This window comes from Leptospira neocaledonica (assembly GCF_002812205.1).
GTDB classification, from domain to species: domain Bacteria; phylum Spirochaetota; class Leptospiria; order Leptospirales; family Leptospiraceae; genus Leptospira_B; species Leptospira_B neocaledonica.
Genome location: NZ_NPEA01000004.1, coordinates 345,399 through 403,069 on the forward strand (window position 1 = coordinate 345,399; position 57,671 = coordinate 403,069).

Below are 57,671 nucleotides of genomic sequence, written 5' to 3' on the forward strand. Positions count from 1 at the left end.
TCGGAACTCACATAGTCAGGTTGAGAAAAATTCCCCCAAAATCAACATGGATTTTCATTGCAAAACCGCAGGTTGGGTTAAAATACAACGGAAAAACGGGGAAGCCCTTAAAGGGAAGGCATTAAAATGGAAAGGGTTTCATCCTTGGCTAGCAAAGTTTTACCAGGCCATGAGTTTTACGAAAAATTTCAGAAAAGTCTGGATAGAGAAACCGAGATTTTTCAACTCAAGATGAATTACGCCAAGGTGCTAGTTAGTCTTTGGTCATATTCTTGTCATGCAGACGGAGTCTTTCATAGAAAAGAAGGAAACCTAGTCGGACAAATGGTAAAAGCTATGTTCGATAAGGATTGTATCTTCGATCATCACCAAGACCAAAAAGCAGAGATCATCGAAGAATTATCCGAAGTATTCGAGTCACCGCTTCCCATTAAAATGATCACAGACTTTGCGGAAGGAAATCCAGTATTAGCTGTAAACTTTTACGAAGATGCAGTATGTATCGTAACGACTGACGGCAAATTTACGGATAGAGAAAAAGAATTTTTGGAAGATCTAGCCAAGGAGCTGGAAATTTCTTCCATGGATAAGAAAAACATAGATAATAAATATACGGACGGCGACGAGGACTGAGTTTCAAGTCGCCCTCTCTCCCATGCCATTTCCGATCCTATTACTATTATTCGGCTACTTAGGTCTTCAATTTATACTAAGTGGCCCCTTCATACAACTTCTAGTAAATATAATATCCTTCAGGCTATTCAAATTCCGCTGGTTGACTCCCGGCGTCTTATTACCAGGGCTTTGGGTTTGGGCCAGACATTTTACGATTTTCTTCCCAGGAGAACTCGGAACGGATATTGTACATGCGAAAGGGAGTTTTGTACATTTCAGAATCTCATTTTCCAATCTATTTAAAGGAAAATTAATATTTAGAGGAGTAAATGTACGCTCCTTTCATATGGATTATACTAATAGAGTGGAATCTCGCAAAAAGATCGAATACCTTCCCAAAAGAGGAAGGATCCAGTTCAAATTGGAGAAGGTTTCCCATTCCAGTATAGACATCGAGGATAAGACCTTAACTCCGGTATTTAATATACAGATCCGAGACATCAAAATAGAGAACGGGGTCCTGGATGCAGGCTCTCCATTAGAAATTCTTTTTAGAAGCAGAATAGGCTCTTGCAGGCTCGGGAGAGAAGGTCTACTCAGAACAGGAACACTAAAAGGTGGAGACAGGGGATATCTTACATTGAGTGGAATCACTTGGGGAGAATTAGCAGGACTGGAAATTATCCCATTGCCTCTATTCAAAAAGCAGGTTCATCTTACTTTAGAATTCCGTCATATAGACGAGCATCATACAGACTTCGAAGGGACCTTATTGCATACAGGTTTAGGAGAAGAAGAGGAATCCGAATCTTATCCCTTCCGCTTCGGAGTAGACTGGAATGATTTTAACCTTCCTTTTGATCTAGCTCTCAGGAAATTGATTATGGAATTATTCCTGCAAACCAAGTTAGAAGGTTTGATGGCGAGGACCTTGCAAACAATTGCGAAGGGAATTCGGTTATTTTTAGGAAAGGATTGAAGATCAGGCTTTTACCTAACCCTCTGGCCCATACCTTCTACGATCCCATTCAGTTTAATCAAACCGGAGATCATATCTTTCATGGCAGAACGAAACGCTTTCTTTTGTTCTTCATCCACTCTCTGAGAAGCAATATCCGCTTTCATAGATTCCAAAGTATCACTTACCAAAGCTAGGATACCGTACATCGGCTCATCCTTGTTAGTTGAGTTAATAATGAATTCTATATTATTCTTATACATCTTTTTTCCCTTTTCGCCTATCGAGAAGAATATGAATCTTTCCCGATTTAGTTCATTGTATAAAATCTATTCCTTTGAGGATACGGATTCAAGTCGAATTTGTAATATTCAAAGGATTTATTAAATTTTCCGCTGAGGCTGGAAATCTTTTATAAACTCGATTCGTTTGTGATAAAACGACCTAAACCTTGCTAAGAACCGTTCGAGATACTATCTTTGGAACCGGATTCCAAGAAATCAGGAGTCATTTCATCTTTTAAATCCACTCCGGATATACCTCGTTTGAGAGATTCCGAAAGTAAATAAGCGGTTTTTAAGGAAGCCTTATGGAAATCTAAGCCATCCGGCCGTATATTCGAAATACAATTTCGACTTTCGTCTGTTTTGCCTAACTTAGGATCAAAGGTCAGATACATCCCCAAACTATCCGCAGAAGAAAGTCCAGGCCGTTCTCCTATAAGCAATACAACAGCCTTGGCCCCTAATATTTCTCCTACCTCGTCTCCAATAGCAACCCTTCCCAGTCTTCCCAAAACGAATGGTGCCATTTTATATTTTTGTTCGGATAAAATCGGCACCAAAACTTGTAAGAATGAAACCAAATTCGAATCGATTGCTTTTGCAGAAAGTCCATCTACTCCTATCAATACCAAATCATACTTTCCCTTTTTAGATTCTAATCTGGACCGGGAAGGTTCCGAAATCCTGCGACCCAAATCAGGTCTGAGTAAATATTCTTCTCTGCTCTTTGCTAAACTTTCTGCTCCAAGAATCTCGATCCCTAATGGTTGGAAAATTTTTTCGAGGCCTAAATTCAACGTATCAAAATTAGGCTCTTCTAAAACTGCATCTCTTGCCCTTGCATGATCCAATCTGAATTTTAGAAGTTCGGAAGTTGGGATGGAGCCACCGGATCTTCCGATACCGATCCTGGCAGAAGTTAAACTTTTCCAAAATTCTTTAGAACTCATCCGGCCTTATCCTCTAATATTCCTTCGAGTAGAAGTTTGCCCGGATTTTCTTTAGGAAGGAATTGTTTGCTAGATTCAAAAAGCCCTTTCTCCAAAAGCCAAGATTCAAACTCGGGAGCAGGTTTAAGCCCGAAAATTTGTCGAAGATACAATGCGTCATGGAACGAAGTACTTTGATAGGACAACATCACATCATCCGCGCCTGGAACTCCCATAATATAATTACATCCGGCCGCTCCAAGCAATGTGAGCAATGTATCCATATCGTCTTGGTCCGCATCTGCATGATTAGTGTAACATACGTCCACACCCATCGGAAGGCCCAAAAGTTTTCCGCAAAAATGATCTTCTAAGCCTGCCCTTAATATTTGTTTTCCATTATATAGATATTCAGGTCCTATAAAACCAACAACCGTATTCACAAGAAGTGGATCGAATTTTTTTGCGACTGCATATGCCCTCGCCTCTAAGGTTTGTTGGTCCACACCGAAATGAGCACCCGCAGACAATCCACTCCCTTGTCCCGTTTCGAAATACATCACATTATTTCCAACAGTTCCTCTGTTCAGTTCCAAAGCCATCTGCCTGGATTCTTCTAAAATACTTAAGTTCACTCCGAAACTTTTATTCAGAGCCTCACTTCCACCTATAGATTGGAATACCAGATCAAGAGGAGCACCTTCTTCCATTGCTTTTATAGAAGTGGTTACATGGCAGAGCACGCAAGACTGAGTTGGAATAGAATATTTTTGGATGATAGAATCTATCATCCTAAGAAGTGCAATTACAGTAGGAACATTATCGGTCGCCGGGTTGATCCCGATCACAGCGTCTCCGCTTCCTAATAAAAGCCCATCCAAGATGCTAGCGGCAATTCCTTTAGGATCATCTGTGGGATGATTGGGCTGTAAACGTGCGGACAATCTCCCAGGAAGACCGATCGTATTTCGAAACTTGGTCACTACAGGAGATTTTTTAGAAACCAAGATCAAATCCTGATTGGACATGAGTTTGGAAACAGCAGCAGCCATCTCAGGAGTGATCCCGTCTCGGATCTTTGAGATCAATTCGGAGTCCGTATTTTCTTTCAAAAGAAAGTCGCGGAATTCTCCTACAGTAAAGGAGGAAATTTTGGAAAATGCTGATCGATCATGAGAATCAAAAATCAGCCGAGTAACCTCATCATTTTCTCCTGGGATCAATTCTATATTCAGAAATTCTGATAGATGTAGATCTGCCAAAGACATTTGGGCAGCCACTCTTTCTTCCTGAGTAGAGGCTGCAATCCCGGCCAATTGGTCTCCGGAACGTAGCGGACTCGCCTTCGCCAATAATGTTTTTAAGTCAGGAAATACGTAGGACTTCCTACCAAGAACGGTTTTGTAACCCATATTGATTTCCTATTTTATTATGCAGATCTTTGATCGGAATTTCTTCTTCTATCGATCCGACTTACTCTAATTCCGAAAAATCCCAAATCAAGAAATTTGCCTTTTTATTTTGCAAAAATCGCGGACCTTGCCCAAACTAATCCGCTTCCTAAGATCAAAACGAAGATCCCAAACAAGATCGGATGTTGCCAGGCGGATACGCTTAATACAATTGCAGACAGAACAAGCGCGATAGAAGGTAAAATTTTCCCTCCCGGAACCATGAACGGTCTTTCTCTGTCTGGTTGTTTTTTCCGGAGCACAAAGAAGCTGATCATAGAACAAAAATATAAAAGTAATGCACCGAATGCAGACAACGTAATCAGCTCGGATGTTTTTCCGGTACATAATGCCGCGATCCCGAAGATCGTATTTGCCATCAAAGCATTAGCGGGTGTTTTGAATCTAGGATGGATCTTTCCAAAAAATTTAGGAAGAAAGTTCGCTCTTCCAAATTCGAAACTGGCTCTTCCCCCGGCCAAAATGATCCCATGAAAAGAGGCAATGAGTCCAAATAGTCCGATCGTAATTAAAAGATGGAATGCCCAACCGGATTCCCCGTATAATTTACGTAATGCGAGAGGCAAAGGATAATCGGAGGCAGCAGCTCCCGGTTCAGGATACACGATCATCTCCCATCCCCCTACTCCAATAGAAGAAAAAAATACCATCCCACAAAGTGCAACTAAGGTGCCTAATGCAGATCCAAATCCGATCAGTATATTTTTTTGAGGATCTTTGGTTTCTTCCGCGACATTTGCTACTCCTTCTATCGCCAAGAAAAACCAAACTGCAAATGGTAAAGAAGACAATGCCCCTGTCCAACCGTTAGGCAATGGATTAGAGGAAAACTTCTCCCAAGAGAAACTAGGAAGTGTAAGCCCTGAAAATAAAAGTAATTCAAAAACTGCTAATATAGTAATTCCAAACTCGAATGATGCTGCGAATTTCACTCCGATTATATTCAAGATCGTAAAGAGCAAATAAGCAACGATTGCAATCCAGATCGGATCGATTCCCGGCAAAAATAAGGAGAAGTAGGCTCCGATCGCCGCTGCAATCGCAGGGGGTGCAAATAAAAATTCTATCAACTGAGCGGTGCCAACGAGATAAGCCCAGGCATTTCCAAGAGCTTCTCTACCGTAGTCGAATGCTCCCCCAGCTTTGGGGATCATACATGCGAGTTCTGTGTAACTGAAAGAAAAGCAAACATATAGCAGAATGATCAGTAAGGTGGCAATTCCCAACCCTAAGGTTCCACCTACCGGTAAACCCAGATTCCAACCGAAATACATGCCTGAAATTACGTATCCGACTCCTAAACCCCAAAGTAGCCAAGGGCCCAGGGTTCGACTGAATTCTTCTTTTGATTCCATCTCTGTTCACTAATTAGCAAGAACTGTGCCTTTTCCAAGTTCGTTTCTCCTTTCGGAAAAAACTCGACGTCTAAACTTACACCAGGGAGCATTCAATATGCCTCACTTAAGATCTCGTACTTCCACCCACGGACGCAATATGGCCGGAGCCAGAGCCCTCTGGAGAGCCACCGGTATGAAAGAAGGTGATTTCGGAAAACCGATCATCGCCATCGCAAACTCGTTCACTCAGTTCGTTCCAGGACATGTTCATTTAAAAGACCTAGGGCAAATGGTCGCAAGAGAAGTGGAGAAGGCGGGAGCCGTCGCAAAAGAATTTAATACCATCGCAGTGGATGATGGGATCGCCATGGGGCATGGCGGAATGTTATACTCTTTGCCAAGCCGTGACCTGATCGCCGACTCAGTAGAATATATGGTCAACGCTCATACTGCGGATGCACTTATCTGTATTTCCAACTGTGATAAGATCACACCAGGAATGCTCATGGCGGCGTTAAGACTGAATATACCAACGATTTTTGTTTCCGGCGGACCAATGGAAGCCGGGAAAGTAAATTGGAATGGAGACATTCGAAAATTGGATTTGGTCGACGCAATGGTAGAAGCCGCCAATGAAAATGTTCCAGACGAACTTGTAGAACAAATAGAACGTTCCGCTTGCCCTACTTGCGGATCTTGTTCCGGAATGTTCACTGCAAACTCAATGAACTGTCTTACGGAAGCATTAGGACTTTCTCTTCCAGGGAACGGTTCCACGTTAGCTACTCATGCGGATAGAAAACAACTCTTCTTAACCGCAGGAAGACTGATCGTTGAACTTGCAAAAAGATACTACGAACAAGATGATGAATCCGTTCTTCCTAGAAATATTGCGACTTATGAAGCCTTCCAAAACGCAATGGCATTGGATGTTGCGATGGGTGGATCCACAAACACTGTGCTCCATATTCTAGCGGCGGCTCACGAAGCCGGAATTAATTTCAAAATGCACGATATAGATCTGATCTCCAGAAAAGTTCCATGCGTTTGTAAAGTGGCACCTGCCACCCAAAAATATCATATGGAAGATGTTCATAGAGCTGGTGGGGTCATCGGTATACTTTCCGAATTGGACAGAGCAGGGCTCATTCATAGAGATGTGCCTACAGTTCACTCGGAAACATTAGGAAAAGCTTTAGAAGAATGGGACATCGTCCGTCAAAAAGCAAACTCCAAAGCATACGCATTATTTTCCGCGGCACCCGGTGGAGTTCCTACAACAGAAGCTTTCTCCCAAGACAAACGTTGGCCTGAATTGGACTTAGATAGAGCAAACGGATGTATCCGAGATGTAGAACATGCATATTCTCAAGATGGAGGACTTGCAGTTCTCTACGGAAACATCGCACCTGAAGGTTGTATCGTTAAGACCGCAGGGGTAGATGAGTCTATCTGGAAATTCAAAGGAAGAGCTAGAGTGATGGAAAGCCAAGAAGAAGCTGTGGCCAAAATCCTAGGCAACGAGGTGGTAGAAGGTGACGTAGTTGTAATCCGCTACGAAGGTCCAAAAGGTGGACCAGGGATGCAGGAAATGTTATACCCTACTTCTTATCTGAAATCCAAAGGTTTAGGAAAAGCATGCGCACTTCTGACCGATGGAAGATTTTCCGGAGGAACCTCCGGACTATCTATCGGGCATGTTTCTCCAGAAGCGGCGGCAGGCGGAGTCATCGGTTTAGTGGAAGAAGGTGATATCATAGAGATAGATATCCCAGACAGATCCATCCACTTAAGAGTGAGTGACGCGGATCTTTCCGATCGCAGAGATAAAATGAACGATAAAGGAAAAGAGGCTTGGAAACCTAAGTCCAGAAAAAGAACTGTTTCTGCTGCGTTAAGGGCCTATGCCGCGATGACTACTTCTGCGCATACAGGAGCGGTCAGAGATGTTAGCCAGGTAGAACATCTATAATTTAATGCGACAGAAACTATTCCTAGAGTAAGGGAATTAAAAAATCCATGTCCCGTAAAAAGACTGGAAACCGATCTTAAAAAGGAGTATCTTCCAATTATGTCGAAAATTGCCCTTACTCTCCCCTCTGTACAAACTCCCTCTGAACTAATGGATTTCCTTAAAAAGGAATCAGATAATCCGAACTTCGATCTTTGGTTGGACCAATTATGCGAAAGAGCAAGATCCGGAGACAAACTGGTTTGGAGTTTTTTATACCAAGCAATCAGAGAGGCGGATTCAGGGAGATTGTCCTGGGGATTTCATAAAAGACTTCTTTCCGGGATCTTTCATATGCTTTCCCGTATCGGAGATTCTCAGTCTTATAGATTGTTCATCAATTATGTAAAGTCCTTGGATAGGACTATTCCGACAGGAGCCTTGGAACTTATCGGAGACCTAATCCCTACATTCAAAGAAATTGATATAGATGAGATCATCTCCATTTCTTCTTTAAACGATCCATTCAAATCCGCATTCGGAATTTATGCACTAGCTCAGATCGTTCTGGAAGATAGGATCCCTGAGGAAAAGATAGAACAAGTAAAATCTTTCCTAAGAGATTATCACAACCCAAGCTATTACTTGGATCATCTTGTAGAAAGAACTCTTGAGTTTTTGGAAAGGGATAATTCTGACATTCTGGCCTTCGTTGAACAACTCGCTAGTTAAGTTCTTCAAGCGCGGCTTGTTTAATATCTCTCCGCGGGCCACCGATAAGAAGAAGGCCCATTAAATAAAAAAAGGAAGTCTTTCGACTTCCTTTTTTTATTCTTCAGAGTTTTAGAAGAAGTTTAAGCTGAGTATTGGTCCATTAGAGATTTTGCAATTACTCTAAGAGCCATCACTTCTTCCGCTCCTTCAAAGATAGAGAATACTCGAGCATCTACGAAATAGCGAGAAACCGCGTATTCTTCCGCGTATCCCATTCCTCCGTGGATCTGCATAGCTTCTCTTGTTACCCATTCAGCAACTTTAGAAGCGTAGAACTTGATCAAAGTTGCTTCCATTTGTCCTTTGTGGTCGTCTAAAAGTTTTGCTACAGTATTGGTGAACTGGCGAGAAGCCTGAACGATCATCGCCATACGTGCGATCTTATACTTGGTTAAGTTATAATCGAAGATAGGTTTTTGGAAAACTTGTCTCTCTTGAGCGTAACGAAGACCTGCTTCTAAAGCTGCTTGCATGACGCCGTTTGCGCGAGCTGCAGTTTGGATTCTTCCGCCGGAAAAACCTTCCATTTGGAAATAGAATCCTTTTCCTCTGCCTGCTTCTCCACCGATCAGGTTCTCTTCCGGAACGAAATAGTCCTCGAAAGAAACTTCGAAAGAGTGCATACCGCGGTAGCCGATAGTTCCGATCGCTTTTCCGGAAATTCTTCCGCCGCCATCTTGTTTATAATCGAATTCATGGCCGGTAAAGCTTGGCTTCTCCGCAAGAACGATAGAAAGACCTTTGTGTTTTAACTCAGGATCACTTTCTGTTCTTACAAGGATAAGAAGAAGGTTTGCATAACCCGCAAAAGTACACCAGGTCTTAACACCATTGATAGACCAGCCTCCGTCCACTTTTTTAGCAGTTACGGAAACTCCGGCAACGTCTGAACCGTAATTAGGTTCTGTTACCATGATACCACCCATCTTCTCTCCGGAAGCGATCAAAGGAAGCCACTTCTCTTTTTGAGCGTCGGTTCCACCTTTTAATAATGCTTTAGAAAGAATTTCAGGACGAGTGATTAAAGATCCTGCGATTCCCAAAGATCCTCTGGAAAGTTCTTCGGTTACGACTAGCATGGAAATATTATCCGCTTTATCGTTCGGTTGTAATCCACCGTAAGTTTCAGGAATACAAAGACCGAAACATCCCATGTCTCTTAAACCTTGGATGATCTCTTCTGGAACGATATCGTCGTGACGGTGAACATGCTCTGCTTTAGGAGCTACCACTTCTTCCGCAAACTGTTTGAAAGTCTGGCGGAACATTTCGTGGTCTTCGCTCAAACCATAAGCTCCAAAACTTCCGGAAGAAGCGATTAGATCAGCAATATGATTATAATTTTCGATCGCACTGGATTCTTCTAAGAACTTGTTAGTAGCGTCGTCGAATAATTTAGAAACTAATTCTTGGGTTGAAATTCCGTATTCGGAAGCTCTGGAAGTGAACTCGGAACGGATATGGGTAACAGCTTCTGCAGCGAAAACCTGAGCCATCAATTTTTCAAGCTCACCTGTTCCGAGTGAATCGTTCCAAGCGTAGTCGATAAAGTTTTCTGCGATCTTTTGTTCGGAGGTCAACCAAGCAATTTGGTATTGTACGAATTGGTTTTGGTCCATTTTGGAAACGGAAACTTTTCCATTGGAGCTACATTTGGCCGCTAAGGCCTTGGTTACTTGTTCGATTATTGCTGAAGACTTGCTTAAAGCCTGTTTTGCCGCCGAAGAGTCCGTCGGAGCTTTCGTTGCCATCATTTGTTCCTACCGATTATTGGGAAATATTACTCAAAATACTATAACCTGGGGCCGTTTCGGCCTGTCATTTAAGTTTTTGAATCCAAGTCTCGGGAAGAAATGAGACAGAATGTCCGAAAGAAGGTCCCTTCTTCCTTGAAATGAAAGCTTGTAGGAGTTCCTACATCAACCTTCCATATTACGAACCAGAGAAGATCTGATCTTTAACAGATTATTCCGGATCCTTCTCTTTTGATCATCCGTCAGAAGGATCTCTTTTTTTTCAGCTCTGTCCAAAACCAAACTTGCCTTTTCCACAAACTCTATCGCAGCATCGCTCGCAGATTCTCTCTTTTGCTGTTTTTCCTTAAAAAGATCCAAAGCTCTTTGGACCTCTTTTAGTTGTTCCGAGACGGAAACGATTTCTTCTACAGGGGAATTCATGTGCAATCCTCTATTCGTAAAGAACGTCGATGTACTTTTTCTTAGCTTCGGCATGTTCTTTAAAACTTTTAGAGAAGTAATGAAATCCATCCGGTTTTAATAAGAAGAATAGATACTCTGTCTTGCTCGGCATAAGTGCTGCTTCCAAAGAAGGTTGGCCTGGATTGGAAATTGGACCAGGCGGATATCCTTTGTTCATATAAGTATTATAAGGAGAAACAATCTTCAGATCCTTTTCGAAAATACGAGGATGTGGTTTATCAAAAAGATACTGAATAGTAGCACAAGACTCCAAAGGAATATCTTGTTTTAAACGATTTAAGAAAACACCGGCCATCAAAGGTCTTTCTTCATTTTTTTTGGCTTCTCTTTCCACAACAGATGCAAGAACTACGATCTCATGTAGTTTTTTAGGATCTAATTCCTTAGCGCCAGGAACCTTCTCCAATCTAACATAAAATCTTTTGATCATCATTCTAGCGATCTTATCAGCAGGAAAATTCACAGGAACGCTGTAGGTCTCGGGGAACAGATACCCTTCTGCATTATTTGCAGGAATTTTAAATTCTCTCAATAATTCCGTTCTGGAAGCTGCATTCAAAAAGTCTGCCCTGGTCTTAATTAAGTTTTTCTTAACTAATAAGTCACCAATCTGGCGGTTATTATAACCTTCCGGAACCGTAAATGTGACGAGCTTTACTTTTCCTTCCGTGATCACTTGCAGGACCTTACGTGCGTCCATTCCATCGTTGATCTCATACAAACCAGCTTTGATCTTTCCCGCGGACCTGGTTGCTTTAATTAGAAAAAGGAAATATTTAGAAGACTTTAATAATCCGTTTTTGGAAAGATTTTCCGTAACTTCTGCAGGAGAATCGCCCGGTTCTACGATGATGTCCACCTTTACCTGGCCCGCACCTACGGCTCCTCCTTTGATCTCATCCACAACGAAGAAGGCAACAATCCCAGAAAGAATAAGTATGCCTAATAAAACAACGGACCTTCTCACGAATGTATTTTTAAAAATCATAACTGCATGCCTAATATTTCTATCGGCGAAAACTCCTTTTTACGGAACCTCTACTTCCCCAAAAAAGGGATCTCCGGAACTAAGTTTTTAGTCCCATATCTATCCTGCTCTCTGAAAAAACAAGAATAGAACCCTTCGTGACAAGCTGCACCTTCTTGCTCTACTTCGTACACCACAAAACTTCCGTCTTTGGGTGCTAAGATTCTTTTCAGTTTTTGGATATGCCCGGAAGTGTCCCCCTTTCTCCAAAGTTGGTTCCTAGATCTACTGAAGTATATTCCCAGAGATTCTTTTTTGCTCAGTTCTAAACTTTCTATATCGGAGAAGGCCTGCATCAGAATCAGACCTTTCTCGTCCTTGGTGATCACTGGGATTAAACCATTTGAAAATTTAAGGCCTTCGAAATTAGAGATCTCTACCAATTCCTTTTGCGAAAAGTCTGGATGAGAAATTAGGACGGTATCTTCGTCGCAGTCTATATAAGTTTTTACGTTAGTCGGAAGATCATTGCGAAGAATATCCCATTCTGCTTGGGTCATCCTTTTTAATTCCGAAATTTTTCCCGGTTGTCCCCCGGCCCATATGATAGTAAGCATTCTTTTCCTACATAAACCAAGGACCGACCCGAATCGTCAAGAAAGGTGAGGCCTTGGAAATCCCCCAAGGCCTCGACCCTGTGAGGATGTTATGCCGCTTCTTTTTCTTTTCTATCGCCGAAGCTGTCGAATCGAACCTCGTCCGCTATTACTTTGACCTTGGAGCGGGATTGGCCTTCCTGATTTTTCCATCTATCCTGTTTTAAATGCCCGATTACGGTTACCTTTTTCCCTTTTTTGAGATACTCGGAACAATTTTCTGCGAGCCTTTCCCAAACTTCCACGTCCACGTACGAGACCTCGGATTCTTCTCCTTCAGTTCTTTTGTAGTTATGGTTAACAGCCACGGTAAAATTTGTGACGGACTTTCCTGCCTGGGTCTTCTTTAATTCCGGGTCCACGGTTAAAAAACCGTCCAGAACTGTGAGTGATAGATTTTTCATAAACATTTTCCTCCTGGGGAATATAGGAGCTACGTGTAGTAGAATGTTTAGAGTGATTGTAATTTTTTGGATATAGCAGAATACTTCCCGGAATTTTTACTCCGCAGCATTCATACTATATATATGGAGAGAATGACGGGCCTCGAAATCGAGGCCCGATCTGTTTATTCTTCCAGAGTGGAGAGATAAGATTCGCCTTCTAAAATAGAAGAAACACCAAGATAATATTCATCTTCTGTGCTGAGTTGCCCGGAAAAAGAATACCATCCGATAGAAATGCCTAAGAGGAGTGCGGCTGCTACCGCCAGTACATTTCTGATCGGGAATCGAATCAGCTTTTTAGAACTTTCTTCTTTTGTGTATCTATCGATTACACAAGAAGCTAAATTTTTGGACCAGTTCGGATCCGATTTTCTTTTTTCGATCTCTTCCTTCATTGGCAGACAATCTTTTAATATTTTCCCCATACTTCTCCTCCTTCTCTTTTTTCGGAGTTCTGCATTCTTCGCAACATTTCCTTTCCTCTAGCTGCCCTGGATTTTACAGTTCCGGCAGGAACTCCCAGGACTTCGGCGATCTCTTTTTCGGAATATCCGGAAAGATAATATTGAATCACACTTCTATACGCTTCCGGTAGATTGCCAATCCAAAGTTTTGCTTTTTCCCAAGTAGGAAGATTTTCTCTGTCCTCCGGTTGTTCTCTTTCAAAAGCGAAACTTCTGGAATCTTCTTCCGATCTTTTTCCGGCCTTCTCCGCCTTGGTTTCTTCTCTTACCAGATTTTCATTCATCCGAATGGATTCATTTCTGGCAATTGTATACAACCAAGTAGTTAACTTAGAGTCTCCTCTGAATTGACCTTTTTGTAATGCCTTATAAGCACGAAGATATGTTTCCTGTGCGACGTCGTCGATCGCATATGCAAAGCGTTCATACAAGTAACGGGAGATCGCCGCTAAGACGATCTCCCTGGTTTCCTCTACGAAGCGGGAAAATTCTGCCTCTCCCATTTTACCTCCGAAGAACTTTGGAAATTAATCCTCGTCTTCCTTATCGAATTTACTTTGGAACTTAAGGATTAGATCCGCCAGTTTGCCTCTTTGTTCGGGGGTTAATACCGTGTGGAATTCCACTGCCTTTTTGGTGAAATATACTCTAAGAGCTGCGATCTTTTTTTCTCTTTCTTCGCCCAGTTTGTTCCATTTTTCAGGATTCAATTTGTCAGCACGAAGTTCTTCTACTGCTTCTTTAGGTAAGAAGTGTCCGCCCATCTTAAGCTCTTTACGTTTTGCAAGTACGTCCTCTTTAATTTTATCAAGGGTCGCAGCTTGTGTATCCGTTAAATCCAATTCGGATTTAAGTTTTTTGACGATATAATTGGCTCTTTTCTCATGAGACATCCATTTATGATGGCAGCCTTGAGTCAGAAGGGCAGTTGTCCCCAACACCAACAAAATCGCGGTTATTTTCGTAATTTTGCGAAACATTCATTTCTCCTCTTTATGCACCTGGGACCGGAGCCTAAAAAGTCGGTTCCAAAAAAATTAAGAAGAAAGTATGAGAATATCTTCTTCTTTGATCTCGTATTTGGAGGCCAGACGGGTCACAAGGGAGCCCAGGATCTCTTGGGCTTTTTTGTGATAATAGAATTCTTCTCCCACTTCGATGAAAAACTTACGAACTCCTGGGAGTTCCTTTAGGATGAATGCGATCTCTTGAGCGATCTTCTCCGCATTTTTTTGGAAAGGACAACCGATGAGTTTTACTCCATTTCCGTAAGATACGTTTTGGGTCCTTTCAATGGAAAATGGATATTTCTTTTTGTCTATGATCAGCTCATTCGGGATCTTTAGGACGGAAACAATCTTTTGTAAAAGTTTTTCAGGATCGAAAGGTTTTAAGATATAACCCACAAGTTGTTTGCTATGAGCCGCTGCCACCACATCTTCTTTTTCATTACTTGCAGTTAAAAAGACAATGGGGGTATTTTTATTCAGGTCTGGGACCTTACTTGCCAGGCGGACCCCGGAAAGTACGGGCATCATATTATCCAATAGGATAAAATCATATTTGGTTTTTCTTAATTTAAGCTCTGCTGCCATCCCGTCCACGACATGGTCCACTTCGAAATTGAACCTTTCTAAAAAATGAATGAGTAGCTCGGCAGAACTTTCGTTATCTTCGGCAAATAAAATTTTAAAGAAAGATTGGACCATAAATCTGAAACTTTTCCTAAATTAAGCTCCGGACCCTTTAAAAAGGCCGACATAAAACTTTTATTCTTCGTAAATTATCCGTTTTTATAATGTTTAAGTCGACGATAAAATTTTGGTGAATTTGGCCCAAAAATAAAAAAACGGGACCCCGAATTCTCGAAGATCCCGTTCTCGCGTTTAAGCAGGAAGTATAGTAGATTATCTTCCGGCTTCCCAGTATCCTTCCGAGTACTGGTCGGTGAGATTTGCCCAGACTTCTGAAACTCCCTTAGCCGATTTTGCCTCTTGGAGTTTTTTGTTCTCATATGGAGTTACAGGAGAGGAGAAGTTCCAGCCTCTGGAAGAACATGCGCTCTTTCCGTTTGCCCAATTTCCGGAAGCTTCAGTGATTGCCCAGTTGCCACTTCCATCTTTACAAGCGTAACGATAACTATTGGAACATTTGTTGTCGTTCCAACGTCCACTTCCTACGATCTGGAGGCAATCTTCTGCGCCACCATAATCGTTAGGCTCAGCATAATCCCAAGACCAAAGTCCTTGTTTTGCAAAATCCGGACTGAATTGGTCAATTCCGAATACGCTGATCCCACAAGCCAACATCTGAGCGATATTGTCGTTAGTGAATACTCCACTTTCTTTTACGCCATCATAGACGCCAAAGTAGTTGGTGCTATCGTTAAAAACACGAGTCATAGTGTTATTATATACATTTCTGTCCCAATTACAGCTAGGATAACCTTGGAAAGCTTTCGGGCTGATTGTATTATTCCCAAAGAAAATCCTTTTTGAGTATTGGTTCCAAGCTCCGTCGTAACAACCGTTGCTCATCATCAGGATCCTTCTGTTAGAGGAAACCAGATCCTTCAGTTTAGGCATATTCGCAGCGCTCGGAATATCTCCGCAAGAGCCGCTGTATCTGTAAAGATACGGATCCAAATAACTTCTTACGATTCCAAGGAACTCGTCCTGTCTTCCATCCAGATAATCCTCGAAATACAGAACCAAAACTTCGTTTCTGTTCTGTGGAGAAGAAATCCAGTTACGAATCTCTTCCAGTCCTTTGGTTGCAGGACGATCGAATACATTACATCCTAAATCGTTGGATTGAGCATGACAAAGCAAGAAATCGTTTTTGAAATTCGTGCTCAGATAATAATGAATATCTAATTCTATAAACCTAGCTCCCAATCTCAACTGGTCTGTAAGAGACAACTGTTGATTCGGAAAAGCGTAAGAAAAGAAAGGTCCTGCATACGCCTTGCTGTTATAAGAATTGTGTGTGCCGTAAAACAAAGCCTGGTGTACAGGTAGGTTGGCCGCTACTTGTACTTGTCTTTGCACAGCGAGTGATTTTGCTTCCGCAGACTTTTCGAATATATCGATCGGACTTTCAGTTACTGCTCCCCTGCTTGCAAACAAACTAGTCGAAGACAAGCTTATCAGCAAAACGGTAAGCATGATTAATTTTCTCTTCATATTTCCATTCACCTTTTTTACTTCTGTGGATGCATAATATTTTGAAGGCTTAACTTGTAACAAGCTTCTTCTTATAAGCGGCTTATATATGTTCATTTTTATGAAGAACGATCGTTATTTATAATTTATTTATCAATTAGTATGACTACAAACAAACAGAGTTCAGTGAGTGATTGCTCATACATTAAATTTATATAATATATTTATAAGAAGCGCCTGATCCATAACTTATAAAGAATTGTACGGTTTTGTTTTTCTCCGAATAGACGATATGAAAACAACTTGTTTCATTGGAAGAAGGTCCGCAAAATACGGACATTATGCCAGCTAAGAAGAAGTCCCAAAAGACAAACTCTTCCCCTAAACGAGGGATCAAATACGAAGACAAATCTCCAGGACAGCCGGAACTAATTCCGATTTTTGAAGAGATCAAGAAGCTGATGAAACCCTATAAAAAGGGAAGCCTCAAAGAAAGAGAGGACACTGGAGGTCAATACGGCTTGGTGAGCGAAATGGAAATCGAAGTAAACGGCAAAAAAAAGCCCGAGGTTTATTTCGCGGGGATACTTGTTCAAAAAGGGTATGTAGGATTTTATTTTATGCCCGTATATTCTCAACCGGAAATAAAAAAGGTCTTCCAACCCGAACTTCTGAAATGTTTAAAAGGCAAAAGTTGTTTTTATATAAAGAAGAAAGACCCTGTCCTTTTCGCTCAGATCAAAGACGCCTTAAAATTAGGATACGAAGAATATAAAAAGAAAGGCTGGGTTAAATAAACCTTTTACTTTCCTAAAAAGATTTTAGTAAAATATTCCCTTAGTTCAGCAGAAGGCATAATCTGATAATGAGATAACCCTTTTAGAATCTTGACTCTAGTGTCCGGATTAGACTTCTTACGAAATATAGAATCGCTCAAAAGAGTAAGACTTGGTTTTTCTACGATACCGTCTCCGATCCAAGAAGACCAGTCTCCTTCTTCTTCGGAAACAAAACTGTAGATCTGATAGGCATCTATGTCATCCAGTTCGCCGAAATATTTTTCTTTTCCGTATCTGCCTAAATGTGTGCCTTCTTTCCAATCTTCCTCTCTGATAATTCCGTGAGAGAGGTCCTTCATTGCTTCACTTCTTTGGTTTCCGATATAACCGACTAGCTGGACTGGAAACACAGGTAGAGCTTCTGCCCCCAGACCCAACCAGAATCCAACTTTTTCAATATAAGAACCTCCGTCAGGAGAACTAATAAATAATACTTTTTGAATATTAGAAGAAAGTGGATTCCCCTCTTTTTTTGAAGAATACAATGCGCTTCTAAGAATAAGGCCGCCTTGGCTATAGGAAACTACATCGAATTTTTTACTTTTTAGTTCAGGATCTTCCAGGACCTTCTTCACTAACTCAAGAAGTTTGGATCCATTCTCGGAGATATGAGCCCCAGGATTGAATCTAAGATAAATAGGGTAATAATTTTCTTGGATCAGAATTTCGGAGAAAGAAGGTTCTCCATTTTTCGTCCAGAGTCCTTCATCACAAAATAAACCTGGTACGCATAAGATCGGTTTTTTGGATCCGGATTTTTTCCAATCGGCCAATACTTCTTCCGGACTTACATCTTTTCCATCCAAACGAAACGACGCCTGGATCTCGGAAGTTGTGATCATTCCTGCGAAAGATTCTCCCACTACGCTCGAAACGGAAATATTTTCGAATACCTTCTTTTGGATCAGAGATTCTGTTTCACTCAATGCCTCTAAAGCAGTATGCATTGCCTGTGCGGTAGATTCGAATGCTTTGGAAAGACCTTCTTCCGTTTTACTTCCGGCTTCGGCCAAGGATATACCAGTGTTCTTCAAAAATTCTCCGAATCTGGTTCCATTTACTGTAGGTGTTTCAGAGATCTGGGATAAACTTTTTGCGCACCATTCAAATGAACCTGTGAGTGCGGATTTAACTCCGGATAGAACTCCAAGAGATGTGTCCCTTGCGAATGAAACTGCGAATTTTCCCAACTTCATGCTGGGTTCTGTGGGCTTGTATGGCATATTTATAATTCTTAATTGGAGAGCGACGCCTCACTATACGTAAAAACTGTAAGCCGTCAAGGGGAAAGATAGGTAAATTAGATATTAAGAAGCCCGAAAGGCTTCTTAATTTTTAAGATCAATTTAACAAGCGAGTTGGACGAAGCTGATCGCGTCGGACTTGCTGAACTCTTCCTCATCTTCAATAAAGCCTAAGAAGAGAGCTTGGGCTCTCATTCTTGCAATATGAGCGGCAGGATAATCCATCACGCAGAGAGTTTGTTTGCCCAAGAAATCTTTTTCTTCTCCTAGAGCAAGTATGGGTTCGCTCGATTTGCGGACTCCGTTTTCGCCGAAGTCCAAAATCAATCTATAAGCTTTTTCCCCATGATCTAGAAGCAATTCAAAACCAATCACCTTACCGACTCTTAAGTCTAGATCGGCAAAAGGTTTTTCCGAAACTAAGTTTATATATTCAGTCGATTCCATCATCTAGTATAACCATTCTTAGATATTTATTTGACAAAAAAAATATGAAGAAGGTCCAAAAATCGCTGTTAGACTGCAGGCAAATCCAAGAAAAATCTAGTGTATTCCATTGGAGCACTTTCGAAGGAAAGAAATCCTCCATGCTCTTTCACGATACCTAAGCTGACAGAAAGTCCTAGACCGGTTCCCTTATCTGCTCCTTTAGTAGTGAAGAATGTATTGAAGATAGATTTACCGATCTCCTGAGGAATTCCGGAACCTAAATCTTCTACCGTAATTCTGACCCAAGATTTACCTCCGATCTCTTCCGGTTTTGCGGATATGATCATTCTCTTGTTCTCATCATATTCCGGATAACGTTGATTCAACGCATCCGTTCCGTTATTGATCAGATTCAAGAGTACCTGAAGTATCTGCCCTTCTTTGCACATCACGGAAGGAAGATCAGTATGCACATCCAGATCCAACTGGATACGGCTCATTTTTAATCTTTGTTCCGAGATAGAACGTGCCCTGGAGATTAAAGCAAAAACGCTTACAGGTTCGAAGTTTCCTTTTTCCTGTCTGGCAAATCTTAATAGATCTTTTACCATTACGGAAATTCTTTCTCCTTCCTGTTTGATCTTAGAAGCAATCTTTTGCGCCTTGTCTACATCCATATCTCCTTTGGAGATCAATTGAGCATAATCGATGATCGCCATGATAGGATTATTGATCTCATGGGCCATAGCCCCCGCTAAAAATCCCATCGCTTCCACTTTCTGGCTTTGTCTGAGTTGTTCTTCGATTTCAAACTTCTCTTGTTCCGCCCTTCTTAAGGCTTTATGTTCTTCGATTTCTCGGATTGCTCTTCTTAAAGCTGGGACAAGTTTTACTAACCTGTCTTTCAGAACATAGTCCGTTGCTCCTCTAGTTAAAGTTTGGATGGCTGCCTCTTCTCCGTACGTTCCGGACACGAATATAAAAGGAGTACTAGGGCATTGTTCTTTTGCGATAGTTAATGCAGACAATCCATCAAAATTAGGAAGTGAATAATCCGAAAAAATAAAATCAGGCTTCTCGTCTTCGATTGCCTTAAGGTATTCGTCCCTATCTTGGACATGGACAGGAATGTATTCCACGCCCCCTCTTTTTAATTCCCTTTGGATAAGTTCTAGGTCTGTAGAAGAATCTTCTAAAAAAAGGAATTTCAGCGTCTTCATAATCAATGCACCGATTTATTTAATATACACCAATATTGTCCTATTTCAGATACTGTTATGATCAGTTTTTCAAATTCTACAGGTTTTATAATATAACTGTTTACGCCTAGTTTATAACTTTCTACTATATCTTTCTCTTCCGCAGAGGAAGTTAACATCACAACTGGAACTGTTTTTAATTTTTCATCTGACTTGATCTCTCTTAGCACCTCGAGACCATCCACTTTAGGCATTTTAAGATCTAATAATACAAATAATGGCTTTCCGCCGGATTCTCTCCCCTTATATCTTCCTCTGCAAAATAAAAATTCTAGAGCTTCCTCTCCATCTTTGACGTGAAAGACTTGGTTTACTAAATTATTTTTCCTGAAACCTCTCAGAGTCAGCTCTGCATCGTTCGGATTGTCCTCCGCATAAAGTATATCATAGTTTCCCGATTGATTCATTCTTCTTTATTCCTTGTTCGGTATTGTAAAATAAAACGTGGCACCTTGTCCCATTTTCCCTTCTGCCCAAACTTTTCCGCCATGTCTTTGCACGATCCTATCCACGATGGCAAGCCCTATCCCTGTTCCATTAAATTCTTCGTTCGAATGTAATCTTTGGAATACCTTGAAAAGTTTGTGAGAATATTGATCGTCGAAACCTACTCCATTATCTTTTACAAAAAATATTCGATTCCCTTCTCCATTTAAAAAACCTATTTCGACGAAAGGATCCTGAGATTTGGAAGAATACTTGAATGCGTTTGAGATCAGATTCAACCAAACCTGTTTTAACATAGGGGCATCCCCTCTTATAGGAGGAAGTTCCGCAATTTGTACCTTAGGGCTTTTAGATCCGTATTCTTGATTGATAATCTCTATCGAATCGGAAACCATATGTTTCATATTTATAGAATCCGATTTCGGTTCCAACTTGGAAACACGATAAAATGCCAACAGATCATCTATCAATTGACCCATAAATTTGGAATTTGTAGCGATCACATTCAGAAGCCTTAGAGCCTCGGGCTCTAAAACGTTAGAATAATCTTCTAACATGATCTTTGTAAATCCGTCTATCCCACGGATAGGAGCCCGCAAATCGTGAGAAACGGAATAACTAAATGCTTCCAATTCCCGGTTGGCATATTCTAGTTTATGAATATTCTCCTCGAGATCTTGGTTCAGTTGGTTTATCTGGAATTCTTTCAGATTCCTCTCAGTCACATCCAACCATTCCACCACGCTTCCGAGTCTTTCTCCTGAAGAATCGATAACGGGGTCTGCGCTCAGATTAAACTGTCTCCCGCCTATAGAAATGGTACTTTTATGAGTGCTGGTAAACGTCGAGAGAATATGCCTTTGTTTCTCAGGATGAACATGAAAAATATCTATACAAGATCCCAAAAGTGCTTCCGGAGAAAAATGCGGATACTGATTGCGAATATTCTCTTTGGCAGCTTGGAACATATTCACTACAGAACGATTCGTATATATCACGTTCAGATCGTTGTCTGCAATCATGATATTACTAGAAGCACAATCCAAAGCACTTTTTATCATTAAGATTTCTTTATATACTTTTTCCTTTTCGGAAAGTGTATGCTCCAGAAGATCATTCTTTTCGGAAAGGACCTTTTCCGCTCCGATCCGTCGATCCGATTCCGTCTTTAAAAATCTGTAAACTACCGCTAAAATCAGGATATTAAAAGCAACCGATAAGAATAGGATCCAATCCGTTATCTTTTCTTTGCCCTTGGAGTTGGAACTTCTATCCGCCAAAAGAACGATCTCTTTTTCCTTCAATTTATCGATCAGACGATCGATCTCATTTTCCAAAGTAGCGTTTTCTATTTCCACTTCTTGGTTTCGAGAAGAATAACCGAATTTCTGGACAAGTTCGTCCCTCTTGATCATCACCTTTTCTAGTTCGGAAAGAACTCCTATTTGTATCTGGTTATCTCTGGTTATATATTTCAGTTCTCCCAGCTTGAAGAAAAGATTCTGTTTTTCGGTTTTATAATATTCCAGATCCTCCTTTTTGCCGGAAGACAAGAAGAGTAAAAATCGGATCTTGGTTTCTTTTACGGAAGAAGCCAAACTTTCCAATCTAGAGATTACTCCGAATGTGTGAGATTCCCAATCCTTGGATTGAGCAAGATTCCTACTACTAATCCAAGAAGAAACGCCGATCAGAAGGCTTAGAAAACCCACACCGACTAGTCCGAACCTCAGTTTAGAATCATATGAAAGCATGATAATGAAGAGAATAGATTAAAAGTTTCTAATCTTTTAATCTATTTCACATTTAATCCGCGTATTTTAATTTTTTTGACCTCCTTTTGCAAGATATTTACACAATTTGGACAAAATTAATTTCCTAAATCGATTTTTGACTTTAGGCACTTGATTAAGTCACATTAGATCAAAAGTTTTATATTCTGTCTAAAGCTTGTTTAATCTTTATGATTTGGGAATTTTCCGGCTCTAATCTCTGAGCTTCTCTTAAAAGCTCTTTTGCTCTTTCATAATTTCGTAAAGCGATAGAGATCCTAGTTAAATTGATCAAATTTCTAACATGTTCCGGTTCTCTTAAAAGCAATCTCTCACCGAAATCCTGGGCTTTTTGGAATTGTCTGGCTCTTCTCGCTACATAAGAAGCGATGAATAAGATCTCTTTATCCACAGGACGGATGTTCAAATATTCTTCCGCAAACTGAGAAGCCTTTGAATAATTCTTCAATCGAATATGATACTTAAGTAACCCTTTCTTTACTTCAGGTAGACGATTGTCTAGTGAATCTGCTTCTTCCAATAAAGATAATGCTTCTTTGATATTCTTATCTTGGGATTTTTCTTTTGCCTTCCTAAGAAGTTGCCTGATCTTTTCCTTCTCGCGAATTCTTTCGATTCCTCCTTCTTCTTTGAAAGAGATCCGAACCAAAGACAAGTCGTCAGTTAAAGAACCTACTTTATGTATAGATTCGTATATATTAGAAAGTTCACCATTTCCTTCTTCTATTAGTTTTAGGAAAAGTTTTTCGTCGTCATTGATGATCCTTGCACCTTCGTCATCACTTCCGATAAGAATATCATCTCGTCCATCTGAGCCTGCTATAATTACATCGCCCGGTAATAACTGGAATGTTTTCACTGAAATTTTTCCATCCATTCCAGTGGTTCCCAATTTTCTGAACATTAGGTCCTGTTCTATAAAACCTGCCTTTCCATCTCGAAAAAGTACGGTCCAAGGATGTTCTGCATTAATATAATATAATGTTCCAGAATTTTCATCTATCAGTCCAATTACTGATGACACTAACATAGAACCTTCGAAACTTTCGAATACCTTATGTAATTCTATAAACGCGTTTTTCAGCCATCTTTCGGGAGACTGCTCTTTCATGGATTCCACGATCCGAGTCCTTTCTATGATCGATTCGCATACGGCTCCCAAAACCAAGGCTCCACCGGCTCCTTGCATGGATTTTCCCATAGCGTCCGCATTTAAGAATACCACATAACGCTGTCCTCTGAGTGTGATCTGATTAGAGATATTCATATCTCCGCCAATCTCATCGTTAAATCTTCGGAAGCTGAATTTTTTCTTTTGTTCTATTAAAAAATCTACTTTAATGTTTTCAGAAACTGCCTTATTTGCGCCCAAAGGTTTGATCAAAAGTGAAGTAAGGAAATAATCCCCGTCCTGCTGCTGCTTGAGCTCGTTCACTTCTTCTAAAGTTTTTGCTAATTCTTTGGTTCTATCTTTTACTTTTTCTTCCAATTCGTCCGCGTATTTCTCGAGCCTTTTTCTGGCAGCTTGGATGCTTCTCGCCATTCTATTGAAAGATCTGGCGATAAATCCGATCTCATCCTCCACTCGAGGAGTCAGTCTATATTCTAAATTTCCCGAATTCACTTCGGTTAACCCCACGACCACTTCGTCCATAGGTGTTACGATCGCATTTTGGAAGAAGAACCTGAATCCGATCACAATCACGAAGAATGTCAGAACCATGGAAGCTACCAAAATAAAACTTGGATCGTGTTGGAATATTCTATAATCCTTATATTCGAATCCTACTTCGTAAATTTTTCCGCCGAGATTCGGAACAAAATAATAGGATAGATACATTACAGGCTTAGGATCAGAAGGAGAATAGATCCTAGTTCCTCGATAAATCCGTTCCCCCACAAAATGTATAGGGGCCAATGAATTTAATACAATTTTTGAGACTTGTTCCGCAGATTTTTCCGAATTTACCGCCTGGATCGCGGATTGTTTTACATAAGCCAATGTTTCGGACAATCCGGGATCTGGAGAGACAAGCAATCCTTCTATGGATTTTTGTTTTTTGCGGTCAGGAAGTCTAGAATATTTATTTCGAATAATATTCAGTTTTCCATATATACTACGGAAATACTCTTCTATATCGGAATCTTTTACGGTATCGTTATTTTTAGATTTTAGAAAGGACCGAACGCCGGTAGCATAAGCTTTAAAATCACTTGGAGAAGTTTCCAGGATTTTTTCCGTTCTTTCCAATCGTTCCTTTGCAGGTAAACTTCCTAAATTAGAGATCTTTTGTTTTTCTCTAAAGAAACGGATTTCTAATTCGTCTTCTTTTTTAAATCTAGGATCTTTAGTCCCTTTCTCGGATCGAAATTCATTTTTTTCAGGATCGTAAGAAACTATATATGCAAGGCCTTGCGGATCCTTTCCTTCCTGGACCGCAATAGAACTGTCTCTTCTTTTCATCTCATCATAGGATCTTTCGTATCCGTTCAGAATAGAATATCCTACCAATTGATAACATACAAAGAATGTGGCTAAAGAAACTCCAACGATACGATTGAGGATCGTGGTTCTCTCTTTGGTAGCGTTCACATACACTATCATGATCAGAAACATTCCAGTAACCATTCCCAGGTTAAAAGATTGTTGGTATGTAGCACGTGCAACTGTTCCGTTTCGACTTAGTGCGTTTAAAATTCCAGGAACCACTGTGATCACAGCATAGCTAAGAAGAATATAAATTACGGATCTTCTCTCTTTTCCTGTCTCTATGATCGCCTTCCAGATTCCGATCACAAGATAACAGACTTCGTAAAATAAAATTATATATATAAAGTAACTGTAAAATACATGGACCTCATAATCCCAATAATGGCTTCCGGGTACGAAAGATCTAGGAGCATCCCAACAAATAAAAATATAATATCCTGTGACTACTAATACTCCAAGATAAAGAAGCCAATAAAAAACTAAACCAGGTAAGACCCCTTTCTTTCTAGGCTCAGGAAAATAAATGAAAAACCCCACTAATTGGGTAAAACTCATCAATGGCCCTGCAACCGCTATAGCCCTATGAAAAATTGTGCTTTCGTCGAAGGAGATAAAGCCCCAGAAATAACCTATATTATGGAAAACTGTGGTTAAAGCACAGACTCCTAAATGAAAGGCGGCCATACTTCTCTCTTTAATCGTAAGAAAGAAGAAAGCGGCATATAGAAAGTATAGAACGATTAAGATCGAACCGAAAGAGTAAAAGTTAAAGAATAACGGATCCATTGATTGGTATAGAAAAGTAGTCCCGGAAGCTTAGAGTAACGATCCGACTCGGATCAAGCGTAATTTATTTCCAAAATTTTATGGGACTTCCTAGATTTGTCGGAATTCCAACAGAAATTATTTAAGGTTCTTTCTTCACATTCGTTCTTTGCATAAAGCACGTTCTAAAAAGGAATCTACTTGACCTTGGAATCGAAAAACGGAAGCTTACTGGAAATATCGGCCAACCTATTCTTCTCCGATTCATGCAAACATCTTCCAACAAAAAACTTCCACTTTATCTACTTTTCCCAATCTTATTCTGTTTAGGATATCTGTTAGCAAACCCAGGATTCTTCAGCCAACCATACCAAGAGACTGGAGATTATGCCGCCAACGCTCTTCAGATCTGGAAAGCAGGAAAATTAGAAGAAACCCTGGGAGCATACTCTCGCTTTTTAGTAAATCACCCGGGACCGATTGTATTCTATTATCTTGCTCTTGCAGAAAAAATATTCTTCTTCGTGAAATCTCCTCATGGAGCTCACTCTATTGGGATCGTATTTTATAATCTTTTTTTCCTTCTAATCGGTTTAAGAATTCTTCATACAAAATTAGAAGAGAATAGATCGACAGTTCTACTATTCGCATCTTTGATTTTAGGATTAACTCCCCTTTTACCGAATGCATTCTCAAATATCTGGGGACCGGGAGTGGTTCTTTTACCCACTTTAGTATTAATCCTCTCATTAACCGATCTTTCCCAGGGTTCTATTCGCAATTTTTTCTGGTTCGTAGTTTGTGCGAATATCATCGTTCAAAATCAGATTGTAGGGATTTCATTTATTGTTCCTTTGTTCGCAGTCGGATGTTTTTATTTTTATAAGAGCCTGTCCCAAAAAGGCCAGGCTCTTGAAGCCCGAAGTCAGGTATTAAAAGATAACCTAAGTTTTGAAACGGACTATAAGAACAAAGGATTCTCTCAATATAAAACAAAAGAATTTGGATTGAGTATCCTATTTGCATTGGCATTCACAATCATTTGTTGGATCCCACCTTTAGTTGAACAATTCACAAACTCTCCCGGGAACTTAAGCAAAATTATAGGATTGGCTCTTAAGAATTCTACCTTTCATAAATTAGGTCCAACATTACAATATGTTTTATCTTACTATGTTTCTCCGCTTAGTATTCCCAAACAAATCCCAGCACTTTTAATAGTAGGTATATTATTCGGAGTTCCTAGCTTCTGGAAGGAAAAATTACAAGAGTTTGATAGATCCTTACTCAAAATCCTAATCTGGACATTCTTCATTACGTTATTCGGCGCATTCAAGATGAAAGGAGGTCAGATCTCCCATATCTATTGGTTTACTTATGTTCTGGCAGGACTTCTTTATTATCTAAACTTGAAAATCATTTTATCAAAATTGGAATTCCCGAATACCAGAAACTTCCGAATCTATTTCATTTCTATAATATTCCTCTGCATCGCTATCTACGGAAAAAACACAGAATTCGAGTATGATGATAGGCCGGAAAAATTTTTGGCAGCGATCTCTCCCCAAAAAGGAATCAAATATAGAATTCGCTGGAAATCAGATCCTAAAGATTTCGGACAAGGAGATCTAAGCTTAGGAATCCTTCTCAGATTAACTAGAGAAGGATATAACTCGTGCTTAAATGAAGAATGGCATTTTTTGGTTCCTAAATCCTTCCGATGTGGAGATTCGGAACCCGCTACTACAATTACATTAGAAACACCAGATAAAGAAAGTGAAGAGTTTCAAATCCTAAACAAGAGCTCCTTTCACTATAAATCCACAATAGTAAGGATCATTGAATGAAAGAATATTTCCTAGGAATTTTTAGATCCGACGAAAGGGAGATCGCGCCTTTTAACGGGTTAAGAACCTTGGGCTTTTTTATGCTGATCTACGGACATATGTATCGTACTGTGTATACTTTCATCCCAGATATTGATCCTAATCTAAGAAATTTTCTGAATAACGGGTCTGCATGCCTGGACTTGTTTTTTCCTTTAAGCGGATTCTTAATTGCCAGTCCACTGTTTGCAGAATTGGAATCAAAAGGCACTATCAACTGGAAATTTTTCTATTTAAAACGTTCTTTGCGAATATTTCCTCCATTTTATGTTTTTTTAATTTTACAGTATTTTATTTTCATTCCTATTATTCTAAAAAGTGTCCCCGCAGAACTGGCTGCTCAAATCGAAGTCGCCAAAACCAAAATCTGGTTCGATTTTCTTTATCTTTCTGACTATTATAAAGGAACGATGTTTCACGGTTGGTCTCTCTCATTAGAGGAACAATTCTATATCCTTTTTCCGATCTTTCTTTTAATTATTTTCCGATATGTTCCGAAACATCTTAGATTGGGGTTTTTGATCTTTATTACGCTACTTCCTTTAATCTATCGTGCGATCTTCATGTACACTGTGATCCTAAAAACCTCAGGTTCCGAAAGTGTAGATCTGTACAATGCGAATTTTTATTACCCATTCCACGGACATATAGATTCTATTCTTTATGGAATTATATTCGCATATATATTCAATTTTCATAAAGGATGGATCGAAAAGGCACTTCAGTCAGGGCCCTGGGCAAATTATCTACACGCAGGACTTTGGTTAGTAATACTAATATATTCTGCCTTGGTGAACGAATTTGAAATGGGATTTCATCAAATTATTCGTTTTCCAAGCTTTGCTCTATTATGGATTGGAATCTTAATTCTTTGCATGAGAAAAGAAGATCCGATTGGGAAATTCCTTTCATGGAAAGGTTTCTCTCCTTTTGCGAAATTATCCTACTGCGCTTATATCATCCATATCGTGGTGATGACGCCTATTTCCAGAAGGTTACTTTTCGCAGATAGAAAACTTGAACAACATGAATTCTTGCTTTATACTATCCCGGTTGGATTGTCCGTTTTCTTCTTCGCATATTTCTATCATTTAATCACTGAAAAACCGTTTGCAATTCTCAAAGATAAATTGATCGCAAGATACAAAGTTAAGATGACCTCCGAAGTTTTCAGAGAACAAATGCAGAAGGTTTCCTGATCGGAAATTAGAACAAGGACCTTAGGATTACCCAACTGTGGGACATAAATGAAGTTTTTTCGGGAGAAATTCCCGAAAAAAGGGTCTTCTCCTTCTTTTTCTAAAATTATTAGGGAAGAAGTGGAGAAAGAAGTTCACGAAAGGCCGTTTTTTGCTTGCTATTAAAAAATCGAATATGCACACAAGGTTCGTTACCCACATGGAAATAACGGTTCAAGGCGACATCCACATCATTAAAATTTCCGGATCCATTCTGCAATCCGATAGCGAGGAACTGGACCGCAACCTGAGCGACCACAATTTCGAACCTTCTCCTAAGATCATAATCGATCTTACTGAGGTGAGTCATATTTGCTCAACTGCGTTGGGGATCCTAGTCTCTTACAAAAAAAAGTTCAACTCCGCAGAAGGAGATATTATCATCGTAGTAAACGACGACGATCTTCTCCAACTATTCGAGATCACAATGTTGGACAAAGTGTTCAAAGTTCTTCCTACTATCGAAGATGCTTTTGACGAGTTCAAATTGGGAAATTGAAGTCCCTTTCTTTAGCCTCCAACAACTCCCATAAAGTTCGCGAAATTCGAGCCATCCTTTCTCCTTTAGGGTTTACCTTATCAACCCCGAAGGAGTTAGGAATCGATTTCGGTCCGGAAGAAACCGGCAAAACTTTTACCGAGAATGCTCTTCTTAAAGCTAGAGAATTATTCTCCCTTTCCAAACTTCCTTCCTTAGCCGACGATTCCGGAATTTGTGTAGAAACTTTAGGCGGAGAACCTGGAGTCTATTCTGCTCGTTTTGGTGGAGAAGGTTTAGACGACGAAGGAAGAGCTAGGCTTCTTTTGAAAAAAATGGAAGGGCAAAAAAACCGAAACGCAAAATACGTCTGCGTGATCGCGTTAGTCACTTCGGAAGGAGAATTTACTTTCGAAGGAGAATGTCCAGGACTGATCTCCGATATTTATGATGCAAGTGGAAACGGATTCGGATACGATCCTATTTTTTATTACCCACCCTTCTCCGCTCATTTTTCTCAAGTCTCAGATGAGAAAAAAAACTCAGTTTCTCATCGTAAAAAAGCCTTGGATGAATTAGTAAAATATCTGAAAACATATTCATAAAACTGAATATAGATTCCGAATGAATATTCCGGATTTTTTTATCAAAAAACGCAAGTATCACGAGCAAATAGGTACCTGAAACTGAAGAACGAGTTGCCAAACAACCGTCGGAGGTTAAAATGAAGGTACCAATCTATAAAAGAGTCCCCGCCAAATTAGAAGACATTTGAGGTCCGAAAGGAAGGGATGAATTTTTGGATTTCGTAAATTTCAATTGGAATTTAGGGAGCAAGATACTTTTGGAAGAATCACGTAACCAATTCGAGAAGAGACTTACGGAAGAAGTCGGAAAGATCAAAACCGAAATATCTGAATTTAAAAATAATACCGATCAAACTTCCACTAGTCTAACGGGCGAACTTACAAATCTCAAAACGGAGCTTGCAATCTTTCGCTCTGAATTCGAAGGATTTAAAACGGAAGTCAGGTCTGAATTTGCAGCGGTTAGATCAGAGATCAAATCTGAAATTGCAGTTTGTAAATTTGAACTCAGATCCGAAATGACGGAAATGAAATTAGAATTAAGAGAAGAAATGCATTCCGGATTTTTAGGAGTTTATAAAGAATTCGCTAAAATCCATCAGCTGATATCCACCCAAACAAAATGGATTTTGGCGACTGGGATCGCAGTCACCATCTTTATGCCAATATTGATGAAACTTCTGGATAAATATATCTGAGCTTACTGAGCTTCCGTAAGAACAGGCCCACCTGCCAGACGTTTGTAAAATTCTTGGCCTTCTCTTTCTAGGAACTCTTCGTAAGTTCCTTTAAAGTCTCTGATACCTTCTGTGGTAACTTCCAGAACTCGGGTTGCAATCGAACTTATGAACTCTCTATCATGAGAAACGAACAAGATGGTTCCTTCAAACTTGGTCAATGCATAGTTCAAGGATTCGATGGATTCCAAATCCAAGTGGTTGGTAGGTTCATCCAATGCCAGAAGATTATCTTGTGCCATGATCATCTTTCCTAAAATGATCCTGGATTTTTCTCCTCCGGAAAGTACCTGGGTTGGTTTTTTAGCCATGTCCCCGCTGAAGAGCATTCTTCCTAAAACGGCTCGAATCTCTTCCATCTCGGTGCCTGGAGGAGCATATCTATATAACCATTCTATAATAGAGTCAGCGTCTTCGCCGATACCTTCTCTATGATCCTGTGGAAAGGTAGAAGCTTCCACAGAATCTCCAAACGCAACCGCTCCGCTATCAGGCTCGATCTGCTTCATCAGAGTTTTTAAAAGAGTAGTTTTTCCGACACCGTTTGTTCCGATGATCGCGATCTTCTCCCCTTTGGTGATATTGATCGTAAAGTCTTTAAAGATAACTCTGTCTTCGTAAGCTTTGGAGATATTGTCCGCAAGAATTACGTCCTTACCCAAAACTCGTTTCATTTTGAAAACTATATATGGAAATAATCTGGAAGAAGGTCTGATCTCCGCCATATTATCTTTAATCTTCTCGATCATCTTTTGACGAGAAGTAGCTTGTTTAGATTTTGCTGCGTTCGCGCTAAATCTACTTACGAACTCTTGTAATTCTGCAATTTTTTCTTTTGATCTTTTATTATCAGATTGAGCTCTTTCTCTGGCAGCCTGGGAAGCTTCCATGTACTCGTCGTAATTTCCAGGATAAACGGTCATCGTTTGATAATCTAAGTCGCAGATATGAGAAGCAACTGAGTTGATGAAGTGACGGTCGTGGGAGATAACAATAACAACTCCCTTATAATTCAGTAAGAAAGATTCCAACCAGTGAATGGTCTTGATATCCAAGTGGTTGGTAGGCTCATCCAAAAGTAGAACATCCGGTTTTTGGAATAAGACCTGAGCAAGTAATACTCTAAGTTTAAATCCGCCAGTTAAGAAGGAAAGTGTTTGGCTGTGAATATTTGTCGGAATTCCTAAACCTTCTAATAATTCACCTGCGACACTTTCTGCCTCGTATCCGCCCATCTCTCCGAAAGCTTCTTCTAATTCGGAAACTCGAATCCCATCCTCGTCGGACATTTCAGGTTTGGAATAAATTTCGTCTCTTTCTTGGGCGATTGTCCAAAGTTCTTTATTTCCCATCATCACAGTATTCAATACTGTTTCGTTTTCGTATTCGTAATGATCCTGTTTTAAGTAACCTACTTTGATCCCACCATCAATAGCAACGGAACCTGCAGCAGCTTGTTCCATTCCGGCAAGGATTTTCATAAAAGTGGATTTACCGGAACCGTTAGCTCCGATCAGACCGTATCTGCAGCTTTCCTTAAATTTAACAGTAACGTTTTCAAAAAGAATTTTCTTTCCGAAATTCAGAGACAGACCCGAAACGCTGATCATACAACCTACCTAACACCGAGGGAATCTTAAAAAAGAGGGGATAGGACCATAGTTTATAAGGTGCTGTAATTCGCCAAGCGAATCCTTTGTCCGGTCTATTCGCTCAATTTGCGTAATTCTTCGATCCCAGGTAGATTAGATAAGTCTGGAACGATTACAATTTCTATCCTTCGATTCGCAGTTCTATTTTCAACACTTGTATTCGGAACAGAAGGACGAGAGGATCCCATAGAGGCCGCACTGATCCTATCTTCAGGCATCCCAGACTTAACCATAGTATGTAATACAGTTAAAGCTCTTGCAGATGCAAGCTCCCAGTTGGAATATCCTTTGATACCGGTGGGCACATCGTCCGTATGACCTTCTACTTGGAATCTTCTTCCATGAAGAGACGATAAGATCCCTGTGACTTCTTTAATTGCATCAATTCCCTTAGAAGATAAACTCGCTGAGCCAGGAGGGAATAATATATCAGAAGATAGTATAACCACCATTCTTCCATCTACGATCCGGATCTTAAGTTTTCCAGAATCGATCATTCCTTTAAAACTTTCTAATAAGCTTCTGTAATCAGCGATCCTTCTTTCCGTTTCTTCTTGGATCCTTTTCATATCTTCTACGGATCTCTGGAGAGAAGATTTGTCTTTTTCCAAATTGGAGAGATCTCTTGCTTTTTCGTCGTACATTGCTTGTAAGGCGTCATATTTGGATTGGGAAACGCAGTTGGACAGAAGGGAAGTCGAGACCAATACAAAGGTAAGAATACCCAGATTCGTTTTCATGATTCCTCCGAGTTTTTTCTTAGAACAGGGCGCATAATTCATTTATCGTTTTTTTCGGACATTTCCCGAGAGATTCTCCTCTATTTTCCGAATTATTTTCGAAAAAATCTGGCGAGAATGTACGATTCAAGTTAGTCTGTTAGTAATCATGCGATCTTTTCTATTAGAACTTCCCCGGTTGGGATTCTTTCCCTTAATTTTGTTTTTATTCTTAATTATCCAATCCGGTCTGTTTGCCCAAGCAGCACCTTCCACCACTCCTCCAGCTAATCCCAAAGAATCTATAGCAGGAGGACCTCCTACATTCAAGAAGTTGGTAGAAGAAGTTAAAGTTTCTCTAAAAGATAGAGGATATGTCGTAGATCGAAGATCTCATTTCACGGGATCTGTATTTAAAGGAAACACTGTATCTTTCAAACTCCAATTCCCTGAAGGAAAGGATAGAAAAATCGTCCGCAAATTAGGAGTCGGCCTTGCTCACGAAAATCCGGACCAATCCGTTATGGTACATATCTTTCAATCGGACAGCGAAGATAGAAAGTTATCTCCTCTTTTTACTGGGTTCGTAGAACCTTCGTTTGTGTATGAATGGGAAGCTAGATTCGGAGAGAATCATTTTTTAGTAGAGATCAGATTAGATGAATCAGAGTCTAACGTTGCAAACTTTGAACTATTATTCGGAAGCCAATTATACACTCCTGCGGCTGCATTTGGGCGAGAAGAAAAAGACCAGAACCTCAACCAACCTGGTTCTCCCGGCAAAAAACAACCTGGATCGGAAGGTAGGCTTCCAGGTACAAGTGAATTGAATAATTACTTCGAAGTTTTCAAAAAAGAGTTCTGAATCTTTAAACTGCATTACAATCAAGTGAGACTAGCATTCAGGCAAGATTGACTTAAATAGTCTTTCCAATAAGTTAATGAATTGCGGAATTCTGGTGTTTGTTATATCTTCGCTAATATAGTGAAATTTCTATCCTAAAGGATAGATCTTCCGGCGATTTCGGGATCTTCGATCTTCAGACAAAAAAAATCATTTCGCCGGATTAATCCTCCTAAAAGAGGTCGGATCGGTGAAAAAGAAGGACGGTAGCCCTGTCTACCCCACAAATGGTGTGTTCAGAAATTCTCGAGAGAGAATTTTAGAAGGCGCTGCGATAGCTTTTGCCCGTAAGGGTTTCCATGGAACTTCCCTGAGAGAAATCAGCAGAGAATGCGGGTTGGAGCAGCCTAGTATCTATCATCATTTCCATTCCAAAGAAAACTTGTTCAGAAAAGCGTTGGTTGCCACTCATTTGATGATATTGAACGATATCCGAAGCAGAGTGATAAAAGACAAAGGTTTAAGAGAAGAAGTTGTATCGGTATTCCGGGCAATTTCGGATATCGCAAGGCAGTTCCCTGATAGAGCCAAACTTCCGTTCAGCTTGGTTTATTCTGCCCCCGAAAATCTGGTCCAAGAATACACGAACCATTACGGGGCCCAATATAGAAAGTTATTGGATGCGGCTGTAGATCGTAATCCCCCTGCTAAAAATGCGGAACTAAAGCTTTCCCTTCTCGTGGACTTATTGCATAGTTTGATACTTTCCATCTCCTCGGTGAGATTTTTTGAGGATCGAGTCAGGGGTTTGGAAGATAGGATCGATCATATCCTTCTTACTTAAGCCCGAAAGCTAAGTTTAGGACTCTTTTTTTTCTCGTAAGCCTCGGTCGGTTCTGTTTTCTGGTCCCCATGAGCGCACCTGAAATCGTACCAATTGGCCAACTCCCTCCATTAGGAGTGGTCCCTAAAAAAATGCATGCACAGGTCATCCGACCAGAGCGTTTTGGTGATCCAATCAAGTCCATCCAGCCGGAAGAGATAGATGTTCCTGAAATCGCACCGGACGAAGTGCTGGTTGCTGTTATGGCAGCCGGAATTAATTATAATAACGTTTGGGCCGGACTCGGATTTCCAGTCGATGTGATCGGAGCTAGAAATAAGAAAGGCGAGCCTGAGAAGTTTCATATCGGCGGTTCGGACGCATCCGGAATCGTTTATAAAGTAGGTTCCGAAGTTAAGAATGTAAAAGTAGGAGACGAGGTCGTCCTACACTGCGGGATCTGGGATAAAAAAGATCCGTGGGTCAAAGAAGGAAAAGATCCTATGTTTGCACCTTCCCAATTGATTTGGGCATATGAAACTAACTGGGGATCCTTCGCACAATTCTGTAAAGTCCAAGACCACCAATGTCTTCCTAAACCAAAACATCTTTCTTGGGAAGAAGCAGCTGCTTATATGCTCGTTGGAGCAACCGCATATAGAATGCTTCACCATTGGAAACCGAACGATGTAAAACCAGGAGACGTGGTTTTAATCTGGGGAGGAGCCGGTGGACTCGGAGCCATGGCAATCCAGATCGTGAAGGCGGCCGGTGGAATTCCAATCGCTGTAGTATCTTCCGATGATAAGATCGACTTCTGTAAAAAACTTGGCGCTGCCGGAGTGATTAACAGAAACAATTTCAAACATTGGGGCGCTCTCACTTCCGATATCAATAAGCCTGAAGTATTTGTAGAATGGACCAAACAAGCCAGAGAATTCGGAAAGGCGATCTGGGACATCGCAGGAAAAGGAAATAATCCTAAGATCGTATTCGAACATCCAGGCGAAACCACCATCCCTACTTCCGTATTCGTATGCGAAACTGGAGGAATGGTAGTTATCTGTGCCGGAACCACAGGTTATAACGCAACCGTAGATTTAAGATATCTATGGATGCGCCAAAAACGTTTGCAAGGTTCTCACTTCGCTAACGACGAGAACGCAGCGGGCTTAAACCAACTCGTAATCGACAAGAAGGTGGATCCTGCCCTCTCTCATACATATAAGTTTGAAGAGACTGCGCAAGCTCACCAGTTGATGAAAGAAAACAAACACCCTTCAGGAAACATGAGTATCCTAGTGGGTGCCGACAAATTAGGATTAGGTAGAAAGTAAGCTACCGCAGAAGGGCTCCTGGATCCACGAGTCCTTCTGCCCTCCGAACTATATTATAAAAGTATAATCAAATGAAAGCGGTCCAACTTTCCTCTTTCGGAAAAGAAAATCTCTCCTTAATCGATTTACCAGACCCAGGCAAGCCAGGCCCGGGAGAAGTTCTAGTCCGTTTTAGAGCGGCTTCCCTAAATTTCAGAGACTACCTAGTAGTACAAGGAAAGTATAATCCCAAGTTTCCGGTTCCGATGGTGCCATGCAGCGACGGGGCAGGAGAAATCGTAGAAGTGGGAGAAGATGTAGTCGATATAAAATCCGGAGATAAGGTAAACGCGACCTTTGCTCCGTACTGGTTATCGGGGGCCGCAGACAAACACCAACTCAGAACCACACTAGGCGGGCCTCTGGACGGAACCTTAAGACAATACGCAATCCTTCCCACAACAGGCGTCGTTCCTATGCCTCCTCATCTCAGTTTTGAAGAAGCGGCTACATTGCCTTGCGCCGCCCTAACCGCTTGGTCTTCCTTTTTTGTGGAGAACAAACTTCAAAAAGGTGAATCAGTCGTAGTCCAAGGAACCGGCGGAGTTTCCTTATTCGCATTACAATTCGCTAAAGCAGTTGGAGCGACAGTTTATCTGACTTCTTCTTCCGATGAAAAACTGGAAAAAGGAAAATCCTTAGGTGCTGACCATCTGATCAACTACAAAAACATCACTTCCTGGGGAGAAAAGATCAGAGAATTAACCGGCGGAGAAGGAGCCGATCATATCGTCGAAGTCGGCGGAGCCGGAACTTTGGAACAATCCATCAAAGCGGTGAAACTTTTCGGCACAATCCATCTGATCGGAATATTAGCCGGTGCGATCAAAGATTTGAACTTATTACCGATCGTAATGAATCAAATCAAAGTGCAAGGAATCGTAGTCGGTCATAGACAAGGATTTTTAGAAATGAACCAAGCCGTGGAAAAATGGAAATTGAAACCGGTTGTGGATAAAATTTTCGAACTTTCAGAATTTAAAGATGCTTTGGAATATCTGAAAGACGGAAAACATTTCGGAAAGATCGTAGTTCGAATTCCTTAAATAAAACCTCTCTCAAAAAAAACGGCCCGGGGAATTTTATTTTCGCCCGAGCCGAATCTCAATACCGTAGTTGATGATTACGGATTCGTAGGTGGAGGTACCAATTTATCTCCGGAGTAAGTATATTTCACCATATACGTATACTGGTCGTATTGCGGAGAAAATGCTCTGACAGAACCAGGAACCCATCCCCAAATTGCTCGCATTTTATCGTCACATGCATTCATCCCTTGGATTTCGGTCACATCATGATAATCACAAGTATAACCAGTTTCCAACAATCCCGGTAAGAGCCATCTCTTTGCAGTATAACGCCCCATACGTGCAGAAAATCTATTCAATGGTTCCCATATGCTGAAGTCCGCATTTTTTACGTCAACCGGACGATCAGCCAGAGGCGGCTCCATTGATGCAGGGACATTTGCTGGAGTCATAGTAGTATCCTTATAACCGATCAGATCAGTTTTAGTCAGCTTAGATCGAACTGGAATCTCCGCTTTATCCGTCGCTACAAGAATGTCTCTGCAAGGGGAAGTCCCTTGAGTAAAGCTCGATTGAAGAATCAGAGTCGAAGCGAGATTCGGAGCAATAACAGATCGAAAGCGAGGATAGCTCCCTGGATTAACCGTTAAAGATACTGGAGGGATCCCGTAATTCCCGCCGGCAGTGGCTTGTACTGTTCCGACTCCTGGATCAGAAGAAGAAGTTGCGCAATCGTTGCCCGCCAGATCATAAAAATTATTAACGAATTCCAAACTAGAACCCTCTGGTAAGAAACCGTATTTCTTATAATCAGCCCAACCTGCATTTTGAATCAAACGTAGCTTAGAGTATCCACCTACATTCCCTACTCCTTTTTTATCAGAAGGAGAAAGAGCAAGGTGAGTGTATGCTCCGCTAGATTGATTATTATAAATAAATGAAATATCCTTAAAGCCAGTATTAGAATTTAAAAATAAACTAATGAATCTTTGAGAAGACCCTTTAGCAAACATTAATCTTCCGGAATCATCGAAGGAAATCGAATCGATCGAAACCGCCCCAATTACGGACTCACGAATAAACTGTAAGGAAGGGACCCCGCCCGTAAACGTAACTCTATAGGAGCGAAGTAGATTGTAAGTGGTATTCTGACCTACTATCGCATCATAACCTCCTAATATGTATAACGTATACACTGGGTTACCTGACCAATCCATATAAGAAAGGAATTTAATCTGTCTTCCAATAAAATTGGTTCCGGATTCTATACCCGAAGGAATGATACTATTGTAAGTAAGATCTCCCGATTTCTTATACCAAACTTTGATTTCTCTCGAAGGCACCGACTTCAGTGTCGCAATTACTTCTTGCTCGTCCTGAGGATTATACCTAACCAATGAATCTGCAGAAATCACACTATTAAAGTTAGGATTCGCAAGACCATTTGTGTTTAAGTTCAGATAATTGTTTCCGTTATGCAGAAACTCGTATTGATTCGTATCATGTCCGATCAGAAGCCCTAAGCCACGATCAAAAGGCATAACGAACAGAGGGCTCGCAGTAATTTCTGGGTAAGATGGCGTAGAAATTACCGGACCAAAGGAACCGAAAGAAAGCATATCAATTTCTACTCGATTGTTCTGATTTAAGTAAACGATATTAGTAACTTCGTTCGAATTAACATTAACCGAAAACGAAACAGCCTTAAAACGATTCAAAACATCCGTATAATTATGAGAAATGGAAGATACACTCCCCAAACTTCCGACAACATTCGAATTATCGTAATAACCTAGACTTCCGTTTCCGATTGCAATGAAATTCGGAATCTTATAAGCGATTCCGCCACCGCCATTGGTGAACTTGATTTGATTTTTCAAACCCAGGTTAGTATATTTTTGAGTCCAGGTATTATCTTCCCATTGTGAAGAATAATTTAAATAAGTGAAATCCGTAAATGAACTCGCTGCATTCCCATTCGTATCGTAGGAAATATTCGTGACTCCTAACCAAGAAGTATCCTTCGCTTCCCACTGTTTGAATTCGTATTTTTTAATATTGGAAACGTTTCCGGCCCCGTCTTTCGCCCATATCGCGACTTTTTCAGGTCCGCCGGCTGCTTTACCGAGTTGAACAAAAGTTTTGGATTCGTAACAATTTTCTTTCCAAGTATTAAGTGAGGATCCGCTAAAAGGTCCGAAACTCAAAGCCCCAAAGGGTTGACGTTCGAATTCCGCTTTAGTCATCCCGGCTTCGAGTTGGCGGATATAACAATATTTTTTAACGGTTCCCGCCGGATTCGTATCCGAAACAGAAGCTGTAAAATCCACGAAGTTGGAACTTGCATTATCCGACAAGAGCGTAAATGTTACGTTCGGAAGCACAGTATCCGCCATAGTCGGATCAGTCCCTAAAGACAATTCGGTAAAATCATCGACTCCGTCTCCGTCAGTATCCGTGTTTACGGAAGACATGAAAGTGTTAGAAGTTCCTCCGATAAATAAAGGGCGAATCGAAGTAGAAGTTTCCGTAATGTCGGACAATCCGTCCCCATCCGTGTCAGCACTCGTAGTCACAGAGGCGGTAGTAATTCCGTTATAAATTCCATCATTATTCAATGAGAACACGGAATAATAATAGGTCGTGTCAATGGCCAAGCCACTATCCAAATAAGAATAAGGAGTGATTTCCGTTCCGGAAGCCTCTTCCCCTTGTGTAGGTATCATAGGCGGAGAAATCTGACTTCTACGAACGATAATATTTCTAGGAGCATTCGTATCAGAATACGAGAACCAAAAAAGATTCTGTGTAGCTCCTGGGAAAAATTTTACGGAAACCGGATATGAGACTTTCAAGTCCGGACCTGAAGCACAAAGTAAGCCTGACGAGACGGAAGTTCCTTCCGTATTCTTAGGCTTTACAACTACCCAAAAATTGGATCCCGCTAAGCTGGGCGTGGTCCCCTTTTTATTTCCACCAAGAACAACACGACTTCCTTGCAAATAGCTACGCTTATAAACTTTGTAACCAAGTCCTCTTATACTTTGGGCTGGGTCCGTACCAGGATCGGTAGTATAGATAAATTTTCCGGGTAGAAGAGTAAAATCCGTTCTTAACCAATCCGCATCATTAGAAGAATCGGAAGAGTCAAAGCCTGCCCTCGCATCATACATAACGTATATGTCTATGTCTTGAACCGCATTAAAAGAAACATATTCACTCATACTAGATTCTGAATGAATAGAACTAGAACCGCAAGATCCAACATCACCTTGGCATGTTGGAATAAAAGCAGCAAACTGAAATCCCAGTTCTCTAAATGCACCTTCGTTTTCTTTTACGAAATAAGGACGATCCAAATAAGTTTGGTATCCTTCCCCGATAGTTCCGATTTGAGCTTTAGAAACATTTGAATCGTCAAGAACTCCTTGGATTCCCCAAGAAGCAGATTCTTCAGTCAAACATGCAGTAGGAGCTGCAACTCCGGTATCCGGTAAAACTGGCAAAGCCGTTAATATAAAAGGAGTAAAATGGTTCGTATGAACCGTAACAGTCGACTTCTCCTTGTCTAATGTACCTTTTTCGAGAAGTTTCCATTCTTTGGTAACGTAATCTTTATACCAAACATAGAGTTCTTGAGAAAATCCATTGTCATTCAGAGATTCCAAGTCTACGGGAAATTCGAATTTTGCTGGTTCAGAAAATACAAAACTCGAGTTTCGATTCGGTTCGGTTTCTTTTCCGTCTTTATCCTTTACTGCCAAGCTGATATCGTAAATTTTTCCAACAGGAACCTGGGAACGCCCTACTAGTTTCGGAACATTCGAGTCTTCGGAAATTCGAAGCTGATCCGCCGAAATTTCCTTAGGCAGGGTAACAATCGGAATCGAGCTAGCCAAAATAGGAGCAGGGAAAGTTGATTTGCTTCCCTGGAACAGGTTTCTCCAAAACCCTCCAGAACAATCGAAGCAAAACAACGTTAGTGTAAATAACAGTGAGTAACGAAGTTTCATTTTCTAAATATCCAAGTCATATTTTCTTGATACTTTAAGCACAAGAAATTCACATACGACTATAGTCAATCCTTAGGACAAATTCAGACACATTTAAGTCTAAATTTTAAAAAGTATTTTATATTTTCATAATTTTCTTATCCCAAACGGAATATGGAAATTTTAGTTTTTGGAAAAATGGAGAAAAAATTAGAACGAGGAAAAATCAAAAGAGGAGCCCGGGATATTTTAATGTGCATCCCGGACAATTTAAAAAATCTAATTCAAGCCACGGATTCTGCCGGAACTTGTTTCGTTTCTTTTCGGGAATTATAGAGATAATCCTTTTCTTTATATGCCATAAATCTTCCGAAACCGGTTTGATTACCAATCTCGGGCAAAACTTCTCCATTCTCTACAGCAACTTTCCCATTGATGAGAACAGCACGAATCGCTTCTTCGTTTCTGCGAACTAAACGGACCATTCCGCCAAATTCCGGCATTGGAGTTTCTTGGATAGTTTCCACTTTTTCGTTTAAACCATTTGGATTCAAAAGAACGATATCTGCTTGTGCACCGATCTTCAGCTTCCCGGTATCCAAACCGAACCAATCTGCGATTTCTCCGGTAACTCTCCATACGGCTTTTTCAGCGGAAAGAAATGGTTTTCCTTCCATCTCTGCATCTCTCACTAATTTCAAAAAGCGTAATGGAAAATTATAATGCGCCATTCCGCGTAAATGAGCGCCCGCATCGGAAAATCCGATCAAGACATCCGGATGACTGACTATATATTTTAACGGACCTTTACGATCGTTTCCGATCACAGTATACCAACGAATATCGTTTCCATACTCTGCACATAGATCCAAAAATGTTTCGACTACATGTTGTTTTCTTTCTTTGGCTAATTCTGAAAAAGATCTTCCTACCAGTTTTTGGTCAGGACATTCTACTATCTTGGATTCGTTAAAGTCCCTGTGAAACACTCTTGGCAAAAACCAATTCGTCCATTGCCTGCGAAACCATTTTCTATATCCTTTATCTAGAAGAAGTTTTCTTCGTTCGGCAAGATCCGCTAAATGAATAGCCGCGGTTCCTGCTCCGAATTCTTCAAACACAACCACGTCTACTCCATCCGCATAAAGATCGAATACGGCAGGAACAGCTTGTAAACGAACATCTCCTTTTAAGATCGTATTAACGATTCGGGTAAGAAACGCCACTAACTTGTAAATAGAACGATTGGATCTTGGATCCATCAGGGAAATGATTGTAGTCTTCAGTTTTTTTCTAAAAATTCCCAAACTTTCCTTAAAGAATAAAAGAACATTATATTTTGTAGAAACGTTCGGTACTCCTTGGAATATCCGATCTTCTCTCCGAACAATTTGATTTAATCTGCTGATCTCCGACCATTTAGCAAAAGTAGAAGGAAGCGGCTTACTCCTAAAACGGTTCCCATCCATTTTATCCCAGGTAAGAGTATTGATAGAAAGTCCTAAGTATCCGCAATCGATCGCCTCTTGCAGAAGTTTTTCCATTTGAAGCATCTCTTGTTCGGTAGGTTTTACCCCATAAGAAAGAGATCTTTCCAATCCCATAGAATAAGATCTAATAGCAGAATGTCCTAAGAAGGTAGAAACATTCGGTCCCAAAGGAAGTGAATTCAAATGGTCCGCATATTCTTTCATCGAATTCCAAGTTTTCTTTTTTTGTAATAGTGGAAGCACCTGCTCTCTAGGGATCGCTTCTACCCTACTGAACATATCCGCCAGATCTTCAGGCGTTCCGATACAAAGACTAAGAGAACAACTCCCCATCGTAATGGTAGTTACCCCGTGCATCACGGATTCTTTAAGTCCCGGAGAAGCTTCTACCTCTGCATCATAATGTGTATGAAAATCTATAAATCCTGGAGTTATCCAAAGTCCTTTTGCATCGTAGACCTTTTTTGCGTCGCCGGAAATAGATTTTGAAATTTCTGCAATCTTTCCCTCCAAGACAGCGACATCTCCAATAAAAGATTCCTTTCCATCTCCATCGAATATTCTTCCATTCTTGATCAGAACATCGTACTTCATATGATTCCTCTTCTCTATTATATCTTGTAGAGCTTCGCTACGAAAGTGTATAATAATCGATAGTCAATCTTTTTCAAATTTTTGGAATATACGTGAACAAATGTTCACAAAAAAAAGAAAATTATATGTGCGACGAAACCGATCACGTAGATCCTAACTCTGATTGGCGCTAATTCGAACTTTCGCCCATACAACTTGTGAAGAGCACGGATCTCCTGAATTGTTGCAGATCACCGAATATTCTTCTACAGCACCTGCCAAATCCATCAGTCCAAATTAGAGCACGATCTACAAAAAGTTCACGATCCCCCTCAGGCTCCGGAAAAAAATTTCCAAAACAGCATCTCTTTTACCCCAAATGCGTTAGTCACCTTTGAAAGTCTTGATTTATCCATTTGGGACCTTCTTCGCGCAATATATCCCTAAAGGAATATTTACAAAAAACCGACCGTTATATAAAGATATTAGTTTCATATCAAACGTTATTTTATCGGCATTTTTTTCGAACGTTTTATCTTGACAGTTATGGGTCTTGATTTAATCTTCAAAAGCTCGGTTTTGTACCGAGTGATACAAATAAAAAAGCGAACAAGTTAAACTAAGCGAATCTCAATCTGAGACCATATAGACAGCAAGAGAATAGTGAAGAGGTAAACTCAAATGCGTAAATTAGGACTAGCGTTATTGCTCCTATTTTTGTGTAGCGGCACGTTGTTCGCTTCAGGGGGAGGATCTTCCTCCAAACCGTTAGCCGGATCGTATCCGATCGTTCTTTCCCACGGACTTTTCGGTTGGGGAAAAGATTCATCCGGAATCATTAGTATTGTTAACTATTGGGGAGGAATGGACACTTACCTTCAATCCCAAGGTGCAACTGTATACGCTCCTACGAAAACTGCAGCTCAATCCAATGAGACTCGCGGAGTTCAATTAAAGGACAAAGTTCTAGTATACATTGCTGCAAACGGCTTCAGCAAAGTGCATATCCTTGGCCACTCTCAAGGTGGATTGGATAGCCGTTATGCTATTTCAAATTTGGGACTTTCTTCCAAAGTTTCCACTTTAACCACTTTGAATACTCCTCACAGAGGATCCCCAATTGCGGACATCGTGACTACTGTGCTTCCTGATTGGATTAAACCTTTTGTTAGTGCTATCTTAGGAGCTGTAGTTCAATTGGTATATGGTGGAGGAAATCAAGACGCTCTTGCTGCTTTAGGTTCCTTAACTACTAGCGGAACAGCGGCTTTCAATACCCGTACTCCAAACGTATCTTCCGTTAAGTATTACTCTTACGGATCTTACATCACCATTCCTGACCTAATCCAACACCCTTTAATGGGAATCATTCAACCTGCATGTGTTGCCGGTGGATTGTTCAACGGACAAGGTGGAACTTGTGATGGACTCGTTCCTTACACTTCTTTGAAATGGGGAACCTTCAATGGTGGACCTGATTACGGACTTCTAGTTACTGGTGTGGATCACTTACAAGCATCCAACACTTTGAATTCCGGAAAACCTTGGTACGACGTGGAAGGTTACTTCCTGAAAATGGCTTCCAACGCGAAATCTAATCAGTAATTTCGAACGTTGTGTCTGAAAAAAGCCGGGAAAATCACCCGGCTTTTTTTATGCCCAAACCTACGTGTAGAATATCGATTTTCTAGTTGGTATTTTTCTAATATTCTTCATTCTTTCCGCTTATGAGTTTTTCCCCGAAATTTGCGATCTTGGGTTCCGGAAGTATAGGAACATATATCGGAGCGTACTTGGTAAAAGCAGGGTATCCTGTAGTATTTGTAGGTAGAGAAAGATTAAAACAAGAGATCCAATTATTCGGTTTAGGGATCAGCGACTATAAAGGTAATTCTTTTACGCTCGCCCCAAGCCAAGTCCGTTATGTTACTGATATAAAAGAAGCTAAGGACTCGAACGTATTTTTGATCACAGTCAAAAGTAAGGATACGATAGAAGCAGGAAAATCCATCCGTTCTCTTTTTTCTCCTGAAGAACTTTCCAAAATTATCGTAGTAAGTTTTCAGAATGGGGTTCGAAACTCGAAGGAATTGGCTTCCATCTTACCTGAGTTAGACGATAGAAATTTGGCCGGAATGGTACCGTTCAATGTGGTAGCAAAAGGTAAAGGGCAGTTTCACCAAGGGACAAGCGGAGAACTTGTAGTTAAATCAAACGAATTCGGGAACAAAATCCATTCTTGTTTAAGAAAAGCAGGATTACCTTCTATCGTACATAAAAATATGGAAGGTGTTCTTTGGGGAAAACTACTTTTCAATTTGAATAATAGTTTAAACGCACTTGCAGGCATTCCTCTCAGAGAAGAATTATCCCAAAGAACTTACAGAAAAATTTTAGCATCTATGATCTTAGAAGGTTTAGAAATACTGAAACATTCCGGGATCCAACCTGCAAGCGCAGGTAAAATGATCCCTTGGCTCGCTCCTATCATTCTTAAACTGCCTGATTTTTTATTTTTCAAAGTAGCTTCTTCTATGGTCAAAATTGACCCGGAAGCAAGGTCCTCTATGTGGGAAGATCTGCATCATGGAAGAACAACTGAAATTTCTTATTTGAACGGAGAGATTGTACGTTTGGCGGATGAGATCGGTCATAAGGCACCAATCAATCGTAAGATAGCTTCTTTAATTGCAGAAGCGGAAAGCGGTTCCGGTAGATCTCATTACGATGCGGAAGCGCTTTCCAATCTTTTAGGAATTATTTAGGTTTCTTTGTCACCAGGACCGGAAGCAGTATCTTCCGGTTTTCCTCTTCCAAAAACGAACCTTCTAACTGCATAAAATAGGCCTATCGCAGCAGGGATCAATAGTTTTGCTCCTTTGAGTAAGAACCCACCGATCACCGCAAACAATCCTGCTTTTTTCAGAAGTCCTCCAGCAATCAGACCTCCGATTCCATAAGCAGCTAAACTGTCTATTTTAGAATCATAGTCCGCATAACGGTTTCCTTCCGCAAAATCCACGCTCTTAAGAATTCTGCCCACATCATTTTCTACTCTTTTCAGAACGGTAATATCTCCGAGTACGTTGAGTAGAAGATAACCGCTTCTTCCTAAAACTCGAATATTATAATTGAGAGTGTTTGTTTCAGTTCCTTCGAATTTATATTCTTTTGCCCAATGCAATTTTTTAGCGGCAGAATCATAGTAAGGAGCAGAAGCCCAGCCGACTAATTCTAATCCGGAGTATCCGTCTTTTTTTCTCTGCTCACTTTCTTCCTTAGCGGAATCCTTCAGATCGGATAATAGTTCGTCGTATTTGATCTCTTTAGAATCTTCGTCATCCACATGTCCTTCATCTACGTAATCAATGGTGATCGCATATGATCCCAAATCTAAAGGTGTTTCATTGTCAATGAATAGAATCCCAAGTCCAGGTTCGCTAGTTGGAGGATTTCCCCAAACATCTTCCAATACGATCTTGCTATCTTTCGGATTTAGATATTTGTAACCTTTTGGAACTTGGATATTTGCGATCAGTTTCCCATCCTTATTCGAAAGGGGCACAAGGTTAGTCTCATACTTTAAGGATTTGATCCATTTCATTAGGTCAGCATCTGTTTCAAATTTCTGAGCGGAAACAGGGAGGCTCCATAAGATGGCCGTAAAAAAGAAAGCGGCCAAGAATCGACGAATCATATATTCTCTCCGGATTGAATTCGAGTAACAGATAATATGCTGATCTAGAAGGAATTCGGACAACCAATAATGTTTAAATTGGAAAAAATATATTGAAAAGAACGAACGTTATAAGACGGACCTAAGGAGTTTTGGCGGTAAACAATCCCACTTCTTTTCTAACATGTTTTAGTTCCCATTCCTGCAAGCTCATACCTTCTTCTTGGGCCCTTCTCGCTCTATAGGAATTTAATAAACGATAAGTAATCGGATAACCAAGTAAGGCAAGAGGGATCCCGAAAGCAAAACCACCTACGAACATAGGAAGTCCCATCTTATCGAATAAAAAAATGGTCCAATGATACAATCCGCTGATCAGATCCATGGACTCAGATTCTTTGGAGATGGCTAATAACGTATCGAAACTGATCTGCTGGAAAGGAATTCCAAATAAAAGTAAAACCTGTTTTCCTATCCAATAGAATAGAGAATAGAAGAACGGGACTGTGACTGGATTTGTGATCCAGATCATTGCAATTGCAATCGGAAGATAAAAACGGATTCGGAGCAAACGAAGTACTAACCAGGTCCCCAATCCTAAATACATTTGCACTCCTACCAAAGGAGTCATGGACCAGAGCAGACCTATAGTGGTTCCTAAACAAACCTCGTGGATAGGTGCGTAAGATTCTTGGAAAGGTAAGATGATTTGTTTATGGATGATCCGCCAGATCGTTCTGAGAAAATTCATTAGGTCCTGTTTTATTTAGAACTGGAAAGTTTGGAATATTGTTCCCAGGATTTTGAGTATTTCTCCATTGCTGGGAATAATTCGAATGCTTTTTTTGCGGACTCGCTTGCTGCCTTCGGGTTTTTTTCGAAATCGTTTTGTAACTTTGCCAGGAGATAATAGGTTTCCGCTTTGATAATTAGGTCTCTGTATTCAGTTTCTAATCCTTTTTTTAAGGATTGGATAGAAGCCACCTTGTCTCGATCCAATAAATGCACAAAGCCAAGCCCATAATAAGCGGAGCCTTCAGGCTTTACTTGGATGGATTTACTATACCAGTCTATGGCTTCCTCTCTTTCATCTTGAGAAAGAGATAAATTTCCCAGATCCGTAAGTAGCATGGAGCTGTATTCCTGATCTTTGGTCGCCTGTGCAAGTACTAAGGCTTGTTTATATCTTGTTTCCGCTTTTTCGTAATTTTGTTTATGTTTTTCAATTTGAGCGAGCCCTCTCAAGCAATCGATGGAGTTTTTATTCTCCTTTAAACAAAGTTTATATTCTTTTTCTGCAGAAGAATCTTCTTTTCGTAAATAATGAATCCAACCTCTAAGATAATGGACCTGATCCATTTTACCGGTTATAAGGGCTTTATCCTTGGCCTTCTGAACTGATTCAGTTAAATGACCAGAGTCCAATAGATCTCTGATTTCAAGAATAGAAGGTTCATTCTTCTCCCCTGAACAAGCGAAATAAGAAGCCAATACAAGTGTAACGCTAGCTAAAATAGAATAGTTTCTAGAAAAATGAAAACAGTTCATAGATATGATTCGTATCGGTCTTTTTCATGCTCTTCCGAAGGACCAACATGGCAACAGGAATTTCCGAGTTTTGGAGTTGATTTGCCAAAATACTTCTTTTTTCGAAAAAACGCCGTATTGGACGTATAATTCTTCGTTTTTTTTCCTCTAATCATCTTTGAAGTTCCAAAGGCAAACTTTAGGGCTACTTCTTCCGTATTTGCGGAATCCAAGCAAAAAGTAGAAGGTCAAATGTTTTAGAGCCGAATTTGGAAATTATTATTTTCCAAAATTCTCTCGAATACTCTTGTTAGTCGGAGAAAGATTGACGAGAAAATATAAACCGATGGAGGATGGTCCAACCTTCCTGCTCAATGCACACGGCAAAATACTTATTCTTCTTATTAGGCCCCATCGGCTTCCTCATTTTCCTTTTGTCCCTCACGCCCTGGCATAAGGAGGAAAATTTACGCGCTTACAAAGGTGTAATCGACCTAAGAGGGATCCAAAGTGCTAGTTCCGGCCCAGTAGATCTGTCCGGAGAATGGGAATTTTTCTGGAGTCAAGAGCCAGGAAAAATCCTGGAATCCTTTCACGGGAATATGACTGTTCCAGGTTCTTGGAATAGAGAGACTGAATTACATCCATCTTACGAAAGACTAGGTTATGCGACCTATAGACTAAAAATTCTTTTACCAGATGTTTGGGTGGGAAAGGTCCTCACTCTAGGTTTCGGTACTGTTTGGAGTTCCTATAGATTGTATCTGGACGGAGAGTTCTTAGGAGAATCAGGAGATCCATCTACTTCTCCTAAATCGAGCGTTGCAAGAGTACAGCCCAGATCTTTTTCTTTCGTTCCTAGTTCTAGTCAGATAGAAGTTTCACTTTTTGTTACGAATAATTTCGCAAGGCAAGGAGGGATCAGCTCTCCCGTTAAATTGGGTCCTTCCGAAGTGATGTTATCCACGAGAACCAGGACCATCTTTACTGATATTTTTGCATTCTCCAGTTTAGTGATCATGGGGCTCTATCATATATCTTTGTATTTATATTTAAGATCCAGTAAGGCTCCTTTGTATTTTGGATTCATGAGTATGGCAATCGGTATGAGGACTCTTGTCACAAACACAAGACTTCTGATGGAATTTTTTCCTTCGATCAACCAAAACGGGATCCAGATAATTGAGCAGATCTCTATGATGTGCGCTACTGGATTATATCTTCTGTTCTTCTATGAAACTTTCAGTGTTTACGCATCCAAACTTTATATAAGGATTTCCTTAGCGATCATCTCACTATTTATTCTAATGACACTATTCGGTTCATTGGAATTCAATAGTAGTAAGGTCGCATATTTCCATTTGTTCATAGGGATCACTATCAGTTATGTGATCTATGTAATCTTCGGCATAGATTTTGATAAAGAAAGTAATTCTTCTTATATCTTATATGGATCAGGAATACTATTCTTAGGAGTAGCGATCGATCTGTTCTACACTTATATTCTAAAGGTTTCCTCTCATCAGGTTTCACATATTGCACTTGTACTTTTCGTGTTCTTGCAATCTTTGGTGATCGCTTCTGATCGTTCATCAAAATATAAAGAAGCAAAACTTCTCACGGAAGATTTACAAACCATGAACCTTGAACTTTTCGAAATGAAAGAAAAGTTAGTACAAAAGGTAGAAGATAGGACCAGAACCCTAAACGATACACTGCAACAGATCAATAGAGAATTAGAGATCGCTCAAAACGTACAAAGAAAGATCCTCACTCCTCCGGAAAGAGAAATCAAAGGAATTCGTTTTGACTACGTATATAAACCTTTGGAAAAAGTGGGTGGCGACTTCTTAGATATCTCGGAAATCAATCCTGGCCAGGTAAGAGTACTCTTAGCAGATGCAGTAGGGCATGGAGTGCAAGCAAGCTTAATGACCATGGCCTTAAAAACGGAATACGAAGAGTTAAAAAAACTCCCCTGCCCTACCCATGTATTAAAAGAACTGAATGGAAGATTTTTAAGAAAGTTCGATACTTTAGAAAGTATCTTCCCTTGTTTTGTGGCCGATATCTATTTAGAAAAAAAAGAAGTCCTCTATGCATCTGCAGGGCATCCGGACCAGGTATTACTTTCACCGGATGGTAACTACGAATTACTTCATAAAACCGGCCCTATATTAGGACTATTCGATGATCTCGAAATTGAATTTTCTACTTATAAGTTCCCTTTAGGAAGCCGTTTATTACTTTTTTCTGATGGACTCATCGAAAACAGAAGAAAGGAAAATAGATGGAGCACTGTGGAGACAATTGCAGCCAGGGCCTCCACACTTTCCAAAGTTAGTCTCCAAAAACTATTGGAAGAATTGGTCGTAATGGAAGAAAAATCCAGAGGGGACGAACAAAGATACGATGATATCACCATCATCGCGATCGAATCTAGAGAAACCCCGGAATATCCCGCATAAACAGATCTAAACGTTTTCCTTTTTCAAAAGGAAGAAGGTCCAAACTCCGCATAAAAATTCGAATCCACTCGGCAATAAAATCATAGGATGGATCCATCCTAATAATACAAATATAACCAGGACAACAAATTGAAAACTCCTGGAATGAGTGGTCAATTTTAAGAATGGACGAATATTATCTTGGCCCATTCTAAAATAAAAATATCCTAATATGATAAGGGTCAATCCAACCACTCTTACCCACACATCACTTGCACTTAATAAAAAAAGACCTAAGAAAAAATTCGGAACAGTGATCAGAAGAAGTCCTTCGATCAGTAAAAAGATCCCGAAGTATTGTACACTTTTTGCTGAGTTTATCATGGGCAATAGGCATATCCAAATTTAAAAGAAGGACAATCTATTTTTAAAAAGAAATCACACTCAGGAATAAAAAAAGCCCCCAAAATCGGAGGCCTTTTTATAATATAAGATAAACGAAAAGATTAGCAGATAACTACTAATTCTCCGGAAGCTTTTACTTCTCCTGATTCATCAGCGGCCTCTACAGCCACAGTAAGGAGTTTTTCTCCGTTTTCTTCTTTCTTACGTTTGATCTTGCCGGAACAAGTTAATTTTTGCCCAGGCTTGGTCATTGCTTTGAAAGTGACTCCGAATTCTTTGATCTGCTTTTGGTCTGCCCAAGAAGTACAAAGTCTTCCGATCTGAGCCATTACGAACATACCATGCGCGATGGTTCCGTCTAACCCGGTTTTACGAGCAAAATCAGGATCGTTATGAATCGGATTAAAGTCACCGCTCGCTCCCGCATAACGCACTAAATGTGCATGTGTAATCGTATCCACTTTTAAAGGAGGGAGTTCTTGTCCTACTTCGTACTTGTCGAATTCAATCTTACTCATTTTAATCCTCCTATCATTGTTCCGGCTTACGGATGAAAATGGACATTTCAGCTTCGATCACAGTTTCACCTTTCGCATTACGAATTGTGGTGCGGAAAGTCATCGTATCCATTTTACCTACGGTTACGTTAACACATTCACCCTGGGAAGAAACCTTGCCAGGATAAAGAGTTTTAACATAATTATATTTTTCTTTAAGATGTAGGATCCTGGAAGTATCAACTCCCATATTCTCCATATCTTTCCAAATTTTAGGATATCCCCAAAACTGAATCACTGTCGGAAATGTTGGAGGAGCTGGAATGTCCTCGAATCCTGCTTTTTTTGCCGCTTCTAGATCGAAGTATATCGGATTGGTCTCGCCGATCGCTAGACAAAACTCTTTTATCTTTCCTCTTTCTACGTCGAATTCGTAGGAGTCGAGTTTTGTGCCGATCAGGTCTTTTGAAATGCCTTTTTCTGCCATAATCCTTTTCCTTGGGATTGGTTTAAAAACCTTCGAAAGATCGAAGGTCGTTTCTATGGCCCTATTTTTTAGACACCGATCTCACAGGTCCATTGAATTTTTAGTAACGAACGTTCTGTTCGATCAAACAACCGTTCACTGAATGGTGTTCATCCGGATGATAGTCGCTTCGCTCCTGAAGCCCGCGTTGCGGACTATAAGTGTTGTAAGCGGACCCCTCAAGTAAAATTCTGTCCTTGTTCCTTATGATTTCTTTTGGTTCCAAACTTTCTAGAATATTGATCCCGTTCCTGCTATGTTACCTTTTGCAGGATTGTAGGCAAATTTTTCCAGGTTCGTTTTCAAAAGAAGAAGAGACCATAATTCCTGTTTGGGACGGGCTTCGTTCTTTAAAAAAAATCGGAAGTGTTTGCAGAGGAAATTCGGAAGAAGCAATCCGAAAGATCTCCTACCATTATAAAAAAAATCCATCCCGTTATTCGGAACTCCCTCTTCATGAAAAATGGAGAAACACTCAGCTCACAATTTTAAAAGATAAACAAACTCTTCTCAATGAATCCAGAGATAGTTTGTTACTTTTCGAAAACGGGGGTTGCAATATTTCTTCCGAGTTTATCATCCCAGGGGCAAAACTTTACGATCTACAAAATGTTATTTTAGATTTTTCCACCACTGCGTTATCTTCCTCGGGAGAGAATATTCCAAGCTCCGGAAAATTGATTGTGAAGTTGGGAGAATCTATCGTATTCTCCGAAGAATTACAAAGCCAAGGAAGAGAATGGGTCGATCATAAGATCAGGATCCCGGAATCACTTTCCAAATTTCTGGAACAAAATCCTACCATTACTTGGGACTTTGAATGGATCCCTAAAAATCAGAACGATCTTTTATTTGTAGGACAACCTACATTATATGCTTCTGTAGCCGATTCTAAACTTTGGGGACCTAAAGAAAACGTAATATTGATCGTGATAGACGCACTTAGACCGGATCGTTTGGGATTTGGCGGCTCACCTGTTCCTACCAGTCCTTACTTGGATGAGCTCGCTTCCAATTCTATCGTTTTTGAAAATGCCTTCTCTAACGGAAACTGGACTAAGCCAAGTATGATTTCCTTTTTTACTTCTAAGATCGCATCCGAATTAGGTCTTGGGAATGCATGGTTTTATTCTAGCAATCTACATCGAAAAATATTCTATTCTAAAAAGCCGGAAACACTTCCGAACCATCTCAGATCAAAAGGTTATCTGACGGCAAGTCTTATGAATAATGTCTTTCTACTGGATTATACAGGAGTGGGAGTAGATCTAGGATTTCATAAATTATTCCAGCCCGGTAAGGACAAAGATGATACTGAACTCATACTTGCAGAATCTATAAAGTTCTTAAAAGAAAATAAAGACCGAAGATTTTTCCTGCATATAAACATCAACACTCCTCATTATCCTTACTTGCCGGAAAGAAAGTATATGGATATTCTGGCAAATAAGACAGATCCGAAAATTTGGAACAGTTATGATCCTTATGTAAGAAAGTATATGGCAGAGATCTTATATACTGACGAGGTTATAGGTAAAATTTTAGAAGAAGCCAAGAAGACGGGAGCCTTCGATAAATCCTGGATTGCTATAGTAGCGGACCACGGAGAATTACAATCCATGGAACATTATTATCATCATCATTTCGTGGCAGAAAATTTACATGCTCATGGAGAAACTCATTACGACGAAGAGCTTAAGGTTCCCTGGATCATCCATCCTCCTGCATCAGCAAAATCGAATATCGAAAAAAGAATTTTTTCGGAACAGGTTTCCTTACTTTCTCTCTTCCCCACTTTAGCAGGGGTATTGGGGCTACCTTGCGATCCGAATTCTTGCAATGGAAATGATTACTCTAAGACAATATATGGAGAAGAAGGTCCGCAGACGGAAAACTTCGTATATTCAGAAGGTAGATTTTCAGAATCTATTCGGACCAAAGAATACAAACTCATTCGTAGATATCCAGGGTATGATTTTGTAAGAAGGACCAAAGAGGGAGAGCCCCATAAGATGCCCGAGGAATTCTATTCCTTGGTTTCAGATCCCGGAGAATTACAAAATCTTTCAGCTGGCAATTCGCCACTTCTAACCAAAGCAAGACAAGAATTGGATTCACATAGTTTAAAAAAGAATATTTTCAAACTCAGATTGCCTGCCTGCGAAAAAGAATGCACTCGTAGGTTAGAGGTCGCAATTCAAGCAGGGATTTATAAGATACAATCGGATACTCCATTTATCGAAAATAGATTAGAAACAAAATCCGCCTCCCTCACAGTCAAACAAACACCGGGAAGAGAAAGTATTCTCTCATTTTATACAGTAGAACCTGTTTTTGGATTCCGTTTGTCCATTACCAAAGATGGAAAACCGGAAGATTATAAATCCGGAAAATGGGGAATTCTATCGGAAGCGAGTTCTAAAATTTACAGGGATTCTCCTGAATCTATTGCTTCTGCAAAACTTCCTTACGAATTCAAAACTTCTAAGCTACCATATTTTTATAATGATGCAGGACTCTCCGGAAATTCGGAATCCTCGGAGCAGGCTGCTTTAGGAAAAGAAGTTCGAAAAGTGTTGGAAAGTTGGGGTTATATTCACGAATAAAACCTGTTTTACATAAAAGTTTCTAGGTTCCTTTTTGCCAAAACTCCTTGCTTTTTTTATATCTTTCGTTATGTTATCCGCTTGCTAATACAGACAGAGATAGGTGAAAAGAATGAAAGTTAGGAACCTTGTATTTTGTTTTATTCTAATATTCGGTTTTATCTACTGCGGAAGTAATCCGGTAGAACGCTGCCAAGACAGAAGAAAAATAATGAGAGATGCAGTTTGCCAAGCAGTGGCAGCTCACGAACCAGGAACAGAATCCTATAATAGCATCCTTCTTGCATGCTTAATGGAAAATAACCATTTAAACGATTGCGAAAGTGAAGGTTATTTTTAACTCAAATACTTCTGCAAAAGGTTAAAAGCCGAAGCTTAGTCTAAAACAATGGTAATATCCACTCTTCGGTTTTTAGCCCTACCTGAATCTGTAGAATTTTCCGCAACAGGTTGAGACTTTCCGTAACCTCTATAAGACATTCTGGTTTCTTCTATTCCATGAGAATCTCTTAACTCTTGGAGAACTGACAATGCTCTGTCTTGGGAAAGTTTTAGATTATATTCTTGGCTTCCTTTATCGTCCGTGTGTCCACCGATCCGAATCTCTCTATCAGGATATTTTTTTAGGACGTCGGCAATCCTTTCTAAAACCTTTTTGGCTTCAGGTTTTAATTCGGATTTATTATAATCAAAAAGAAGATTATCTAAAGACAGTACAACACCCTCGTTCGATTTTCTGATCTCGACAGGAGCGCGATCTGCAACTTCTTCTTCCGGGTTTCCTTCCCATTCAGGCCATTCTAATCCATTACCTTTTTTACTATTAGGTTTCTTTTTAGGATAAGTACTTCCTTCCGGAAAAGGTCCTAGGATCCTTTTGACTTCTTCAGCAATTTTATCCTTATCGTTCTCGGTAATTGAGTTTTGTTTGGAATAAACTCCATGAATCTCGAAAGACATCTCTTGTGCGACCCCATTCGGGAAAACGAATGTATAAGCGAGTTGCACATATTTGTATTGGGGAACGCCTAGTTCGGAATCGAAAAATACTTTTCCTTTTGCAAAACCGTAAATTTTGTAAGGAATATTCTGAGCAATTGGATCGGATTCTTTCATTAAATTATAATTATATTCGATCAGATCTGCATTCCCTTTTTTTCCGGCGTATTCCCAGTCTGCTCTTCCTTGGTAAATATATTTCGCCAGGACGGGGATTTCTATCCTGGCAGTCGGAAACTGAAAACTTTCAGAAGCAGGTTTGTTCCATTCTTCCCCCACACCAACTTCTTTGGATGAAAAGCTAGGTAACGATCTAAGATTGGGCATACTGTATTCTGTAGGAACCGTATACTGTCCTGTTTCAGAAATATGGAATTTGCTCTTGAAAGTTTTGTCTTTATAGAATGCAGGATCTAATTCAGGAAATTTAATATAAGTATCGAATATTGCGGAAAAATCGCAGCCTTCCTTCTTACAAGATAGGGCCTTAAGTAAAATTCGATTCTTATCCTCCCTATGAATAACTCGAACACCTTGTCTCGCTTTTACTCTATGGTATTCGTTCAATTCCAGATCGTCTCCGGATTTCATTTTCCATCGGAATAATACCGGACTTTCGGAAAATATATAAGAGGGTATAAAGAAGAATAGTATGAGGAGCCCTCTGAATGCCATACTTTTAGTTTCGAAAACTTCTCCCAAAAACTTAGAAAGAATCCCAAAAAACGGACCTCTTTCCAGGATATTTAGACTAAAAACGGCCATAATTTTGGTTCTGAAAAGAGATCTCGGACTTTTATTCTAAACGTAAGAACTTGACAAGTAAGAGATAAAATTTCATCCAATTAGTTCGTGGTTCCTCATTTCCATGAGATCGTGTTTTTCGGAGTGCTGTTTTGCATGCTTCTTTCAGTGGCATGCCTACTCCGACCGGAAAAATCTGCCGGCTTAAAGATTTTATCTCTATTATCTTTTTGTGTTTCTATCCAGTTCTTATATGTTTATTTTCTTTTAAAGGGGATTTATTTCGAACCTTCGTTTTTAAATCATCTTCATATTCCATTCGCTTGGTTTTTAGGACCGGGAATGTATAGTTTATATTCCGTCACTGTCCGAGAGGAGAAGTTCACACCTTTCGAGAGAAGTTTTTATCTTCCAGGAATACTTCTTCTTATAGTATTCCCTATTCTATATTTAGTTTTACCTCAAATCTTTTGGAGCCGTCCTGTAGATTTTTTTGAGAAGGGCTCCACAAGTTGGTCGGATGTCCTACTGTTAGGCGCGTATTCGGCTAATTTGGTTTTTTATTCTTCTATTGTTTGGCAAACAAGAGCAGCATTTCAATTGGAAAGACTTAAAAAAGATGCCGGTGCAAGGATACTTCTGTTCGTTATAATCGGAAGCGGAAGTGTAACTTCTATCTTAGTCATTTCCTATTTAATCAGAGATATTAACTTACTATTCATTTCAGTTTTAAGCACAGTGATCTATGCAGTCGCAGGTTATCTGGCCCAAATTTATGCTCCGGAAGTTTTCAGTGAAATGGGGCCTTCCATGAGAGACGCGTATCGTAATTCCAGATTAGAAGGTGTGGATACTACCGATCTGGAAAATCGTTTAGAAAGTTTGATGACAAAAGAAAAATTGTATCTACAGGAAGATCTTTCTCTTTCTACACTATCCAATCAGTTAGATATCAAACCATATCAACTTTCAGAATTTCTAAACCAGAGAAAAGGAACTAACTTTTCAAAGTTTGTAAACGGTTTCCGAGTCGCAGAAGCAGTTCGTATATTACAAAAAGAAGAAGGAGCCAATATCCTTTCCGTCGCTTATAGATCCGGTTTCAATTCCAAGGCGACTTTTAATCTTGCATTCAAATCTATAAAAGGTGTTTCTCCTAGAGAGTATCTTCGAAAATCCAAAGTCTCCTAATTTGAACGAACGTTTTCTTTCAAATTTGTTTAAATAATAAATTAAGACCTTTTAATTTGTCCAAGATTCGAATCCAAGACGACCCTTACTGATATCTATCTTATACTCCGTTTCCATAAAATTAGCT

The 57,671-nt window shown here is 40.1% G+C and carries 51 protein-coding genes and 1 pseudogene (1 of these 52 only partly in view); 20 read left to right on the forward strand and 32 right to left on the reverse strand.

Going from position 1 to position 57,671, the window contains the following annotated elements:
- Nucleotides 1-11 carry the 5' portion of a methionine--tRNA ligase gene (gene metG, locus CH365_RS08765; protein ID WP_100768188.1) on the reverse strand. The gene continues 2,020 nt to the left of window position 1, outside the view, so 11 of the gene's 2,031 nt are visible here — the first part of the coding sequence; the start codon lies at nucleotides 9-11; the stop codon falls past the left edge of the window.
- 115 nt (nucleotides 12-126) lie between these two features.
- On the opposite strand from metG, the gene CH365_RS08770 reads away from it, so the two are divergent.
- Both CH365_RS08770 and CH365_RS08775 read left to right on the forward strand, forming a co-directional pair.
- Nucleotides 127-633 carry a tellurite resistance TerB family protein gene (locus tag CH365_RS08770; protein ID WP_100768189.1) on the forward strand — a complete coding sequence of 169 codons (507 nt, stop codon included), beginning with the start codon at nucleotides 127-129 and terminating at the stop codon, nucleotides 631-633.
- Nucleotides 634-655: 22 nt separating this feature from the next.
- Nucleotides 656-1,594 (forward strand): hypothetical protein, encoded by a 939-nt coding sequence (locus tag CH365_RS08775; RefSeq protein WP_100768190.1) that lies wholly within the window; start codon nucleotides 656-658, stop codon nucleotides 1,592-1,594.
- A gap of 11 nt (nucleotides 1,595-1,605) precedes the next feature.
- Here CH365_RS08775 and CH365_RS08780 read toward each other — a convergent pair whose 3' ends face one another.
- From CH365_RS08780 to eat, 4 genes are all read right to left on the reverse strand, one after another.
- The gene (locus CH365_RS08780) at nucleotides 1,606-1,836 is read right to left on the reverse strand and encodes a hypothetical protein (RefSeq protein WP_100768191.1); all 231 of its coding nucleotides are present in this window, start codon (nucleotides 1,834-1,836) and stop codon (nucleotides 1,606-1,608) included.
- Nucleotides 1,837-2,027: 191 nt separating this feature from the next.
- A complete protein-coding gene (gene eutC, locus CH365_RS08785; protein WP_100768192.1) occupies nucleotides 2,028-2,807 on the reverse strand; it encodes an ethanolamine ammonia-lyase subunit EutC in 780 nt (259 codons plus the stop codon).
- A complete protein-coding gene (locus CH365_RS08790) occupies nucleotides 2,804-4,198 on the reverse strand; it encodes an ethanolamine ammonia-lyase subunit EutB (protein WP_100768193.1) in 1,395 nt (464 codons plus the stop codon). The genes eutC and CH365_RS08790 overlap by 4 nt, the downstream gene beginning before the upstream one ends.
- Nucleotides 4,199-4,302: 104 nt before the next feature.
- Nucleotides 4,303-5,613 carry an ethanolamine permease gene (gene eat / locus CH365_RS08795; RefSeq protein ID WP_100768194.1) on the reverse strand — a complete coding sequence of 437 codons (1,311 nt, stop codon included), beginning with the start codon at nucleotides 5,611-5,613 and terminating at the stop codon, nucleotides 4,303-4,305.
- 97 nt (nucleotides 5,614-5,710) lie between these two features.
- Between eat and ilvD the strand changes: the two genes are divergently transcribed.
- Nucleotides 5,711-7,567, forward strand: a complete 1,857-nt coding sequence (gene ilvD / locus CH365_RS08800; RefSeq protein ID WP_100768195.1) for a dihydroxy-acid dehydratase — start codon at nucleotides 5,711-5,713, stop codon at nucleotides 7,565-7,567.
- A 99-nt stretch (nucleotides 7,568-7,666) separates the two neighbouring features.
- Nucleotides 7,667-8,278, forward strand: coding sequence for a hypothetical protein (locus tag CH365_RS08805; protein WP_165782586.1), 612 nt, complete (start codon nucleotides 7,667-7,669; stop codon nucleotides 8,276-8,278).
- 122 nt (nucleotides 8,279-8,400) lie between these two features.
- Here the strand turns inward: CH365_RS08805 and CH365_RS08810 are convergent, their stop codons facing one another.
- From CH365_RS08810 to CH365_RS08855, 10 genes are all read right to left on the reverse strand, one after another.
- A complete protein-coding gene (locus CH365_RS08810) occupies nucleotides 8,401-10,071 on the reverse strand; it encodes an acyl-CoA dehydrogenase family protein (protein WP_100768196.1) in 1,671 nt (556 codons plus the stop codon).
- 168 nt (nucleotides 10,072-10,239) lie between these two features.
- Nucleotides 10,240-10,497, reverse strand: coding sequence for a hypothetical protein (locus CH365_RS08815; RefSeq protein ID WP_100768197.1), 258 nt, complete (start codon nucleotides 10,495-10,497; stop codon nucleotides 10,240-10,242).
- Nucleotides 10,498-10,507: 10 nt separating this feature from the next.
- Nucleotides 10,508-11,527, reverse strand: a complete 1,020-nt coding sequence (gene mltG / locus CH365_RS08820) for an endolytic transglycosylase MltG (protein WP_100768198.1) — start codon at nucleotides 11,525-11,527, stop codon at nucleotides 10,508-10,510.
- Nucleotides 11,528-11,577: 50 nt separating this feature from the next.
- Nucleotides 11,578-12,123: a phosphoribosyl-AMP cyclohydrolase gene (locus CH365_RS08825; RefSeq protein ID WP_100768199.1), complete on the reverse strand. Its 546-nt coding sequence runs from the start codon at nucleotides 12,121-12,123 to the stop codon at nucleotides 11,578-11,580.
- 89 nt (nucleotides 12,124-12,212) lie between these two features.
- Nucleotides 12,213-12,566 (reverse strand): single-stranded DNA-binding protein, encoded by a 354-nt coding sequence (locus CH365_RS08830; RefSeq protein ID WP_100768200.1) that lies wholly within the window; start codon nucleotides 12,564-12,566, stop codon nucleotides 12,213-12,215.
- A 164-nt stretch (nucleotides 12,567-12,730) separates the two neighbouring features.
- On the reverse strand, nucleotides 12,731-13,033 hold the full coding sequence (locus tag CH365_RS08835) for a hypothetical protein (protein WP_100768201.1): 303 nt from the start codon (nucleotides 13,031-13,033) through the stop codon (nucleotides 12,731-12,733).
- On the reverse strand, nucleotides 13,018-13,575 hold the full coding sequence (locus CH365_RS08840) for an RNA polymerase sigma factor (RefSeq protein ID WP_100768202.1): 558 nt from the start codon (nucleotides 13,573-13,575) through the stop codon (nucleotides 13,018-13,020). The genes CH365_RS08835 and CH365_RS08840 overlap by 16 nt, the downstream gene beginning before the upstream one ends.
- Nucleotides 13,576-13,599: 24 nt before the next feature.
- The gene (locus CH365_RS08845) at nucleotides 13,600-14,052 is read right to left on the reverse strand and encodes a Spy/CpxP family protein refolding chaperone (RefSeq protein WP_208861180.1); all 453 of its coding nucleotides are present in this window, start codon (nucleotides 14,050-14,052) and stop codon (nucleotides 13,600-13,602) included.
- A gap of 57 nt (nucleotides 14,053-14,109) precedes the next feature.
- The gene (locus CH365_RS08850) at nucleotides 14,110-14,781 is read right to left on the reverse strand and encodes a response regulator transcription factor (RefSeq protein ID WP_100768203.1); all 672 of its coding nucleotides are present in this window, start codon (nucleotides 14,779-14,781) and stop codon (nucleotides 14,110-14,112) included.
- Nucleotides 14,782-14,979: 198 nt separating this feature from the next.
- On the reverse strand, nucleotides 14,980-16,257 hold the full coding sequence (locus CH365_RS08855) for a phosphoinositide-specific phospholipase C-related protein (protein ID WP_208861181.1): 1,278 nt from the start codon (nucleotides 16,255-16,257) through the stop codon (nucleotides 14,980-14,982).
- A 320-nt stretch (nucleotides 16,258-16,577) separates the two neighbouring features.
- Between CH365_RS08855 and CH365_RS08860 the strand changes: the two genes are divergently transcribed.
- Nucleotides 16,578-17,033: a DUF1801 domain-containing protein gene (locus tag CH365_RS08860; RefSeq protein WP_100768293.1), complete on the forward strand. Its 456-nt coding sequence runs from the start codon at nucleotides 16,578-16,580 to the stop codon at nucleotides 17,031-17,033.
- A gap of 5 nt (nucleotides 17,034-17,038) precedes the next feature.
- Here CH365_RS08860 and CH365_RS08865 read toward each other — a convergent pair whose 3' ends face one another.
- The 6 genes from CH365_RS08865 to CH365_RS08890 all read right to left on the reverse strand — a co-directional run bounded on the left by CH365_RS08865 (nucleotide 17,039) and on the right by CH365_RS08890 (nucleotide 25,524).
- The gene (locus CH365_RS08865; protein ID WP_208861182.1) at nucleotides 17,039-18,298 is read right to left on the reverse strand and encodes an esterase/lipase family protein; all 1,260 of its coding nucleotides are present in this window, start codon (nucleotides 18,296-18,298) and stop codon (nucleotides 17,039-17,041) included.
- Between the two features lie 123 nt (nucleotides 18,299-18,421).
- Nucleotides 18,422-18,769, reverse strand: coding sequence for a CsaA family protein (locus CH365_RS08870; protein WP_100768205.1), 348 nt, complete (start codon nucleotides 18,767-18,769; stop codon nucleotides 18,422-18,424).
- A gap of 65 nt (nucleotides 18,770-18,834) precedes the next feature.
- Nucleotides 18,835-19,968 (reverse strand): hybrid histidine kinase/response regulator LvrB, encoded by a 1,134-nt coding sequence (gene lvrB / locus CH365_RS08875; protein ID WP_100768206.1) that lies wholly within the window; start codon nucleotides 19,966-19,968, stop codon nucleotides 18,835-18,837.
- Nucleotides 19,969-19,970: 2 nt separating this feature from the next.
- On the reverse strand, nucleotides 19,971-20,414 hold the full coding sequence (locus tag CH365_RS08880) for a response regulator (RefSeq protein WP_100768207.1): 444 nt from the start codon (nucleotides 20,412-20,414) through the stop codon (nucleotides 19,971-19,973).
- 6 nt (nucleotides 20,415-20,420) lie between these two features.
- Nucleotides 20,421-22,166 carry an ATP-binding protein gene (locus CH365_RS08885; RefSeq protein ID WP_244283077.1) on the reverse strand — a complete coding sequence of 582 codons (1,746 nt, stop codon included), beginning with the start codon at nucleotides 22,164-22,166 and terminating at the stop codon, nucleotides 20,421-20,423.
- 220 nt (nucleotides 22,167-22,386) lie between these two features.
- Nucleotides 22,387-25,524, reverse strand: coding sequence for a SpoIIE family protein phosphatase (locus CH365_RS08890; RefSeq protein ID WP_100768209.1), 3,138 nt, complete (start codon nucleotides 25,522-25,524; stop codon nucleotides 22,387-22,389).
- 245 nt (nucleotides 25,525-25,769) lie between these two features.
- On the opposite strand from CH365_RS08890, the gene CH365_RS08895 reads away from it, so the two are divergent.
- The 5 genes and pseudogenes from CH365_RS08895 to CH365_RS08915 form a co-directional block, all read left to right on the forward strand.
- A complete protein-coding gene (locus tag CH365_RS08895) occupies nucleotides 25,770-27,350 on the forward strand; it encodes a hypothetical protein (RefSeq protein WP_100768210.1) in 1,581 nt (526 codons plus the stop codon).
- Entirely contained in the window at nucleotides 27,347-28,588 is a 1,242-nt protein-coding gene (locus CH365_RS08900; protein ID WP_100768211.1) for an acyltransferase family protein, read from the forward strand. The genes CH365_RS08895 and CH365_RS08900 overlap by 4 nt, the downstream gene beginning before the upstream one ends.
- Nucleotides 28,589-28,787: 199 nt before the next feature.
- Entirely contained in the window at nucleotides 28,788-29,126 is a 339-nt protein-coding gene (locus CH365_RS08905) for an STAS domain-containing protein (RefSeq protein ID WP_010514772.1), read from the forward strand.
- Nucleotides 29,123-29,710 (forward strand): RdgB/HAM1 family non-canonical purine NTP pyrophosphatase, encoded by a 588-nt coding sequence (rdgB, locus tag CH365_RS08910; RefSeq protein WP_100768212.1) that lies wholly within the window; start codon nucleotides 29,123-29,125, stop codon nucleotides 29,708-29,710. Before CH365_RS08905 ends, rdgB begins: the two co-directional genes overlap by 4 nt.
- Before the next feature lie 182 nt (nucleotides 29,711-29,892).
- Nucleotides 29,893-30,390 (forward strand): annotated as a pseudogene (locus CH365_RS08915) (hypothetical protein); the annotation flags it as partial.
- A gap of 2 nt (nucleotides 30,391-30,392) precedes the next feature.
- Here CH365_RS08915 and CH365_RS08920 read toward each other — a convergent pair.
- Nucleotides 30,393-32,039, reverse strand: a complete 1,647-nt coding sequence (locus tag CH365_RS08920) for an ATP-binding cassette domain-containing protein (RefSeq protein ID WP_100768214.1) — start codon at nucleotides 32,037-32,039, stop codon at nucleotides 30,393-30,395.
- Between the two features lie 95 nt (nucleotides 32,040-32,134).
- Nucleotides 32,135-32,821: an OmpA/MotB family protein gene (locus CH365_RS08925; RefSeq protein WP_100768294.1), complete on the reverse strand. Its 687-nt coding sequence runs from the start codon at nucleotides 32,819-32,821 to the stop codon at nucleotides 32,135-32,137.
- A 199-nt stretch (nucleotides 32,822-33,020) separates the two neighbouring features.
- Between CH365_RS08925 and CH365_RS08930 the strand changes: the two genes are divergently transcribed.
- The 4 genes from CH365_RS08930 (at nucleotide 33,021) to CH365_RS08945 (ending at nucleotide 36,889) form a co-directional block, all read left to right on the forward strand.
- A complete protein-coding gene (locus CH365_RS08930; protein ID WP_244283078.1) occupies nucleotides 33,021-33,665 on the forward strand; it encodes a hypothetical protein in 645 nt (214 codons plus the stop codon).
- A 229-nt stretch (nucleotides 33,666-33,894) separates the two neighbouring features.
- A complete protein-coding gene (locus tag CH365_RS08935) occupies nucleotides 33,895-34,488 on the forward strand; it encodes a TetR/AcrR family transcriptional regulator (protein ID WP_100768216.1) in 594 nt (197 codons plus the stop codon).
- Between the two features lie 68 nt (nucleotides 34,489-34,556).
- Nucleotides 34,557-35,804, forward strand: coding sequence for a crotonyl-CoA carboxylase/reductase (gene ccrA / locus CH365_RS08940; RefSeq protein ID WP_100768217.1), 1,248 nt, complete (start codon nucleotides 34,557-34,559; stop codon nucleotides 35,802-35,804).
- A 71-nt stretch (nucleotides 35,805-35,875) separates the two neighbouring features.
- Nucleotides 35,876-36,889, forward strand: coding sequence for a zinc-dependent alcohol dehydrogenase family protein (locus CH365_RS08945; RefSeq protein WP_100768218.1), 1,014 nt, complete (start codon nucleotides 35,876-35,878; stop codon nucleotides 36,887-36,889).
- Between the two features lie 77 nt (nucleotides 36,890-36,966).
- Here CH365_RS08945 and CH365_RS08950 read toward each other — a convergent pair whose 3' ends face one another.
- Both CH365_RS08950 and CH365_RS08955 read right to left on the reverse strand, forming a co-directional pair.
- Nucleotides 36,967-40,770 carry a hypothetical protein gene (locus CH365_RS08950; RefSeq protein WP_125226305.1) on the reverse strand — a complete coding sequence of 1,268 codons (3,804 nt, stop codon included), beginning with the start codon at nucleotides 40,768-40,770 and terminating at the stop codon, nucleotides 36,967-36,969.
- A 377-nt stretch (nucleotides 40,771-41,147) separates the two neighbouring features.
- Nucleotides 41,148-42,947 carry an N-acyl-D-amino-acid deacylase family protein gene (locus tag CH365_RS08955; RefSeq protein WP_100768220.1) on the reverse strand — a complete coding sequence of 600 codons (1,800 nt, stop codon included), beginning with the start codon at nucleotides 42,945-42,947 and terminating at the stop codon, nucleotides 41,148-41,150.
- A 660-nt stretch (nucleotides 42,948-43,607) separates the two neighbouring features.
- On the opposite strand from CH365_RS08955, the gene CH365_RS08960 reads away from it, so the two are divergent.
- Together CH365_RS08960 and CH365_RS08965 are read left to right on the forward strand one after the other, a co-directional pair.
- Nucleotides 43,608-44,531 (forward strand): lipase family alpha/beta hydrolase, encoded by a 924-nt coding sequence (locus CH365_RS08960; RefSeq protein WP_100768221.1) that lies wholly within the window; start codon nucleotides 43,608-43,610, stop codon nucleotides 44,529-44,531.
- A 122-nt stretch (nucleotides 44,532-44,653) separates the two neighbouring features.
- The gene (locus tag CH365_RS08965) at nucleotides 44,654-45,691 is read left to right on the forward strand and encodes a 2-dehydropantoate 2-reductase (protein ID WP_100768222.1); all 1,038 of its coding nucleotides are present in this window, start codon (nucleotides 44,654-44,656) and stop codon (nucleotides 45,689-45,691) included.
- Here CH365_RS08965 and CH365_RS08970 read toward each other — a convergent pair.
- The 3 genes from CH365_RS08970 to CH365_RS08980 all read right to left on the reverse strand — a co-directional run bounded on the left by CH365_RS08970 (nucleotide 45,688) and on the right by CH365_RS08980 (nucleotide 48,150).
- Nucleotides 45,688-46,623, reverse strand: coding sequence for a DUF2167 domain-containing protein (locus CH365_RS08970; RefSeq protein WP_100768223.1), 936 nt, complete (start codon nucleotides 46,621-46,623; stop codon nucleotides 45,688-45,690). The two genes, CH365_RS08965 and CH365_RS08970, sit on opposite strands and share 4 nt — an antisense overlap.
- A gap of 121 nt (nucleotides 46,624-46,744) precedes the next feature.
- Complete coding sequence (locus CH365_RS08975) at nucleotides 46,745-47,353, reverse strand: DUF2062 domain-containing protein (protein WP_100768224.1); 609 nt, start codon at nucleotides 47,351-47,353, stop codon at nucleotides 46,745-46,747.
- Nucleotides 47,354-47,364: 11 nt separating this feature from the next.
- Complete coding sequence (locus tag CH365_RS08980) at nucleotides 47,365-48,150, reverse strand: tetratricopeptide repeat protein (protein WP_100768225.1); 786 nt, start codon at nucleotides 48,148-48,150, stop codon at nucleotides 47,365-47,367.
- Nucleotides 48,151-48,503: 353 nt separating this feature from the next.
- Here CH365_RS08980 and CH365_RS08990 point away from each other — a divergent pair, with 353 nt between their 5' ends.
- Entirely contained in the window at nucleotides 48,504-50,597 is a 2,094-nt protein-coding gene (locus CH365_RS08990; protein ID WP_100768295.1) for a PP2C family protein-serine/threonine phosphatase, read from the forward strand.
- 6 nt (nucleotides 50,598-50,603) lie between these two features.
- Here the strand turns inward: CH365_RS08990 and CH365_RS08995 are convergent, their stop codons facing one another.
- From CH365_RS08995 to CH365_RS09005, 3 genes are all read right to left on the reverse strand, one after another.
- The gene (locus CH365_RS08995; RefSeq protein ID WP_100768227.1) at nucleotides 50,604-50,960 is read right to left on the reverse strand and encodes a hypothetical protein; all 357 of its coding nucleotides are present in this window, start codon (nucleotides 50,958-50,960) and stop codon (nucleotides 50,604-50,606) included.
- A 122-nt stretch (nucleotides 50,961-51,082) separates the two neighbouring features.
- The gene (locus CH365_RS09000; protein WP_086447269.1) at nucleotides 51,083-51,499 is read right to left on the reverse strand and encodes a MaoC family dehydratase; all 417 of its coding nucleotides are present in this window, start codon (nucleotides 51,497-51,499) and stop codon (nucleotides 51,083-51,085) included.
- Between the two features lie 13 nt (nucleotides 51,500-51,512).
- On the reverse strand, nucleotides 51,513-51,965 hold the full coding sequence (locus tag CH365_RS09005; RefSeq protein WP_100768228.1) for an FAS1-like dehydratase domain-containing protein: 453 nt from the start codon (nucleotides 51,963-51,965) through the stop codon (nucleotides 51,513-51,515).
- Nucleotides 51,966-52,210: 245 nt separating this feature from the next.
- On the opposite strand from CH365_RS09005, the gene CH365_RS09010 reads away from it, so the two are divergent.
- Both CH365_RS09010 and CH365_RS09015 read left to right on the forward strand, forming a co-directional pair.
- Nucleotides 52,211-54,610, forward strand: a complete 2,400-nt coding sequence (locus CH365_RS09010; RefSeq protein WP_100768229.1) for a sulfatase family protein — start codon at nucleotides 52,211-52,213, stop codon at nucleotides 54,608-54,610.
- 112 nt (nucleotides 54,611-54,722) lie between these two features.
- Entirely contained in the window at nucleotides 54,723-54,950 is a 228-nt protein-coding gene (locus CH365_RS09015) for a hypothetical protein (protein ID WP_100768230.1), read from the forward strand.
- Between the two features lie 35 nt (nucleotides 54,951-54,985).
- Here the strand turns inward: CH365_RS09015 and CH365_RS09020 are convergent, their stop codons facing one another.
- On the reverse strand, nucleotides 54,986-56,374 hold the full coding sequence (locus tag CH365_RS09020; protein WP_100768231.1) for an OmpA family protein: 1,389 nt from the start codon (nucleotides 56,372-56,374) through the stop codon (nucleotides 54,986-54,988).
- A gap of 135 nt (nucleotides 56,375-56,509) precedes the next feature.
- On the opposite strand from CH365_RS09020, the gene CH365_RS09025 reads away from it, so the two are divergent.
- Nucleotides 56,510-57,544 (forward strand): helix-turn-helix domain-containing protein, encoded by a 1,035-nt coding sequence (locus CH365_RS09025; RefSeq protein ID WP_100768232.1) that lies wholly within the window; start codon nucleotides 56,510-56,512, stop codon nucleotides 57,542-57,544.
- The last annotated feature ends 127 nt before the right edge of the window (nucleotides 57,545-57,671 follow it).

Bases quoted from the DNA above. Each gene is read 5' to 3' on its own strand.
- CH365_RS08925 (WP_100768294.1), bottom strand. From the start codon at position 32,821: ATGAAAACGAATCTGGGTATTCTTACCTTTGTATTGGTCTCGACTTCC.
- CH365_RS08900 (WP_100768211.1), top strand. From the start codon at position 27,347: ATGAAAGAATATTTCCTAGGAATTTTTAGATCCGACGAAAGGGAGATC.
- CH365_RS08870 (WP_100768205.1), bottom strand. From the start codon at position 18,769: ATGATGGAATCGACTGAATATATAAACTTAGTTTCGGAAAAACCTTTT.
- CH365_RS08770 (WP_100768189.1), top strand. From the start codon at position 127: ATGGAAAGGGTTTCATCCTTGGCTAGCAAAGTTTTACCAGGCCATGAG.
- CH365_RS08860 (WP_100768293.1), top strand. From the start codon at position 16,578: ATGCCAGCTAAGAAGAAGTCCCAAAAGACAAACTCTTCCCCTAAACGA.
- CH365_RS08990 (WP_100768295.1), top strand. From the start codon at position 48,504: ATGCACACGGCAAAATACTTATTCTTCTTATTAGGCCCCATCGGCTTC.
- CH365_RS08790 (WP_100768193.1), bottom strand. From the start codon at position 4,198: ATGGGTTACAAAACCGTTCTTGGTAGGAAGTCCTACGTATTTCCTGAC.
- CH365_RS09025 (WP_100768232.1), top strand. From the start codon at position 56,510: ATGCTTCTTTCAGTGGCATGCCTACTCCGACCGGAAAAATCTGCCGGC.
- eat (WP_100768194.1), bottom strand. From the start codon at position 5,613: ATGGAATCAAAAGAAGAATTCAGTCGAACCCTGGGCCCTTGGCTACTT.
- CH365_RS08880 (WP_100768207.1), bottom strand. From the start codon at position 20,414: ATGAATCAATCGGGAAACTATGATATACTTTATGCGGAGGACAATCCG.
- CH365_RS08775 (WP_100768190.1), top strand. From the start codon at position 656: ATGCCATTTCCGATCCTATTACTATTATTCGGCTACTTAGGTCTTCAA.
- mltG (WP_100768198.1), bottom strand. From the start codon at position 11,527: ATGATTTTTAAAAATACATTCGTGAGAAGGTCCGTTGTTTTATTAGGC.
- CH365_RS08865 (WP_208861182.1), bottom strand. From the start codon at position 18,298: ATGCCATACAAGCCCACAGAACCCAGCATGAAGTTGGGAAAATTCGCA.
- CH365_RS08810 (WP_100768196.1), bottom strand. From the start codon at position 10,071: ATGGCAACGAAAGCTCCGACGGACTCTTCGGCGGCAAAACAGGCTTTA.
- CH365_RS08835 (WP_100768201.1), bottom strand. From the start codon at position 13,033: ATGGGGAAAATATTAAAAGATTGTCTGCCAATGAAGGAAGAGATCGAA.
- CH365_RS08825 (WP_100768199.1), bottom strand. From the start codon at position 12,123: ATGCTTACTATCATATGGGCCGGGGGACAACCGGGAAAAATTTCGGAA.
- CH365_RS08830 (WP_100768200.1), bottom strand. From the start codon at position 12,566: ATGAAAAATCTATCACTCACAGTTCTGGACGGTTTTTTAACCGTGGAC.
- CH365_RS08845 (WP_208861180.1), bottom strand. From the start codon at position 14,052: ATGTTTCGCAAAATTACGAAAATAACCGCGATTTTGTTGGTGTTGGGG.
- CH365_RS08905 (WP_010514772.1), top strand. From the start codon at position 28,788: ATGGAAATAACGGTTCAAGGCGACATCCACATCATTAAAATTTCCGGA.
- CH365_RS08965 (WP_100768222.1), top strand. From the start codon at position 44,654: ATGAGTTTTTCCCCGAAATTTGCGATCTTGGGTTCCGGAAGTATAGGA.
- CH365_RS08780 (WP_100768191.1), bottom strand. From the start codon at position 1,836: ATGTATAAGAATAATATAGAATTCATTATTAACTCAACTAACAAGGAT.
- CH365_RS09020 (WP_100768231.1), bottom strand. From the start codon at position 56,374: ATGGCCGTTTTTAGTCTAAATATCCTGGAAAGAGGTCCGTTTTTTGGG.
- CH365_RS09015 (WP_100768230.1), top strand. From the start codon at position 54,723: ATGAAAGTTAGGAACCTTGTATTTTGTTTTATTCTAATATTCGGTTTT.
- CH365_RS08960 (WP_100768221.1), top strand. From the start codon at position 43,608: ATGCGTAAATTAGGACTAGCGTTATTGCTCCTATTTTTGTGTAGCGGC.
- CH365_RS08995 (WP_100768227.1), bottom strand. From the start codon at position 50,960: ATGATAAACTCAGCAAAAAGTGTACAATACTTCGGGATCTTTTTACTG.
- CH365_RS08890 (WP_100768209.1), bottom strand. From the start codon at position 25,524: ATGGATCCGTTATTCTTTAACTTTTACTCTTTCGGTTCGATCTTAATC.
- CH365_RS08840 (WP_100768202.1), bottom strand. From the start codon at position 13,575: ATGGGAGAGGCAGAATTTTCCCGCTTCGTAGAGGAAACCAGGGAGATC.
- CH365_RS08815 (WP_100768197.1), bottom strand. From the start codon at position 10,497: ATGAATTCCCCTGTAGAAGAAATCGTTTCCGTCTCGGAACAACTAAAA.
- CH365_RS08975 (WP_100768224.1), bottom strand. From the start codon at position 47,353: ATGAATTTTCTCAGAACGATCTGGCGGATCATCCATAAACAAATCATC.
- CH365_RS08980 (WP_100768225.1), bottom strand. From the start codon at position 48,150: ATGAACTGTTTTCATTTTTCTAGAAACTATTCTATTTTAGCTAGCGTT.
- lvrB (WP_100768206.1), bottom strand. From the start codon at position 19,968: ATGAAGACGCTGAAATTCCTTTTTTTAGAAGATTCTTCTACAGACCTA.
- CH365_RS08920 (WP_100768214.1), bottom strand. From the start codon at position 32,039: ATGATCAGCGTTTCGGGTCTGTCTCTGAATTTCGGAAAGAAAATTCTT.
- CH365_RS08895 (WP_100768210.1), top strand. From the start codon at position 25,770: ATGCAAACATCTTCCAACAAAAAACTTCCACTTTATCTACTTTTCCCA.
- CH365_RS09000 (WP_086447269.1), bottom strand. From the start codon at position 51,499: ATGAGTAAGATTGAATTCGACAAGTACGAAGTAGGACAAGAACTCCCT.
- CH365_RS08805 (WP_165782586.1), top strand. From the start codon at position 7,667: ATGTCGAAAATTGCCCTTACTCTCCCCTCTGTACAAACTCCCTCTGAA.
- CH365_RS09005 (WP_100768228.1), bottom strand. From the start codon at position 51,965: ATGGCAGAAAAAGGCATTTCAAAAGACCTGATCGGCACAAAACTCGAC.
- CH365_RS08970 (WP_100768223.1), bottom strand. From the start codon at position 46,623: ATGATTCGTCGATTCTTGGCCGCTTTCTTTTTTACGGCCATCTTATGG.
- eutC (WP_100768192.1), bottom strand. From the start codon at position 2,807: ATGAGTTCTAAAGAATTTTGGAAAAGTTTAACTTCTGCCAGGATCGGT.
- ccrA (WP_100768217.1), top strand. From the start codon at position 34,557: ATGAGCGCACCTGAAATCGTACCAATTGGCCAACTCCCTCCATTAGGA.
- CH365_RS08850 (WP_100768203.1), bottom strand. From the start codon at position 14,781: ATGGTCCAATCTTTCTTTAAAATTTTATTTGCCGAAGATAACGAAAGT.
- CH365_RS08855 (WP_208861181.1), bottom strand. From the start codon at position 16,257: ATGAAGAGAAAATTAATCATGCTTACCGTTTTGCTGATAAGCTTGTCT.
- CH365_RS08955 (WP_100768220.1), bottom strand. From the start codon at position 42,947: ATGAAGTACGATGTTCTGATCAAGAATGGAAGAATATTCGATGGAGAT.
- CH365_RS08945 (WP_100768218.1), top strand. From the start codon at position 35,876: ATGAAAGCGGTCCAACTTTCCTCTTTCGGAAAAGAAAATCTCTCCTTA.
- CH365_RS09010 (WP_100768229.1), top strand. From the start codon at position 52,211: ATGATTTCTTTTGGTTCCAAACTTTCTAGAATATTGATCCCGTTCCTG.
- ilvD (WP_100768195.1), top strand. From the start codon at position 5,711: ATGCCTCACTTAAGATCTCGTACTTCCACCCACGGACGCAATATGGCC.